We start from the raw sequence: 56,222 nt of genomic DNA, 5'->3' as shown, positions 1-56,222 counted from the left end.
TGCATGGGTGGCGTGCACCAGGCACCAGCGTTGATCCACTGGCGCGTGTTCATACAGCCATTGCAGGGGGCGGCGACCGCTCCAGGCCAGGCAGTCGTCGACTTCCTTCTGCTGTTCGGCGATATGAATATGGACTGGGCAATCGCCGGCAGTCGCGTCCAGTACGCTCTGGATCTGTTCGGGGCTGACCGCGCGCAGCGAATGAAAACACAGGCCCAGGCGCTGCGCCGGGCGCTGTTCGAGCAGGGGCTGTAAGCGCTGTTGCAGGGCCAGGTAGCTGTCGCTGCTGTGGATAAAGCGTCGTTGTCCCTGATTCGGCGGCTGACCGCCGAAGCCGGAATGGCTGTAGAGCACTGGCAACAGGGTCAGGCCGATGCCGGCATCCAGGGCGGCCTGGCTGATGCGCAGGGCCAGTTCGGCCGGATCGGCGTAGGCCTGGCCCTGGGGGTCATGGTGCACGTAGTGGAATTCGGCGACCGAGGTGTAGCCGGCCTTGAGCATCTCGATATACAGCTGGCGGGCGATCACCTCGACCTGTTCGGGGCTGAGCTGGCCGACCAGGCGGTACATCAGTTCGCGCCAGGTCCAGAAGCTGTCATTGGGATTGCCGGCCACTTCAGTGAGGCCGGCCATGGCGCGCTGAAAGGCATGCGAATGCAGGTTGGGCATGCCCGGTACCACCGGGCCGCGCAGGCGCTCGGCGCCCGCGGCCGAGCCGTCGACGGTGATGCTTTCCAGGATGCCGGAGGTGGAAATTTCCAGGCGTACGTTCTGTGCCCAGCCTCGGGCGAGCAGGGCGCGGGGGCGAAGAATGCAGGCATAATGCTTGTCCACTTGCTGGTGTTTATTTGTATATACATATACAGGTGTTTGTGGCGAGGGTAAACTGCCGGTCAGGCGACAAGGAGAGGTACATGGTTAAAACATTGTCGAAGCCGTCCGCTTTTGCCGGTCAGCTCAGTGAAGCACCGGCGCCGCTGTATGCCCAGGTCAAGCAGATGATCGTCCAGCAGATCCATAGCGGCGCCTGGCCGGCGCACCACCGGGTGCCCTCGGAAAGCGAGCTGGTGGAAGAGCTGGGTTTCAGTCGCATGACCATCAACCGCGCCTTGCGCGAGTTGACCAATGACGGCCTGCTGCTGCGAATGCAGGGCGTGGGCACCTTCGTTGCCGAGCCCAAGGGGCGCTCGGCCTTGTTCGCAGTGAACAACATCGCCGACGAGATCGCTGCCCGCGGCCATCGTCACCAGTGCAAGCTGATTCGCCTGGGCGAAGAGTTGGCCAACCCGGAGCGGGCCATGGCGCTGGATCTGCGCGAAGGCCAGCGGGTGTTCCACTCGCTGATCGTGCATTACGAAAACGATGTGCCGGTGCAGTTGGAAGATCGCTATGTGAATGCGGCGGTGGCCCCCGACTACCTCAAGCAGGATTTTACCCAGTTGACGCCCTATGCCTACCTGTCGCGGGTCGCGCCGCTGACCGAGGGCGAGCATGTGGTCGAGGCGATTCTCGCCGATGCCGAAGAGTGCCGGCTGTTGCAGATCGAGCGCGGCGAACCCTGTCTGTTGATTCGCCGGCGCACCTGGTCCGGTCCACAGGCAGTAACCTCGGCGCGCCTGCTGCATCCGGGATCGCGCCATCGTCTGGAGGGGCGTTTCAGTTCATGAGTCGGATGCAGATCCTGCGCGCGGCCGACTATCCGCGCATGCCGTGGAAGAACGGCGCGGGCAGTACCCTGGAAATTGCCCGTGATCAGGGGGAAGGCCTGGAAGGCTTCGGTTGGCGCCTGTCGATTGCCGATATCGGTGCGTCGGGTGGTTTTTCCGCGTTCAATGGCTACCAGCGCATCATCACCGTGCTGGAAGGTGAGGGTATGTGCCTGCAGGTCGACGGCGTGCCGTCGCGGCCGCTGTTGCCGATCGATCCCTTCGCCTTCGCCGGTGACAGCCGGGTGGAGTGCCAGTTGCTGGCCGGTGCCATCCGTGACTTCAACCTGATCTATGCGCCGCAGCGCTATGCGGCGCGCCTGCAGTGGTTGTCCCTGGAGCGGTCACAGCGGGTGTTCAGTTCGGCGGCTGTCATGCTGCTGTTCAACGCTGCGTCGGCGCTCGAAGTGCGCCTCGCTGATGGCAGTGCAGTGCTCTTGGGGCATTACGACTGCCTGCAGGTTGAGCGTGCAGCCGACTTGGCCGAACTGCAGTTGCAGGGCAGTGCTGCCGGCGTTTGCTGTTTGATCGAATTGACCTCGCGCTAAACCCCCTCATTTCAGTTTTTTTGAGCGGACGTTGTCCGCTACGCCGCGGGGCGCGCCTCCTGCAAAGGGGCACCGAGGACCGCCCCGACGCGCTGCTTTTGCTGATTAGCAATGATCCTCAGCCGCTACCGCCGGCGCCCCTTCGCGAGCGGACCGGGAGGCGAAAATAACGGGTTTACCGCAGTTGTTTGGCGCGCCGAGCCGGAAGCCGCCGTGCTGTGGTCCCTGGCTTGCTTGCGATGGCGCGGGCTGGGGTCCATTGCTAATCAGGTCATTTTCGCTCGTTTTGCGAGCATATTGCCGTTCTATTTGTATATACATAAGGGTGCGTATTTTTCGGGAGTAACGGCCAAAAAACCGGCTTGGCAGGTGTTTGTATCCTCTGTGCCGGTGTAGTGGGTTGTGGGCAAGCGAATTGGCAGTGGGGCAATGAGCGCGAAGGGGCGGGATTTTCACTTGATCATACTTGTATATACATGTTTAGATCTGCGCATGCCCAGCCGTAATGCGTAAAAATAGTCAGGCTGACGGCGGTCTTTCCCTGGAGGATTTCTTGTGAGCAACTCGACCCGTTTCCGTGATAGCGAAATTCGCGCCCCGCGTGGTAATCAGCTGACCGCCAAGAGTTGGCTGACCGAAGCGCCGCTGCGCATGCTGATGAACAACCTCGACCCCGAAGTGGCCGAGAACCCCAAGGAACTGGTGGTGTATGGCGGCATCGGCCGCGCCGCGCGCAATTGGGAGTGCTACGACCAGATCGTCGAGTGCCTGACCAACCTGAATGACGACGAGACCCTGCTGGTGCAATCCGGCAAGCCGGTCGGCGTGTTCAGGACCCACAGCAACGCGCCGCGAGTGCTGATCGCCAACTCCAATCTGGTGCCGCACTGGGCGACCTGGGAGCACTTCAACGAACTGGATGCCAAGGGCCTGGCCATGTACGGCCAGATGACCGCCGGCAGCTGGATCTACATCGGCAGCCAGGGCATCGTCCAGGGCACCTATGAAACCTTCGTCGAGGCCGGGCGCCAGCACTACAACGGCAGCCTGACCGGCAAGTGGGTGCTGACTGCCGGCCTCGGCGGCATGGGCGGCGCGCAGCCGCTGGCGGCGACCCTGGCCGGCGCCTGTTCGCTGAATATCGAATGCCAGCAGAGCCGCATCGACTTCCGCCTGAGCAGCCGTTACGTCGATGAGCAGGCCAAGGATCTCGACGACGCCCTGGCGCGTATCGAGAAGTACTGCGCCGAAGGCAAGGCGATCTCCATTGCCCTGCTGGGCAACGCCGCCGAAATCCTCCCGGAACTGGTCAAGCGAGGCGTGCGCCCAGATATGGTCACCGACCAGACCAGCGCCCACGACCCGCTCAACGGCTACCTGCCGATCGGCTGGAACTGGGCGCAATACCGCGAGCGGGCGCAGACCGAGCCGGCCGCGGTGGTCAAGGCGGCCAAGCAGTCGATGGCCGTGCACGTGCAGGCCATGCTGGATTTCCAGCAGCAGGGCGTGCCGACCTTCGACTATGGCAACAACATCCGCCAGATGGCCAAGGAAGAAGGCGTGAGCAATGCCTTCGACTTCCCCGGCTTCGTGCCGGCCTATATCCGCCCGCTGTTCTGCCGCGGTGTCGGCCCGTTCCGTTGGGTGGCCTTGTCCGGCGACCCCGAGGACATCTACAAGACCGACGCCAAGGTCAAAGAGCTGATTGCCGACGATGCGCACCTGCACCACTGGCTGGACATGGCCCGCGAGCGCATCGCCTTCCAGGGCCTGCCGGCACGTATCTGCTGGGTCGGCCTGGGCCAGCGCGCCAAGCTCGGCCTGGCGTTCAACGAGATGGTGCGCAGCGGCGAGTTGTCCGCACCGATCGTGATCGGCCGCGACCACCTCGATTCCGGTTCGGTGGCCAGCCCCAACCGCGAAACCGAAGCCATGCAGGACGGCTCCGATGCCGTGTCCGACTGGCCGCTGCTCAACGCCCTGCTGAATACCGCCAGCGGCGCCACCTGGGTCTCGCTGCACCACGGTGGTGGGGTGGGCATGGGCTTCTCCCAGCACTCCGGGGTGGTCATCGTCTGTGACGGCAGCGATGAAGCCGCCGAGCGCATCGCCCGGGTGCTGCACAACGACCCGGCCACCGGGGTGATGCGTCACGCCGATGCCGGTTATCAGATCGCCATCGACTGCGCCCACGAGCAGGGCCTTAATCTGCCGATGATCAACCCGGTTAAAGGAGCCTGAACATGAGTACCTTGAATATTGTTCCTGGCCAACTGAGCCTGGCCCAACTGCGTCAGGTCCATCAGGGCGCGCTGAGCGTAACCCTGGATGAGAGTGCCGCCGCGGCGATCGAGGCCAGCGTCGCCTGCGTCGAGCAGATCCTCGCCGAGAACCGCACCGCCTACGGCATCAACACCGGTTTCGGTTTGCTGGCGTCGACCCGTATCGCCAGCGCGGACCTGGAAAATCTGCAGCGCTCGCTGGTGCTGTCGCACGCCGCCGGCGTCGGCCAGCCGCTCGACGATGACCTGGTACGGCTGATCATGCTGCTCAAGGTCAACAGCCTGGCGCGTGGCTTCTCCGGCATCCGCCGGCTGGTGATCGATGCGCTGATCGCCCTGATCAACGCCGAGGTCTACCCGCATATCCCGCTCAAGGGTTCGGTCGGCGCGTCCGGCGACCTGGCGCCGCTGGCGCATATGTCGCTGGTCCTGCTCGGCGAGGGCAAGGCGCGTTATCGCGGCGAGTGGCTGCCGGCGCGCGAGGCGCTGGCGATCGCCGGTCTCGAACCGCTGACCCTGGCGGCCAAGGAAGGTCTGGCGCTGCTCAATGGCACTCAGGTCTCCACCGCCTATGCCCTGCGCGGCTTGTTCGCCGCCGAGGATCTGTTCGCCGCGGCGCTGGTCTGTGGCAGCCTCAGCGTCGAAGCCATGCTCGGTTCGCGGGCGCCCTTCGATGCACGCATCCACGCGGCCCGTGGCCAGCGTGGGCAGATCGATGCGGCGGCGGCCTACCGCGACCTGCTCACCGCCAGCAGCGAGATATCCCGCTCGCATGAAAAGTGCGACAAGGTGCAGGATCCTTATTCGCTACGTTGCCAGCCCCAGGTGATGGGCGCCTGCCTCAATCAGATCCGCCATGTCGCCGAGGTGCTGGGGATCGAGGCCAACGCAGTATCGGACAACCCGCTGGTGTTCGCCGCCGAGGGCGACGTGATCTCCGGCGGTAACTTCCACGCCGAGCCGGTGGCCATGGCGGCCGACAACCTGGCCCTGGCCATCGCCGAAATTGGCGCGCTGTCCGAACGACGCATCTCGCTGATGATGGACAAGCACATGTCACAGCTGCCGCCGTTTCTGGTGGCCAATGGCGGGGTCAACTCCGGCTTCATGATCGCCCAGGTCACCGCCGCCGCGCTGGCCAGCGAGAACAAGGCGCTGGCCCATCCACACAGCGTCGACAGCCTGCCGACCTCAGCCAACCAGGAAGACCACGTGTCCATGGCCCCGGCCGCCGGCAAGCGCCTGTGGGAGATGGCCGACAACGTGCGCGGCATTCTCGCCGTCGAGTGGCTGGGTGCCTGTCAGGGCCTGGACTTCCGCGAAGGGCGCAAGACCTCGGCGAAACTGGAACGGGCGCGCGCTGCGCTGCGCGAGCAGGTCAGCCACTACCAGGAAGACCGCTTCTTCGCCCCGGACATCGAGGCGGCCAGCGAACTGTTGGCGTCCCGTTGCCTGAGTGACCTACTGCCGGCGCAGCTGCTACCGTCCCAGGCCTAAGCCCGCCTGTTGCGCGCCCATGCCCCGTCGATTGTGCCGGGGCATGGCGCGTTTTGGCGATTCAACAGGATCGACAGACCGTGCTGACACATACAGTCGGGCTGACGGTGCCGGTTTTGCCAGCATTTCAACCGGGCAGCGATTGCCTTTGTCGAGGCGGCGGCCATGCTTGTGGTAAAGGTCATCCCGGTTCGAATGATTAGCATTGCAGCAGGCGGCTGGCCGCCCTGTACCGCGAGGAGGAACCCCCCTTATGCAACGCCTATGGCTCAATTGCCACGCCGCGACCATGGCCGGCGGGCGCTACTCGATCATCGAGGACGCCGCCCTGGTCACCGAGGGCGCGCATATCGCCTGGATTGGCCCGCAGGCCGAACTGCCCGCCGGCGACTACGCCGAGCGGCATGATCTCGAGGGGGCCTGGCTGACTCCCGGGCTGATCGACTGCCACACCCACCTGGTGTTTGCTGGCGACCGCAGTGGCGAGTTCGAGCAGCGCCTCGAGGGCGTCAGCTATGCCGAGATCGCCGCGGCCGGCGGCGGCATCGCCAGCACCGTGCGCGCCACCCGCGAGGCCAGCGAGGGCGAGTTGCTGACCGGCGCGCTGCGGCGGGCGCGGCAGTTGTTGCGCGAGGGCGTCACCACCCTGGAGGTCAAGTCCGGCTACGGCCTGGATCTGGCCAGCGAGCGCAAGATGCTGCGGGTGATCCGCCGTCTCGGCGAGATGCTGCCGCTGACCGTGCGCGCTACCTGCCTGGCCGCCCACGCCTTGCCACCCGAGTTCGCCGGTCGGGCCGACGCCTATATCGAGCAAGTCTGCAGCGAGATCCTGCCGGAGCTGGCGGGCGAAGGGCTAGTGGATGCGGTGGATGCCTTCTGCGAGCACCTGGGCTTTTCCCCGGCTCAGGTCGAGCGGGTATTCCAGGCCGCTGGCGAGTTGGGCCTGCCGGTCAAGCTGCACGCCGAGCAGTTGTCATCGTTGCACGGCTCCAGTCTCGCGGCGCGCTACCAGGCGCTGTCGGCCGATCACCTGGAATTCATGGACGAGTCCGACGTGATCGCCATGGCCAAGGCCGGCAGCGTGGCGGTGCTGCTGCCTGGCGCCTTCTACCTGTTGCGCGAGACCCAGCTGCCGCCGATCGAGCTGCTGCGCCGGCACGGCGTATCTATGGCGGTGGCCAGTGACCTGAATCCCGGCACCTCGCCGGCGTTGTCGTTGCGGCTTATGCTCAATATGGCCTGCACTTCGTTCCGCCTGACCCCCGAAGAGGCCCTGGCCGGGGTCACCCTGCATGCCGCCAAGGCCTTGGGCCTGGCGGCCAGTCGCGGTAGCCTGGAGGTGGGCAAGGTCGCCGACTTCGTCGCCTGGCAGATTCAGCGGCCGGCGGAACTGGCCTATTGGCTGGGCGGCGAGCTGCCCAAGCGGGTCATTCGTCATGGCGAGGAGATCACCGATGAATAACGTACTCAGTTTCAAACCTGGCCGGGTGCCGTTGCTGATCAGCATGCCGCACCCCGGCATCCTGCTGACGCCTGCCGTGGAGGCCGGGCTGGTGGAGGAGGCGAAGGAGCGTCCGGACACCGACTGGCATATCCCCCTGCTGTATGACTTTGCCGATGAGTTGGGCGCCAGCACCCTGCAGGCGTGCTACTCGCGCTATGTCATCGACCTCAATCGCCCGGAGGACGACGCACCGCTGTACACCAGCGCCACCACCGGCCTGTATCCGGCCACCCTGTTCGATGGCGAGCCGCTGTACCGCGCCGGCATGGCGCCCAGTGCCGAGGAACGCGCGCGCTACCTGGCCGAGATCTGGCGACCCTACCACCAGACCCTGGCCGACGAGCTGGCGCGGCTGAAGGCCGAGTTCGGCTATGCGCTGCTGTTCGATGCCCATTCGATCCGCTCCAGCGTGCCGCTGCTGTTCGATGGCCTGTTGCCGGATTTCAACCTGGGCAGCAATGCCGGCGCCAGCTGCGACCCGCAACTGTGCGAGCGCCTGCTGGCGGTCTGCGCCAAGGCCAAGGATTACAGTCACGTGCTCAACGGCCGTTTCAAGGGCGGGCACATCACTCGCCACTACGGCCAGCCGCAGGCGCACGTGCATGCCGTGCAGCTGGAGCTGGCGCAGTGCACCTACATGGAGGAGCAGCTGCCCTTCGACTATCGCCAGGACCTCGCCGAGCCGACCCAGGAGGTAATTCGCGGTCTGTTGGCGGCGATGCTGGCCTGGGGCCGCGAACGCTACGGACGCTAGCTGCCATGCTGTGATGGAAAACCGCTGCGCGGATTTTCCATCCGGCGTCAGGTTTGAGTCGTGCGTGATCGGGGAATGCACTCGCCTCACCCATATGGGTGGCTGTGTCGCTCGACCGGCATGGATATTCTTCCAGGCTTGCCCGCAGGCAAGCCTAATAAGAAGGAGCATCCATGACCCCCAGCTTGAAAGTCCTGACCGCCGCCGTGTTGTTCGCCGGCCTGCCCACCGCGACCCACGCCATGCCGTATTCACAACTGATCATCTTCGGTGACTCGCTGAGCGACAGTGGCCAATTTCCTGATGTTGGCAGCCCTTTGCTGGGGGGCAATCCGACTGGTGGGGTGCGCTTCACCAACCGCACCGGGCCGAACTACCTAGGCAATAACACCGAGTATTACGACGCCGTTGCTACTCAGCGCCTGGCATCGTTGCTGGGGCTGCAGGCGCTGCCCTCGACCCCTATTCTGCCGCAGATACTCACTGGCAACGCCGACGGCAGCAACTATGCGGTGGGCGGCTACCGCACCGATCAGATTCTGAATTCGATCACCGCGGCCAATGGCTCGGTGGTTAACGCCGGTGGCGGCACTATCCGCACCCGCAACGGCTATCTGGTGGATGTGCCGCGAGTCGATCCCGATGCCTTGTTCTACATCAACGGCGGCGGCAACGACGTGCTGCAGTTCGTGGTCACCGACCAGGCCAGCGCTGCCGCGGCGGCGGCCGATCTGGTGGCGGGCGTCGCCGCGCTGCAACAGGCCGGTGCGCGCACCATCATCGTCTCCGACCTGCCCGACGTCGGCTTGACCCCGGCGGGTTTCGCCAGCGGCTTTCGCACGGCCTGGTCGAATGCCTCGGGTCTGCTCAACGCCGAACTAGGTAGCCAGCTTTCGGCCCTCGGCGGCAATGTCATTCGTCTCAATTTCCGCGGCCTGTTGAGCGAAGTGAAGGGCGACTTGGCCACTTTCGGCTTCGACCCGTTGGTGAGCCAGGCCGATGTCTGCTTCAGCGGTGCCAGCTGCCTGGCCGATCCAACGTGGGGATTGGGCGGGCTCACGCCGAATCCCAACCGGCTGATGTTCAATGACGGGGTGCACCCGACCGCCGCCGTGCAGCAGATCAGCGCCGATTACATCTATTCGATTCTCGCCGCGCCCTGGCAGGTGTCCTTGCTGCCGGAAATGGCCATGGCCAGCCTCAACGGTCATCAGCAGCAACTGCGCAGTGAATGGCAGGCCGACCGTGGCGCCTGGCAAGCCGTCGGCCAGTGGCGCAGCTTCGTCGGTGCCAGTGGTCAGCGCCAGCAGTTCGAGCGCGGCGAGGCGGTAGCCAGCGGCGACAGCACGGGGCTGGGCGTCAATCTGGGCAGCAGCTACCGGCTGAACGAGCAATGGCGCCTCGGCCTGGCCCTGGGCCTGCAGCAGCAGACCCTCGAAGTGGGCGAGGCCGACTCCGAGTACGACCTGCGCAGCTACCTGCTCAGTGCCTTTGCCCAGTATCAGCAGGACCGTGTGTGGGCCGACGCGAGCCTCAGCCTGGGTCATCTGGATTACAGCGACCTCAATCGGCAGTTTGCCCTGGGCATTGCCGAGCGTAGCGAGAAGGGCGACACCGATGGTCAGCTCTGGGCCCTGTCCGGGCGCCTGGGTTATGACCTGGCCAATGCCGATACGGGCTGGCGGGTCAGTCCGTTTATCAGCGCCGACTATGCCCGGGTGGATGTGGATGGTTATCGCGAGCGCGGTGCCAGTTCGACGGCGCTCAACTACGGCGACCAGCAGCGCGACAGCGCGCGGCTGGGGCTGGGCTTGCAAGCCAACTACCAGCTATCCCCGGCGACCCAGGTGTTTGCCGAGATCGCCCGCGAGCGTGAGTTCGAGGACGATCGCCGCGACCTGCGCATGGGCCTCAACTCGGTAGCCGGCAACAGCTTCGAGCTGCAGGGGCATACCCCCGCCAGCGGCCAGACCCTCGCCGGACTGGGTATCAGTCATGCCTTGGCTGAGGAGCTGCAACTGCGTGCGGCCTATCAGTTCCGCGGCAACGACGACCGCCAGCATGGCGTCAACCTGTCCCTCAACTGGGATTGGTAAATACCGGGCCCCGCTGGCATAAGGTCGCGCCTGCAACTTTATGCCAGTCGGGTACGCTCAGTCGCGAGGACGTACGCGACTGGCGTCACTCCCAGCTCAAGCGCGCCAACTGCCATTCATCACCTTCGCGCCACCACTCCAACGTGACCGCATAGTGCCGTGCGCTGTCGGGGATCAGGCCTGCGGCCCCGGTCAGGGCGACTTGCGCCTGGCTATGGCCTTTCTCACTGTAAGTCGGGTCGAGGCGGCTATTCTTGGTGAGGGCGATCACCCTGACGTTCTTGTGCCTTAGAAACAGCAGGGTCATGGTGCGCCTGGCCCAGTCGCGGTCGAATTCATGCTGGGCGGAGAACTGCGGATGCAGTTGCGCGAGGACGGCGCCAGTGTCTTTCGCTTCCAGGTTGTCCTGCAGCTGCTGGACCGCCGCTTCCAGGCTCGCCTGTGGGTCATCCTTGGTGCCACAACCCGTCAGCAGGATGAAAGGCATCACTAAAAGTAAGGCAAATCGCCGAGCTGACATGCTGAATTCCTTTTACATGGTTATGATGCGAGGCAGAGCGGGTGGCGGCAGTGGCAGCAAACTTGCGGGACGTTTGTACACGAGTTGGCGCCGTACCCTAGGTATACATCCAGGAGTGCACCATGCAGACTTTGTATCCGGAGATCAAACCATACGCCCGCCACGAGCTGGCCGTAGAGGCGCCGCACGTGCTCTATGTGGACGAGAGCGGTACCCCGGAAGGTCTGCCGGTGGTGTTCATCCATGGCGGCCCGGGTGCGGGGTGCGATGCCCTGAGTCGACGCTTCTTCGATCCCAACCTGTACCGTATCGTCACCTTCGATCAGCGCGGCTGCGGGCGCTCGACGCCCCATGCGAGCCTGGAAAAAAATACCACCTGGGACCTGGTCGCCGACCTCGAACGCATCCGCGAGCACCTGGGTATCGACAAATGGGTGCTGTTTGGCGGCTCCTGGGCTCGGCGCTGGCGCTGGCCTATGCGCAGAGCCACCCCGAGCGGGTGCAGGCGCTGATCCTGCGCGGCATCTTTCTGTGCCGTCCGCAGGAGTTCCACTGGTTCTACCAGGAAGGCGCCAGCCGCATGTTCCCTGACTACTGGAAGGACTACCTGGCGCCGATTCCAGTCGAGGAGCGTGGTGAGTTGATGCAAGCGTTCTACAAGCGTCTGACCGGGTCCGATCAGATCGCCCAGATGCACGCGGCCAAAGCCTGGTCGAACTGGGAAGGGCGTACCGCCACGCTGCGGCCGAACTCGCAAGTGGTCGACCGTTTCAATGATTCGCACCGCGCGCTGTCGATTGCCCGCATCGAGTGCCACTATTTCGTTAACAACGCCTTCCTCGAAGCCGACCAGTTGCTCCGCGACATGCCGAAAATCGCCCACCTGCCTGGAGTGATCGTGCACGGCCGCTATGACGTGATCTGCCCGTTGGACAATGCCTGGGCGTTGCACCAGGCCTGGCCCAACAGCGAGCTGCAGATCATCCGCGATGCCGGCCACGCCGCATCCGAAGTGGGCATCACCGACGCCCTGGTGCGTGCGGCCAACCAGGTCGCCCGGCGCCTACTCGACCTGTCGCCCGACGAAGCATGAAGGCGCTGATCCAGCGGGTCAGTAGTGCGCGGGTGGAAGTGGCCGGCGAGGTCGTCGGCGCCATCGATCAGGGCCTGCTGGCCCTGGTCGCGGTCGAGCCGCAGGACGATCCGGGCAGCGTCGCCAAATTGCTGCACAAGCTGCTCAACTACCGGGTGTTCAGTGACGCCGACGGCAAGATGAACCTGTCGCTAAGCGATGTCGGTGGCGGCCTGCTGCTGGTCTCGCAGTTCACCCTGGCGGCCGACACCCGCAACGGTCTGCGCCCGAGTTTTTCCAGCGCGGCGCCGCCGGCCCTGGGCGCCGCGTTGTTCGAGCTGTTGGTCGAGCAGGCGCGGCTCAAACATGCCCAGGTTGCCTGCGGCCGCTTCGGTGCCGATATGCAGGTACACCTGGTCAACGATGGACCGGTAACCTTTCTCCTGGAAGTCTGACGGCATCTTCCGCCGGTGCGCCGAGGGGATGGCCGGCTACCGCGACGGCGTGCGGGCTTTGTTAAAATTCTGCGATTTCCCCTCGCGCCTGCATCAGGCAACGTAGCCGCGCCGCCATGAATGGTCTCTATGCAACTCAAACAAAAACTCGTCGCGCTCGCCATTTTGCCGCTCCTGCTGGCCATCGCCGTGATCGGCGCGCTGGTGCAGTCGCATGCCCAGCGCTTGGGCGAGCAGCAGGAACAGCTGATCGAGACCAGCATCATCGCCAGCAAGAAGACCGAGCTGCAGAACTACGTCGAGCTGGGCTTGAGCGCTGTCGCGCGGCTGTATGCCAGCGGTCGCGATGATGCCGTCACCCAGCAGCAGGTGCTGAACATACTGCTCGGCCTCGACTATGGTAGCGATGGCTATTTCTTCGTCTACGACGGCCGTGGGCGCAGCCTGATGCACCCGCGTCAGCCGGAATTGATCGGCCGCGATCTGGTGAATATGACCAACCCGCATTGGGTCCAGGCGATCCAGGCCCTGTTGCTCAGCGCGCGCAGCGGCGATGGATTTCAGCGCTATCAATGGGAGAAACCCTCCTCGGGCCAACTGACCGAAAAACTCGCTTATGTCGTGATGCTCGAGCGGTGGGACTGGATGATCGGCACCGGCCTCTATCTCGATGACGTCGAACAGGCTACCGCGCTGGCGCGGGCCAAGGTGGCGGAGAATATCCGCAGGACCATGTGGTCGCTGGCTGGCGTGGCACTGGTGGCGGTGCTGCTGGTGTCAGCCGGCGGCTTGACGCTCAACGTTAGTGAGCAGCGCCTGGCCGACCGCAAGCTGAAACTGCTGGCGCAGCGCATCGTCAGCTCCCAAGAAGACGAGCGTTCGCGGGTTTCGCGTGAGTTGCACGACGGTATCAGCCAGTTGCTGGTGTCGGTCAAGTTCCGCCTCGAACTGGCCTGTCACGAACTGGAAAGTGGGCGCAGCCAGGCGCTGGAGACGCTGCGCGGCGGGCTGGTCCGGCTGGGCGGGGCGATTGCCGAGGTGCGGCGCATTTCCCATGATCTGCGTCCCTCGCTGCTGGACAGCTTCGGCCTGCCAGCGGCCATCGGCCAGTTGGCGGTCGAGTTCGAGCAGCGCAGCGGGCTGCTGGTCGAGTACCAGCAGAGCCTGGACATGATCCGCCTACCCGATGGCGAGTCGGTCGCGTTGTTTCGCATCGTGCAGGAGGCGTTGGCCAATATCGCGCGTCACTCCCAGGCCGGCCGGGTCAGCATCGCGCTGGTGCAGGATGGCTCGACGCTGCAGCTGAGGGTTGGCGATGACGGGGTCGGCTTCGACATCGCCCGGATCGAGCAGGCGCGCAGTAGTGGCATCGGCCTGCGCAACATGCGCGAGCGAGTCGAGCACCTTGGCGGCCGTTTTACGTTATCTTCAACGCCAGGCCGCACCGAGCTTATGGTGAGCCTGCCGCTACCGGGTTAAATCATGTCCAACGTATCCCCGCATCCCGAACCTATCCGCGTTGCCCTGGTCGATGACCATGAACTGGTGCGCGACGGCCTGCGCGCATTGTTGACGGCCATGCCGCAGTTGGAGGTGGTGGGCGAGGCCAGCAGCGGCGCCGAGGCGTTGATCCTGGTCAGCCAGGTTCGACCCGATCTGCTGCTGGTCGATATCGGCATGAAAGACATGACCGGCCTGCAGTTGACCGAGATCCTCTGTCGCCAGTACCCCGGCATCCAGATCCTGATTCTGAGCATGTACGACCACGCCGAATACGTGACCAGTTCGATCCGTGCCGGCGCCCGTGGCTATGTGCTGAAGGATGCCGCCTCATGGGAAATAGTCGCCGCCATCGATGCGATAGCCGCCGGCGGTAGCTACTACAGCGCCGATCTGCTGGAAAAAACCGTTAGTCCGCCAACCGATGATGACGAGCTGACCCCGCGTGAGCGCGAGGTCTTGCAACTGCTGGTGCAGGGTCTGAGCAACAAGGCCATCGCGCGCATGCTCGATATCAGCGTACGCACCATCGAAACCCATAGACTCAGTATTCGGCGCAAGTTGGGCGTCGATACGCCGGCCGGACTGGTGAAATATGCACTGGAACGCGGCTGGTTGAGCATCTGAGCAGCCCACTGTTTGCAGGTGCATGTTTATCGGGGTTGCGGGGCTCCCGTGCCGGGCTAGTCCGCTGCCTCAAGGCCATTGGCCTGTAGCCACTCGAGCACCTGCTCACGAGCTCGTTGGGCTTGATAGGCGTGCCAGGTGCACTGCAGGTGCGGTAACTTTTCCAGCTCATAGTCGAAGGTGCGCAAGGGTCTGCGTCCGCTCAGGGCATGGCTGAGCAGGCTATGGGCGTGCGGATCGTGCAGGCTGAACAGGAAGGCGTCGCGCATGGCCAGAAGTTCGTCCAAACCCAAGGCGTCTATGGCCAGGTAGCGCTCAGGTTGGACCAGGTATTTCTCCTCGGTCCCTGGCGCAGGCGCACCAGGAGCGATGCGCAGCACAGTGCCACTTTCAAGGTCCAGGTACTGCTCGGCATCGTCCTGGCTGAGCAGTGCCTGTTCGAGGCGCTGTAGATCGATGGTCAAGGGGCGCATGGCCGTTCGCTCCGGCTGGAAACTGTTTGACCATAACGCCGCGGCGGCGGCATTGCACCTTGTCGCGGCTGCCGCCCAGGCTGGATAGTCTTTCAGGTTGTCCGGGCCAGGGCCTCGGCGACGAAGTCGAGACGATCCTGGCCAAAAAACATCTCGCCGTCGACGAAGAACGTCGGGGCACCGAACACGCCACGCCGGATCGCCTCCTCGGTATTGTCTTTGAGTCGCTGCTTGACCGTCTCGGCGCTGACCAGTTGCTCGAATTCGGCGGGGTTCAAGCCAGCGGCGTGCAGTACCTCAGCGACTACCTCGGCGTTGCCGAGATTTTTCTGTTGCACCCAGATCGCCTCGAAGATCGCTTTTACATAGGGCTGGAAGGCAGCGCTGCCGAGGTAGCCGACGGCGCCACGCATCAGCTGCAGGGTGTTGATCGGGAAGTACGGGTTGAACGCCAGCGGCACGTCATAGCGTTGGGCGAAGCGGGCGAGGTCGTGCAGCATGTGGCGGCCCTTGGCCGGGATGGCCACGGGCGACTGGTTGCCGCTGGCCTTGAATACACCGCCGAGCAGCATCGGCCGCCAGGCGATCTGGCTAGCGGCCGTCGCAGCGATCTGTGGCAACTGGGTCCAGGCCAGATAGCTGGTCGGGCTGCCGAAATCGAAGAAGAATTCCACGTTTTTGCTCATCGTCGTTTCCTGTTTGGCGGGCTTGAGACTAGCCAGATGGTTGGCGTTAGAAGGTTTCCGTCCAGGGTCGCAGATCCAGTTCATGCACCCAGCAATCGCGCGGCTGGCAATGGATCTGCCAGTAGGTCTCGGCGATATGCGCGGGGTTGAGGATGCCGTCCTGCTCCTTGCGCTGGTACAGCTCGGGGAAGGTCTCGCGGATAAACGCGGTGTCAATGGCGCCATCGATGATCGGGTGAGCAACATGGATGCCCTGCGGCCCCAGTTCGCGCGCCATGCTCTGGGCCAGGGCGCGCAGGGCGAACTTGGCACTGGCGAAGGCGGAAAAATTGGCTCGGCCACGCAGTGAGGCGGTGGCGCCGGTGAAGATGATGCTGCCGCGAGCGCGAGGCAGCATCACTTTCGCCGCTTCACGACCGGTGAGGAAGCCGGCCAGGGCGGCCATTTCCCAGACCTTGCGATAGACCCGCTCGGTCGTCTCGGTGATGGAGAACTGCACGTTGGCGCCGATATTGAACACCACGGCCTCCAGCGGGCCGACCTCACGCTCGATACAGGCGAACAGTTCGATCACCTCGGCTTCAACCCGCGCATCGCAGCCGAAGCCCCGCGCCGTGCCGCCCTCGGCTTCGATGGCCTCGACCAGCGGGGCCAGTTTGTCCGCGTGGCGACGGGCCACGCAGGCGACATAGCCCTCGCGGGCGAAGCGTTTGGCGATGGCCCCGCCAGTCGCGTCGCCGGCACCCATCACCAGGATTGCTTTACGTTCAGTCATTGCGGCTCTCCGTTAGTTCTGTTTTGGAACCTGGCTTGATAGTCGGTTCCATTTTGGAACCTGTCAAGCTATGGTGAGCCATCGCTGGCTGGAGACTGTTCAATGCGTTGGGAAGAACTCGAGCAACAACCCTGTTCCCTGGCCCGCACCCTGTCGGTGGTCGGGGATCGCTGGACCCTGCTGGTGCTGCGCGAGTGCTTTCTCGGTATTCGTCGATTCGATGAGTTCGAGAAACGCCTGGGCGTGACCCGCCATGTGCTGGCCGAGCGCCTGAAGAAACTGGTCGAAGCCGGGGTGCTGGACAAGGTGGCTTACCAGCAGCGGCCGCTGCGTGAGGAGTATCGCCTGACCGCCAAGGGCCGCGACTTCTATCCGGCGCTTCTGGCCCTGGTCAACTGGGGCGATCGGCATATGAGCGGCAGCGAAGGCGCGCCGATCCGGCATATCCACCGTAGCTGCGGCAAGCCGATGCACGGCGTGTCGGTCTGCTCGGAGTGTGGCGAAGCGCTGCTGCCGGGCGATGTGGCGCTGGAGGAGGCGGCAGCGCTCAGGGGGCAACTGCTACCAGCGCACTGGCAGGCCCGGCGAGCGGAGGAAAACCCGTAGCCCGGATGCAATCCGGGGATGTGCGCTCCCTGCTTGCATCCGGGCTACGGGGCGGCAAAAAGCATCGAGGGCATGGGCTAGGCGCCCCCACCGCTTTACGAGCCCAGGCATGCCATGGTGCCTAGAACAGGCGCGCCAGCAGGGCGGTAACCGCCGTTTCCACGCGCAGGATACGTTCGCCCAGTTGCACCGGCTGCAGGCCAGCCTTGTGCAACATTTCGACTTCGTAGGGAATCCAGCCGCCTTCCGGGCCTATGGCCAGGGTCACGGCTTGTTCGACCGCCCGCGGGCAGGGCGGGTAGGCGCCGGGGTGACCGATCAGACCGAGGCTGCCGGCAGTCAGCGCTGGCAGGCGGTCTTCGACGAAGGGCTTGAAGCGTTTCTCGATGATGATTTCCGGCAGTACGGTGTCGCGCGCCTGTTCCAGGCCGAGGATCAGTTGCTCGCGTATTGCCAGCGCCTCGAGAAAGGGGGTTTGCCAGAAGCTTTTTTCGACCCTATAGCTGTTCAGCAACACCACTCTGGGCACGCCCATCGCGCTAATCGACTGCACTATGCGGCGCAGCATTTTCGGGCGCGGCAGGGCCAGCAGCAGGGTGATGGGCAGTTTGGCCGGAGCAGGCTGGTCGAGCGCGACGCTCAGTTCGGCTTCGTTGGCATCCAGGCGCAGCAACTGTCCCGTGCCCATCAAGCCATCCAGGCGGCCGACGCGCAGGCTATCGCCCGCTACAGCACGGTGCACTTCGTGCAGGTGTTTGAGGCGGCGGCCACGGAGCAGCGCACGGTCCGGGGCAACGAAGTCGCCGTCTTCCAGCAGCAGCAAGTTCACGGCTGAGGGGTAGGCGGTTGGTCGTTGTGTTCTTGCTCGGCGGCCTCTGTCTCGGCCTCGTGTTCGCTACGGCGCTTAACCAGATTGCCGCAGAGCAAGCCCACCTCGAACAGCAGCCACATGGGCACGGCCAGCAGGGTCTGCGAGAGCACGTCGGGCGGAGTCAGGACCATGCCCACGGCGAAGCAACCGACGATGACATAGGGCCGGCCTTTGCGCAGGGCGGCGACATCGACGATGCCAACCCAGATCAGCAGAAAGGTCGCCACCGGGATCTCGAAGGCCACGCCGAAGGCGAAGAACAGGGTGAGGACAAAGTCCAGGTATTGACCGATATCGGTCATCATCGCCACGCCTTCCGGGGTCACGCTGGCGAAGAAGCCGAACATGATCGGGAATACCACGAAGTAGGCAAAGGCCATGCCGCCGTAAAACAGCAGGATGCTGGAAATCAGCAACGGGATGGCGATACGTTTTTCGTGCTTGTACAGGCCCGGCGCGATGAAGCCCCAGATCTGGTGCAGGATGATCGGTATCGTGAGAAACAGGGCGACCATCATGGTCAGCTTGAACGGCGTCAGGAAGGGCGAAGCCACGCCCGTGGCGATCATGGTCGCGCCTTCCGGCAGGTAAGCCCGCAGGGGTGCGGCGACCAGCGCGTAGATCTCCTGGGAGAAGTAGAACAGCCCGCAAAACAGCAGTAGCACGGCTCCGACAATACGGAGCAGGCGCGTGCGCAATTCGGTCAGGTGCGAGACCAGGGGCATTTCCTGATCGTTGTCGGAAACTCGGCTCATGGTCGCGGACTTTTATCCTGGCTGGTGCTGGTGCCTGTCTCGGCCTTGGGGGCGGCTTCGCTAGTGGGGGTCGGTTCGAGCAGGCTGCTGAGGGGCGCGTTAGCGCTCTGCTTCATCGCCTTCATTTCGCGCTCAAGGTCGAGAATCTGCTCGTTATGCAGCTGGCGGCGGATTTCATCCGCGCCGATCTCGCGCTCGACCTCAGCCTTGATCGTACTGAAGCTGCGTTTGATCCGGCCGATCCACAGCCCGGCCGTGCGCACGGCACCGGGCAAGCGCTCGGGGCCCAGCACGAGCAGGGCGACCACGCCTATCAGCAGCAGCTCGGTAAAGCCTATGTCGAACATGGCTTAGTCTTTCTTCGTCGGTTCTTCGACCTTGCGCGCCTGGGCGTCGATGGTCTGGCCCTTGGGCTCTTCCACCGACGGCTTGTCGGCGTCGTCGTTACCCATGGATTTTTTAAAGCCCTTGATCGCGTCGCCGAGATCGGAACCCAGGCCTTTCAGGCGCTTGGTGCCGAACAACATGACGACGATCAGCAGGATGATCACGAGTTGCCAAATGCTTATGCCACCGAAACCCATGATGTGTACTCCTCAGTAGCTGGTTGTTGATAAATAGTTGGTCAGGATTGCGGGCGTGCGGCTTTTTCCGCGTGCCCAGACAGGCCGAAGCGGCGATCCAGTTCGTCCAGCACGGCTTGCGGATGCTGGCCGAGAGCGGCAAGCATGATCAAGCTGTGGAACCACAGGTCGGCGGTTTCGTAGATCAGGTCACTGCAGTCACCACTGACGGCGGCGTCCTTGGCGGCGAGAATAGTTTCCACCGATTCTTCGCCGACTTTTTCGAGGATCTTGTTCAGCCCCTTGTGGTACAGGCTGGCGACGTAGGAACTGTCGGGCGCGGCACCTTTGCGTGCTTCCAGGACTTCGGCCAGGCGGCTCAGGGTGTCAGTCATGGCGGTGTCCTTTGGCGTAGATGGCGTGCGGGTCTTTGATCACGGCATCGACGATTTTCCAGGTGCCGTTGTCGAAGACCCGATAGAAGCAGCTTTGCCGGCCGGTATGGCAGGCGATGCCGCCCAATTGCTCGACCTTGAGGATGATCACGTCGGCGTCGCAATCCAGGCGCAGTTCATGCAGCTTCTGCACATGGCCGGATTCTTCGCCCTTGCGCCACAGCTTGCCGCGCGAGCGTGACCAGTAGATGGCGCGCTGTTCGGCGGCGGTCAGGGCCAGGGCTTCGCGGTTCATCCAGGCCATCATCAGCACGCGGCCGGTTAGGTGATCCTGGGCAATCGCCGGCACCAGGCCGTCGCTGTTCCAGTTGATTTCGTCGAGCCAGTCGGTCATCGCTGCGTCCGCCCGTCACGGGCCTGTGGGATAGGGTTCTAGTGTGCCAGCGTGGCTGCGGTGTGGCTATCGGCGCATGACCAGATACACGCCGCCTGCGAGCATCGCCCAGCTTGGCCAAGCAGCGAGACTGAGCAGCAGGCCCTGGGTGGCCGCGCCGCCAATCAGCACGGCGCCGAGCAGGCGCGCCGGCCAATGCGCTTTGCTGCTGGATGCAGTGGGATTGCCGCGCGGCTGCTGGTTGAGGCGTTCCAGGGTGTCGCGGGCCATCTGCGACAGGTGCGGCACTTGCTCGGCCTGTTGTTGCAGGTTGCGCAGCAGGTGCAGCGGGCTGACCCGATCACGCATCCAGCGCTCGAGAAAGGGCTGGGCGGTCGCCCACAGGTCCAGGTCCGGGTAGAGCTGGCGGCCCAGGCCTTCGATGTTGAGCAGGGTTTTCTGCAAGAGAACCAGCTGCGGTTGGACTTCCATGTTGAAGCGTCGGGCGGTCTGGAACAGGCGCAGGAGCAATTGGCCGAAGGAAATATCCTTCAGCGGGCGCTCGAAGATCGGCTCGCAGACAGTGCGGATGGCCGCCTCGAAGTCGTTGACCTTGGTGTCGGCCGGCACCCAGCCGGAGTCGATGTGCAGTTGTGCCACGCGGCGGTAATCGCGCTTGAAGAAGGCCAGCAGGTTGCGCGCCAGATAGTCCTGGTCTTCCGCGGTCAGGCTGCCGATGATGCCGCAGTCGATCGCAATGTACTGCGGGTTCCAGGGCGTGCGGGTGCTGACGAAGATGTTGCCGGGGTGCATGTCGGCGTGGAAGAAGCTGTCGCGAAACACCTGGGTGAAGAAGATCTCCACGCCGCGCTCGGCCAGCAGCTTCATGTCGGTGCGCTGGTCGGTGAGGGTGGCCAGGTCGGTGACCTGGACGCCGTAGATACGCTCCATCACCAGCACCTTGGGGCGACACAACTCCCAGTACACCTGAGGCACATAGAGCAGAGGCGAATCCTCGAAGTTGCGCCGCAACTGGCTGGCGTTGGCCGCCTCGCGCAGCAGGTCGAGCTCGTCGTAGATGGTCTTTTCGTAGTCGCCGACCACTTCCACCGGGCGCAGGCGGCGCGCATCGGCGGAGGCCTTCTCGGCCAGTTTGGCGAGCAGGAACAACCAGGCCAGGTCCTGGCGGATCACCGGCTCGAGACCGGGGCGGATGACCTTGACCACCACTTCCTCACCGCTCTTCAGTTGCGCGCCATGCACCTGCGCAACCGAGGCTGAGGCCAGCGGCTGGGCGTCGAAGCGGGCGAACAGGTCGCCGACCTTGGCGCCGAGCTGGGCTTCGATCAGCGCCCGCGAGTGTTCCTGATCGAACGGCGGCACCTGATCCTGCAGCTTGGCCAGCTCATCGGCGATATCCATCGGCAGCAGGTCGCGGCGGGTAGAGAGCAGTTGGCCGAATTTGATGAAGATCGGCCCCAGTTCTTCCAGGGCCAGGCGCAGGCGGGCGCCGCGCGACAAGTGCAGGGCTTTGCGCGGCAGCCAGCGCCACGGCAGGGCATAGCGCAGAACGCGCAGCCAGAGCGGCAGGGGTTGGGCGAACAGCAGGTCATCCAGTTGGTAGCGGATGACTACGCGTTGAATACGCAGCAGACGACGAACGGCGAGCAGCTTCATGCGTTGGACTTATGCGGTGGGATGATGCGCTCGATGCGGGCATCGAGACGGTCGAGGTCGAGCTTGAGCCGGTCGAGTTCGGCGAAGCGGGCATCCGCTTCGCGTTGGCCGACCAGGCTACGCGATTCTTCGTTGAGGTAGTCAGCCAGATTCAGGCGCAGGCTGTCGAGGGTCTTGCCGGTCCAGTTGGCCCGGCTGCGGATATGGCTGCCGAGTAGCTGGCTGGCAAGCGGGCCGAGCCAGCGTGACAGTTCGTACTCCCAGTCCAGTTCCAAGTCCTGAAGAATTCCGGCCAGTTCCAGCAGGGCGGCGCTGTCGCCGTCCAGTTCGACCTGCGGGCTGTGCAGCACCGCCGTTTTGTCCTTGCCGGTGGCCAGGCGCAACAGGCTCGCGGCAGGCGCGCGCAGGCGGCAATCAGCCGCGCCGGCCCATTGCCCGGCCAGTTGCAGGCCTTCGCCGCTGGGCAGGATGAACAGTTGCAACGCCGGCGCCGTGCAGTCCACCGCGATCACCCGACCGCTCAAACGTGCCAGACGTGGCAGTGCCGTGCTGTCCAGGGCCAGCACCCGGTTGAGGCCGTGTTCGACGCCGGCCAGCAGGGCGGTGCTGAGCATCAGGGCTTGATGCCGCGATGCAGGGCGACGATGCCGCCGGTCATGTTGTGGTAGGTGACGCGCTCGAAGCCGGCCTCGACCATCATCGCCTTGAGGGTGTCCTGATCCGGGTGCATGCGGATCGACTCGGCCAGGTAGCGATAGCTTTCGGAGTCGTTGGTGATCAGCTTGCCCATCAGCGGCATGAAGTTGAACGAGTAGGTGTCGTAGACCTTCGACAGCAGGCTGCTCGACGGCTTGGAAAATTCCAGCACCAGCAGGCGCCCGCCAGGCTTGAGCACGCGCAGCATGGAGCGGATGGCGTCGTCTTTATGGGTGACATTGCGCAGGCCGAAGGCAATGGTCACGCAATCGAAATGATTGTCCGGGAACGGCAGCTTCTCGGCGTCGGCCTGGACGAACCGGACGTTGCCGGCCACGCCGCGGTCGAGCAGACGGTCGCGGCCGACCTTGAGCATCGATTCGTTGATGTCGGCCAGCACCACTTCGCCGGTGGGCCCGACCAGGCTGGCGAACTTGCGCGCGAGGTCGCCAGTGCCACCGGCGATATCCAGCACCCGGTTACCCGCGCGCACGCCGGATAGCTCGATGGTGAAGCGCTTCCACAGACGATGCATGCCGCCCGAGAGCAGGTCGTTCATCAGGTCGTATCTGGCGGCCACCGAATGAAACACTTCGGCGACTTTCTGCGCCTTCTGGCTTTCCGGTACATCCTGGAAACCAAAGTGCGTGGTGGGTTCGCTGTCGCTGTTCTTGCGCGGGTCGTTCATCTCGCCCTTACCTGAATATATAGAGAGGCTGAATCAAAGTGGCGGCCATTCTAAACCGAAAAGGCCGCGCTGAGCTGAAAGGGTCAAACTGCAAGTAGCGCCAATGTGAAATACCTGCTCACTCCTGCAGTGTGCAGCGAGTGGCTGCGGCTTATTGCTATAGTCGCGCGACTTAAGGTCGCAGTTGGTCTGCTGAGGAGAAACGCCATGGCCAGAATTGATGTGCAACGCCCCCATTCGCTCGGTCGCGAGGCCGCCCGGGAAAAAGCCGAGCAACTGGCCGAACGCTTGGCCCGCGAATACGCCGTGCGTTACAGCTGGAACGGCGACACCCTGGAATTCAAGCGCAGCGGTGCCGATGGTCGTATCGAGGTAGGCGAGGATCAGGTGCGTGTGCAACTTAACCTCGGTCTGCTGCTGTCTGCCATGAGCGGCAGCATCAAGCGGGAAATCGAAGAGGTGCTGGATAAGAGCCTCAAGGCCTGAGTTTGTGATAAAAATCTCCGTCGACTGCGGCCACTTGGGCGCCCGCTGCTGAGGTTGGGTAGCTGCTGAGGCTCGGCTGATCTTTTTTCGCAACTAGTATGTGGTTTCTAATTTTCCTCGATACCGTGTGTTCAAGCCTGCATTCCGTGGGCGTTTCCTCAAACCACTGCGCGTGAGGTGCACCATGTCGAAAGTTGTCGTGAAGAAGAAAGTCGAAGTCGAAGTCGAAGATAAAGCCACCGTGCTGACCGACGCCAAAGTCTATGCCCGCAAGATCTGGCTGGCTGGCCTGGGCGCCTACGCCAAGGCCGGACAGGAAGGCTTCGAGTATTTCAAGGAGCTGGTCAAGAGCGGCGAAGGCGTCGAAGAGCAGGGCAAGAAGCTGGTCAGCGAGCAAGTCGAGGCAGCCAACAGCCAGATCGACCACGTCAAGAACAACGTGACCGGCAACGTCAGCAGCGTAAAAGGTAAAGTCGAAGTGCAGCTCGATAAAATCGAGAAGGCTTTCGATGCCCGTGTGGCCAGTGCGCTCAACCGTATCGGCATCCCGTCCAGGCAGGACGTTGCAGCACTCTCTGCTAAGCTTGATCAGCTGAGCGCGTTGCTCGAGCAAGTCGCGCGTACCAAATAAGGAGAACAGCATGGCCGTCAAAAAGAAAATCGAAAAGCAGTCCAGCTCCTGGATCGGCGAAGTTGAAAAATACTCGCGCCAGATCTGGTTGGCAGGTCTAGGTGCTTACTCCAAGGTCAGCAAGGACGGCACCAAGCTGTTCGATACGCTGGTCAAGGACGGCGAAAAAGCCGAGACGCTGGCCAAGAGCGAAGTCGACAAGCAAGTCGATGCGGTGAAGTCCACTGTCGAGTCGAAAGTGGGCAGCACCAAGTCCAAGGTCGATGAAGTCAAGGATCGGGCACTCGGCAAGTGGGGCGAGCTGGAAGAAGCGTTCGACCGGCGCCTGAACAACGCCATTTCGCGTCTCGGCGTACCGAGCCGCAATGAAGTGAAAGCGCTCAACGCCAAGGTCGATAGTCTGACCAAGCAGATCGAGCAGTTGACCGGTGTTTCGGTCAAGCCTGCCGCTAAGTCTGCCGCCAAGCCAGCAGCCAAAGCCGCTGCCAAGCCGGCAGCGAAAGTTGCAGCCAAGCCAGTCGCCAAGGCCGCCGCCAAACCTGCGGTTAAAGCTGCACCCAAGCCAGCTGCTAAACCGGCCGCCAAGCCGGCTGCAAAGCCAGCAACCAAGCCCGCGGTAAAAGCCGTCGCTAAGCCGGCTGCGCCGCAAGCTGCAGCGGAGCCAGCAGCTGCGCCTGCGCCTGCTCCTGCGCCCGTAGCTGCTCCAGCAACACCGGCCAGCCAGGCCTAAAGACTTACCGCGGTAAACACAAACGCCCGGCCTAGTGCCGGGCGTTTGCGTTTGTGTTTACGCGGGATTCAGCTTGGCAGACTCAGGTTTCCAGATAGCGTTGCGCCAGATGCTCGGCAGCGAAGCGTGATTCACTTGTCAGGTGTGGCGCCACCAACATCATCACCTGATAGACCACCAGTCGGCTCTCGCCCTCGCGGCCGATGATGCGCTGATAGTCGAGAGAGAACAGCAGGGTCATGGTGATCTGCTCGACCAGTTGGCCGAGGGAATGGGTATCGCTGACTAGCTGATTTTCCGCCTTCAGTCGCGCCAGCAGTGATGCCAGGGTGCGTTTCAAGGCGTTCAACCAGTTACGGATGCCGCGGGCCAGCTTTGGCAAGCGCCCGGCCAGGTTGGACAAGTCCTGGAACAGAAAGCAGTAGTGTGCCATGCGTTCGACGATCAGGTGCAGGAACAGCCAGTAGTCCTCGACATCCAGGCGTACGTCGTCAGGAGGATTGAGCAGTGGCGCCAGTTCTGCATGGAAACGCTCGAACAGACCGAGAATCAGCGGTTCTTTACCGTGGAAGTGGTAGTACAGGTTGCCCGGGCTGATCCCCAGTTCATTGGCGATTTCCAGGATGGAAACATTCGGCTCGCCTTGCTGGTTGAACAGCATCAGCGCGCATTCGAGGATACGATCGCGGGTTTTCATCCGGTCTTCTTATGCTGACAGGGGCGGCTGGAAGATAACCGGCCGAAGGTGGCCTCGGCCGGTGCTCGGTAGCGTGCGCTGCTAGCGCACATGCACAAAGGTGCCGGGTGCTGCTTCCATTGCCGGGTAATGCGCGTTGCCCAGGGTTACAAGGGTATCGCGTTGCTCGCCGGCGTGCTCCTGGATCCAGTTTAGCCACTGCGGCCACCAGCTGCCGTCGTGCTTCTGGGCGTCATGGTACCAGGCGCGCGGGTCGGCGCTGAGCTTGTCGCTCTCGAGGTAGTTGGCCTTGGGGTTGCCCGGCGGGTTGAGGATGCTCTGGATGTGCCCGCTGTTGGACAGGATGAAACGCTTGTTGCCGCCCATCAGCAGGCTTGAGCGGTACACCGCATCCCAGGGGGTGATGTGGTCGTTGATTCCGGCGACGTTGAAGCTGTCGACCGTGACCTTGCGCAGGTCGACCGGGGTGCCGCAGATTTCCAGGCCGCCGGCACGGATCAGCGGATTGTGTTGGAAGAAGTCGATCAGGTCGCCATGCAGGGCGGCCGGCAGGCGGGTGCTGTCGTTGTTCCAGTAGAGAATGTCGAAGGCCGGTGGTTGCTTGCCGAGCAGGTAGTTGTTGATCCAGTAGTTCCAGATCAGGTCGTTGGGGCGCATCCAGGCGAACACCCTGGCCATGTCGCGACCGTCCAGTACGCCTTGCTGATAGGAGCGGCGCTTAGCCGCCTCCAGGGTTTTTTCATCGGCGAAGAGCATGGCCGGGCTATCCAGCTGACTGTCCAGCAAGCTGACCAGATAGGTGGCGCTGGCGACTTTGCGCAGCTGCCGCTTGGCTTGCAGGTGCCCCTGCAAGGCGGCGATGGTCAGACCGCCGGCGCAGGCGCCCAGCAAGTTGACGTCCTTGCTGGCGGTGATCGCCCGACAGACATCAATGGCCTCTTCGACTGCCTGCACATAGCTCGACAGGCCCCACTCGCGATGACGCGCGTCCGGGTTGCGCCAGCTCACCACGAAGACCTGCAAACCGTTCTTCAGCGCGTACTGGACGAAGCTCTTGTCAGGCGACAGGTCGAAGATGTAGTACTTGTTGATCTGCGGCGGCACGATCAGCAGGGGCCGTAAGTACTGCTTCTCGCTCATCGGCTTGTACTGGATCAGCTCCAGCAGTTCATTGCGGAACACCACCGCGCCGGGCGTGGCGGCCAGGCTGCGGCCGACTTCGAAGGCGTGCTTGTTGACCTGGCTGGGCAGGCCGTCGTTGTGCAGCAGGTCGTCGAGCAGATGGCCCAGGCCTTTGACTACGCTGCTGCCGCCACTGTTGAACAGTTCCTTGAGCGCCAATGGGTTGAGTAGGGTGTTGGTGGGGGACAGGGCATCGCCGAGGATGCTGACAACGAAGCGCGCACGGGTGCGGTCGTCGGCGCTCATGTCGCTTTCCTCTATCCAGTTGTCCAGCTGATGTTGCCAGGCCAGGTAGGCCTGCAGGCTGCGCCGGTAAAACGGATTGAGTTGCCAGGTCGGATCGGCAAAGCGCGCATCCTTCGGGTTGACCTTGTACGGCGTGTCGCCGAGCAGGACGCGGCCCAGTTGTCCGCCCAGCGCCAGTACGTGTCGGCCGCTGTGAACCGGCTGGCGCAAGCCCTGCAAGGCCAAGCCGCGCAGGGTGGAAAGCACGTCTCTGGCACGCAGGCCAACGACCGCGTTCTGGGCATTCATTGAGCCGGACGGGGCCGGCAGGCTATGTGCCGAAGGTTGTTTGCGCATGGGGCGACACTCCAAAACTATCCGTGATCAGGGAGCAATACAGCAAGGCTTGTACCAAGAGGCTGCGGGTTCGCCGTCTAGACTAGCGCAGGATGTTCCCCAGCATGTAACTGCGTGGGCAATCAAGTGCCAGACCCCCAGGCCTGCACCAAGATGGGGCAGTCGTGTGCCGTTCGTGCCCCACTCGGCTCGGTGATCGTGAACCTATTGGGCTCATCGGGCGAGGGGTTTTTTACCGGCTGATCTGCGATGGTGAACATATCGGGTGCTGTCGCGAGAGCCGCTCGGGGCGTTGCGCAACGCCAGCAGCGCGCGCGGTCGCAGGACGAGCGTTTTGCGCTGAATGCCCCCGCTTTTTTATGTAGTGCAACCTCGCCGCGGGCGTTGGCAGGCCGCCGCAGTCGGCGAGCGTTTTTTCAGCGTATCTCGGTGCGGCTCAGTTCTGGCGAGCAGTTGAGGGCTTGGGGTGCATCACTGCAGGTTGGCGTTCTTCGGCGAGGAACTTCATGATCAGCGGTGCCACTACTCCGGCGCGGGTCACCAGGAACAGGTGACCATCGTCGATTACGTGCAGATCGGCATTCGGAATGCGCCAGGCCAGCAGGCGCATGTTGATCAGCGGGATCAACGGGTCGTCGTCGCCGGCCAGTACCAGGGTCGGTTGGCGGATCTTGTGCAACCAGTGGATGCTGGTCCAGCCGACGCCAGCGAACAGCTGCCAGTAGTAGCCCATCTTGCCGCCCGAGCGCACCTTGCTGGCATGTGCCAGGGCCAGCTTGGGGTCGCGGCGGAAGGCGCCGCCATAGATGTCCGGAGCGATCTGCACGCCATAGGACGGCTGCACATAGCGCCGCGGACTGGCCATGCGCCAGAGCACCTTGGGCTTGCCCGGGACCATTACCGCGCCGGCCGAGGTGGCCGCCAACACCAGCTTCTTGCAGCGTTCCGGGTAGTCATGGGCGAACTGTTGCGCCAGGGCGCCGCCCCAGGACACGCCGATCACATTGACCTGGCCGTAGTCCAGGTAGTCGAGCATGCGCGCCGCCAGTTTGGCCAGGCCGGGGAAGCGATAAGGGGTGCGGGGGGTCGAGGAGCCACCGACACCGGGCACGTCGAAGGCGATCACTTCGAGATCGCTGTCGAGCGCGCGAACGAAGGGCATGACCAGTTCCAGGTTGGCGCCGATACCATTGAAAATCAGCAGCGGCGCCATCTTGCCACTGCCGGGACGCACGGCAGTACGGATGGTTTGGCCATCCAGGTCGATGGTGCGGAATACAAAAGGTAATGACATGCGCGCAGGCCCTATGAGTGAAAACACTGGGTGAGACCGTCCAGGTCTCACCGAGAACTACCAGGGCAAACCTGGTCGCCAACGCGGCGGGTATGCCGGTTGGGCGAGCGGCACTTCCAGGTGCCGCGGGCAGTGGTGCGCAGGGCGCAGTCGATCAACGTTCGTGTACGTAGGTTCCAGGTGCTGGCTCGCCGGGCGGGAACTGTTTGTTGCCCAGTTTGCTCGGCGCTTTTTTACTCGGCCCGGAGCGCTCGGTCAGCCACTTCTGCCAGTGCAGCCACCAGGAGTCGGTGTGCTTGGTTGCATTTGCCTGCCAGTCTTTCGGCTCGAAGGGCATTTCCGTGTTGGTCATGTAGCGCGACTTGGGGTTGCCCGGCGGGTTGAGGATGCTCTGGATATGCCCGCTGCTGGACAGGACGAACTCGCATTTGCCGCCGAACAGGTGGACCGACCTGTAGCACGCCTCCCAGGGGGTGATGTGATCGGTGGTGCCGGCGAGGCAGAAGACGTCGCAGGTGACCTGCTTGAGGTCGATCGGCGTGCCGCAGACTTCCAACGCGCCGGGACGGATCAACGGATTGGTCTTGAACATGTCGATGAACTCGCCGTGCAGCGCGGCGGGCAGGCGGGTGGTGTCGTTGTTCCAGTGGAGGATGTCGAACACCGGAGGTTCGTTGCCGAGCAGGTAGTTGTTGACCCAGTAGTTCCAGATCAGGTCGTTGGGACGCATCCAGGCAAACACCTTGGCCATGTCGCTGCCCTCGATGACGCCGGCCTGGTAGGAGCGCCGCTTGGCCATCTCCAGGGTATTCTCGTCGGCGAACAGTGCGACCTGGGTGTCCAGTTTGTTGTCCAGCACGCTGACCAGCAGGGTCAGGGCGTGAACCTTGTGCTCGCCAAGCGCCGCATAGTGGCCGAGCAGCGAGGCAGTGGTCATGCCGCCGGAGCAGGCACCGAGCATATTGATATCTTGGCTGCCGGTGATCGCGATGACCGCCTCGATGGCTTCCTTGAGCGCTTCGATATAGCTCGACAGGCCCCACTCGCGTTGCGCCTTGGTCGGGTTGCGCCAACTGACCACGAAGGTCTGCACGCCGCTACGCAGCAGGAAGCGCGCCAGGCTCTTCTCTGGCGACAGGTCGAAGATATAGAACTTGTTGATCTGTGGTGGCACCACCAGCAGCGGGCGCTCGTGCACCTGTTCGGTGCTCGGTCGGTACTGGATCAGCTCCAGCACGCTGTTGCGGAACACCACCACGCCTTCGGTGGTGGCCAGGCTCTTGCCGACCTCGAAGGCCGTCATGTCGACCTGGCTGGGCATGCCGCCGTTATTGACAATGTCCTTGGCCAGGTGCGACAGGCCGTCGAGCAGGCTCTTGCCGCCGGTCTCGAAGAAGCGCTTGACCGCCGCCGGGTTGGCCATGCTGTTGCTCGGCGCCATGGCGTCGATCATCAGGTTGATGACGAAGTGTCCGCGGTTGGCGTCCTGCTCCGACAGGTTGCTGTGCTCGACCCAGTCATGCAGTTCCTTGCGCCAGGCCAGGTAGGTTTGTAGATAGCGCTTGTACAGCGGATTCTGGCTCCAGGCCGGATCGACGAAACGGCGGTCGCCACTCTCGGGTTGCAGGTCGGACTTGCCAAGCAGGACGTTCTTCAGCTCCACGGCGAAATGAGCGACGTGTTTGGCGCTGTGAAACGGTTGCCGGATGGCCTGGGTGAGCACCGTGCGAGCCGACGTAAGCAGGTCCTTGCTTTGGATGCCGACGATCGGGTTCAGACCGAGGGTGTTCTCTGAAGCTTGGCGTTTCAGATCATCATTGCTTTTTTCAGACATCTACGACGCTCCATTGTCCTGAGACGAATACCGGCGTGTTGCTGTGCAAGGCGACACGGGACTAGACCGGGTATTGCTCGGGTTACCGGGGGCGGAACTAATCCGCTTCTCAATGTATGCATCCGGCTTGGCCAAATGCAGGGAACCTGCCAGTTCCTTGGTTACCCGAGTTTATTGATTTGCGCAAGCTTGCCGCGATACGGGCAAGTGCGCGCTGAGTATGCCGAGATAGATTAGAAAGTGCGCTCTAACCTCGGCGCGGGAAGCTCTTGAGCGTGGATCCGTCCGCCCGTTGCAGGCGGCTGGAATAGGCGGGGCGGCTCTGGCTCGCCTGTTGGGCTAGAGCATCAGCTTGACCACGAACTCGTCGGGGTCGCGGGATTTCCCGGCAGCAGCGAGCGCGGTCAGGTAGTCGGCCCATAAACGATCCTGATGGGTGGCCAGTTCATACAGGTAGTCCCAGCTGAACAGCCCGCTGTCGTGGCCATCGTCGAAACAGAGCTTCAGGGCGTAATTACCGGCCGGCTCGACGCCGCTCAGGGCGACGTGCAGCTTGCCGGTCTGCAGAATGGGCTTGCCATGGCCTTGCACTTCCGCCGAGGGCGAGTGCACGCGAAGGAACTCTGCCGGCAGGGTGTAGCTGGCGCTGCCGTATTGCAGCTCCAGGGTTCGCGATGCCTTGTGCAGTTTGACTGCGGAGGGGATGTGCATTATCGATGCCCGGTTGTTGTAGGAGTCAGCAAGCCGACTCCTACAGGTTGGCTGTTGGGTTAAAGAATATAGCGCGAGAGGTCTTCGTCCTCGGCCAGTTCGCCGAGGTGGTCATTGACGTAGTCGGCATCGATGCGGATCGGCTTCTCGTCATGCTGGGCGGCCAGGTCGCCGGCGCTGAAGGACACCTCTTCGAGCAGGCGCTCGAGCAGGGTGTGCAGGCGTCGCGCACCGATATTCTCGGTCTTCTCGTTGACCTGCCAGGCAATCTCGGCAAGCCGCTTGATGCCGTCTGCGGCGAACTCGATTTTCAAGCCCTCGGTGTTGAGCAGGGCAATGTACTGCTCGGTCAGGGAGGCGTGCGGTTCGGTGAGAATACGCTCGAAGTCTTCCGGCGACAGCGCCTTGAGTTCGACGCGGATTGGCAGGCGGCCTTGCAGTTCCGGCACCAGGTCGCTCGGCTTGCTCAGGTGGAAGGCGCCGGAGGCGATGAACAGGATGTGGTCGGTCTTGACCATGCCCAGCTTGGTGTTGACCGTGCAGCCCTCAATCAGCGGCAGCAGGTCGCGTTGCACGCCTTCGCGGGAGACGTCGGCGCCGCCAACGTTGCCACGTTTGGTGACCTTGTCGATCTCGTCGATGAAGACGATGCCGTTCTGCTCCACGGCTTCGAGGGCCGTGGCTTTCAGCTCTTCCTCGTTGACCAGGCGCGCGGCCTCTTCGTCGCGCACCAGCTTCAGCGCTTCCTTGACCTTGAGCGTGCGGCTCTTCTTCTTGCCCTTGCCCATGTTGGAGAACAGGCTCTGCAGCTGGCTGGTCATCTCTTCCATGCCCGGCGGGGTCATGATCTCGATACCGGCAGGACTGTCGGTCACCTCGATGTCGATGTCCTTGTCATCCAGCTGGCCTTCGCGCAGGCGCTTGCGGAACAGTTGGCGGGTATTGGAGTCGCCGCTCGGCGTTGGGTCTTCATTGAAGCCGGCGCGCGGCGGCGGTAGCAGGGCATCGAGGATGCGCTCTTCGGCGGCGTCTTCGGCACGGTGGCGGACCTTGATCATCTCCTGCTCGCGGAGCATCTTGATCGCAGCATCGGCCAGGTCACGAATGATCGACTCGACATCGCGGCCGACGTAGCCGACTTCGGTGAATTTGGTCGCTTCGACCTTGATGAACGGTGCACCGGCCAGTTTGGCCAGGCGTCGGGCGATTTCGGTCTTGCCGACACCGGTCGGGCCGATCATCAGGATGTTCTTCGGCGTCACTTCGGTGCGCAACTCCAGCGGCAGTTGCATACGCCGCCAGCGATTACGCAGGGCGATGGCCACGGCACGCTTGGCGTCATCCTGGCCAATGATGTGGCGGTTGAGTTCGTGAACGATTTCGCGGGGCGTCATGGACATAGCAGGCGGCTCCGAACGGAAATCGGCTCAGATGGCCGAGTCCAGTTCCTCGATAGTCAGATTCTGATTGGTAAAGACACAGATGGACGCGGCAATGTTCAACGCCTTTTCCGCAATTTCGTGGGCCGACATCTGCTCGGTATTCTGCAGCAAGGCCAATGCCGCGGCTTGGGCAAAGCCGCCGCCGGAGCCCATGGCGATCAGGCCGTGCTCCGGTTCCACCACATCGCCATTGCCGGTGATGATCAGCGAGGCGTCTTTGTTGGCCACTGCGAGCATGGCTTCCAGGCGGCTCAGCGAGCGGTCGGTGCGCCAGTCCTTGGCCAGTTCGACGGCGGCGCGTACCAGGTGGCCCTGGTGTTTTTCCAGCTTGCCTTCGAAGCGCTCGAATAGGGTGAAGGCGTCCGCGGTGGCGCCGGCGAAACCGGCGAGGACCTGGCCGTGATAGAGGTGACGAACCTTCTTCGCATTGCCTTTCATCACGGTGTTGCCGAGAGAAACCTGGCCGTCGCCGCCCATGACGACTTTGCCGTGGCGGCGTACTGAAACGATGGTGGTCAAGGGGTAGTCTCCACGCAGCGGGGCGAAAATGCCCAATGCTGATTCAAATGGGGGGGCGTGGGGGGCTTTTCAACCTGCGCTGGATGATTCTCGACCAAACGGTGTGATTGCGCCTGTAACAGCAGATTGCCGAGGCAGGGTGTGAGCGCTGGGCAAAAGCCCCGACCGACCCCTGGTGGGCCGATCGGGGTGAGGTTCAGCGGTTCTGCCGTTGCTGCAGGAGCAGATTGCTGAAGCCGTTGGCGGCCAGGGCTTTTTGCGAGACTGCGAGTTGTTCGCGGTTGGCGAAGGGACCGACCAGCACGCGGTACCACGTCTCCTCGCGCACCGTGCCGGACTCCACCCTAACGTTCTGGCCGAGCAGGATGATCTGCGCCCGGACGCTTTCCGCATCATCCTTGCGCCGGAACGAGCCGGCCTGGAGGAAAAACTGGGTGCTCAGTGGCGCCTGGACAGCTGGTGGGGTGGGGGCAACTGGCGGTGCCGGCGGCGGCGTTTCACCGTTGAGTGCGGCCAGGGCGCGTGCGGCGTCGATTTTAGCCGCCTGTTCCGGCGTCACTGTTGGTTGTGCGGGCGCAGGTGGCGGTAGGGCGTCCGGCGGCACTATGACTTCCGACTCGGGCAGTAGGGTGTAGAAATCGTACTTGGGCTTGGTTGGCGCCTGCGTGGTGGATTTCGGCTTGGGCTTGCTACTGACGCGCGCGGTCTCGGCCTTGTTGCGTTTGACCGCGTCGCCCCCTGGCTGCAGGTTCATCAGCAACATGACAAATACGCCGACGACCAGGCCGCAGGCCAGCCAGATCCAGCCCGGCACGGGTTTCTTCGCCGGTGCCTTGTAGCGGCTGGCGCCGCGTTTCACCGGGGGCTTCTTGCGCGCCGCCATTTACATGCGCTCCAGGGTTTCCAGACCGAGTAATTCCAGGCCCTGTTTGAGCGTGCGGCCGGTCAGGGCGGCCAGGCGCAGGCGACTCTGTTGGGTTGCCTGGTCCTCGGCGGTGAGGATCGGACAATGTTCGTAGAAGCTGGAGAACAGCCCGGCCAGGTCGTAGAGGTAGGCGCACAGTTGGTGCGGTTCGCCTTTCTCGGCCACGCCGCCGAGTACTTCGGAAAACTGCGCCAGCTTGCCGGCCAGCTCGACTTCATGGGCGGCTTGCAGGTCGAGTTGGCCGTCGATCTCCGCGAAGCTCTTGCCCAGCTTGCGGAATATGCTGGCCACGCGGGTGTAGGCGTAGAGCAAATAAGGCGCGGTGTTGCCCTCGAAGCTGAGCATCTGCTCGAAGTTGAAGCGGTAATCGCTGGTACGGTGCTTGGACAGGTCGGCGTATTTGACCGAGGCGATGCCCACCACGTTACCGATGGTTCGCAGTTGCTCTTCGGTAAACGGGGCTTCTCCGCGGTCGGCTCGTTGATCATTGCGGGCTTTTACCAGCGCATAGGCACGTTCTACGGCCTCGTCGAGCAGGTCGATCAGCTTCACCGTGCCGCCATCGCGGGTCTTGAACGGCCGGCCATCGGCGCCGTTCATGGTGCCGAAGCCCATGTGTTCGAGCTGCATGCCTGCATGCACGAAGCCGGCGCGGCGCGCCACTTCGAAGGTCATCTGGAAGTGCAGGGCCTGGCGCTGGTCGACGAAATACAGCGCACGGTCGGCCTTGAGCACCTGGCTGCGGTAGTGCATGGCGGCCAGGTCGGTGGTCGAATAGAGGTAGCCGCCGCCGGCCTTCTGCACGATCACCGGCAGCGGCTTGCCTTCGGCATTCATGTATTCGTCGAGGAATACGCACTGGGCGCCGTCGCTCTCGCTGAGCAGGCCCTTGTCACGCAGGGCGTCGATAATGCCCGGCAGTTCGGCGTTGTAGGCGCTCTCGCCCTTGACGTCGGCCGGGGACAGCTTGACGCCCAGGCGGTCGTAGGCTTTCTGGCAGTGCGACAGGGAAATCTCGTTGAAGCGGTGCCACAGGCGCATGCATTCGGCGTCGCCGGCTTGCAGCTGTACCACCAGCTCGCGGGCGCGCTCGGCGAACGCGGCGGAGTCGTCGAAGCACTTCTTCGCCGCGCGGTAGAAGCCTTCCAGGTCGGCCAGCTCGCTCTCGGCGGCGGCTGGGTTGGCCTCCATAAAGGCCAGCAGCATGCCGAACTGGGTGCCCCAGTCGCCGACGTGATTCTGCCGGATCACCCGGTCGCCGAGAAACTCCAGCACCCGTGCCACGGCGTCGCCAATGATGGTCGAACGCAGGTGGCCGACGTGCATTTCCTTGGCCAGGTTCGGCGAGGACAGGTCAATCACCACGGTCTGCGGGGCGCCGGCTTTGCGTACGCCGAGCTTGGCGTCGGCCAGTTGGGCGTCGAGGCGACCGGCCAGGGCCTGGCTGTTCTGGTAAAAGTTGAGAAAGCCGGGGCCGGCGATTTCGACCTTGCTGATCTGATCATCGCTGGGCAACGCGGCGATCAGCTTTTCGGCCAACTCGCGCGGCTTCATGGCGGCCGGTTTGGCCAGCATCATGGCGATATTGCTGGCGAAATCACCGTGGCTCTTGTCCTTGGTGTTCTCCACCTGAATCGTCGGGCTCAGGCCCTCGGGCAGCACGCCTTCGGTAGTCAGGCGGATCAGGGCTTGCTGGATCAGGTGGCGAATGCTGTCTTTCATGGTCTGCTCGGTCGGCCGTTGAGGCGGCTGTGCCCTGAGGCGCTGGTTGAAAACGGGGCATTATCGGCGCCCTACGGCCGCAGCATCAAGCTTTAAGCGGGTCGGCGCGGCATCAGTCCTCTGATACATGGCTTGTGTTGGCTGCCAATGGATCGCCGTCCCGCCCGCCCTGCAAGGCTTGCAGCTTGCCGTTCAAAACAAATCTATCGGGTCGACATCCAGCGACCAACGGACCGCGCGGCCGCTGGGCATTTGCTCCAGCGCCAGCATCCAGGTGCTGAGCAGGCGGTGCAGCGGCGCGCGGGCGTTGGCTTGCACCAAGAGTTGCGCGCGGTAACGGCCGGCGCGGCGTTCCATCGGTGCCGGAACTGGGCCAAGCAGCTCGATGCCGCTCAGCTTGAGTTCGCTCACCAGCAGTTCGGCTTCGCTGCAGGCCTCATCGAGAAAACCTTCGGCCTGTCCCGGCTTGTGCGCTTCGGCGCGCAGCAGAGCCAGGTGGCAGAACGGCGGCAAGCCGGCGCTGCGGCGTTCGCTTAAGGCTTGCTCGGCGAAGGCGAAGTAGCCCTGTTCGGTCAGTTGCACCAATAATGGGTGGTCCGCCAGGTGACTCTGAATGATTACTTTGCCGGGTTCCTCGGCGCGGCCGGCGCGGCCGGCGACCTGGACGATCAGCTGGGCCATGCGCTCGCTGGCGCGAAAATCGGCGGAGAACAGCCCGCCGTCGGCATCCAGAATCGCCACCAGGGTCACGCGGGGGAAATGGTGGCCCTTGGCGAGCATCTGGGTGCCGACCAGGATGCACGGTTCGCCGCGTTGCACGGTGTTGAACAGGCTGGTCATGGCCTCCTTGCGCGAGGTGCTGTCGCGGTCCACGCGCAATACCGGCACCTGCGGAAAGAGAATGCCCAGGCGCTCTTCGGCGCGCTCGGTGCCGGCGCCGACCGGGCGCAGGTCGACGTTGTTGCACTTCGGGCAGTTGCTCGGCTGGCGCTCGACGTGCCCGCAGTGATGGCAGCGCAACTCGCCGGAGCGCTGGTGCACGGTCATCCGCGCATCGCAGCGTGGGCATTCCGACAGCCAGCCGCAGTCGTGGCAGAGCAGGGTCGGGGCGAAGCCGCGGCGGTTGAGAAACACCAGCACCTGCTGGCCGGTCGCCAGGGTCTTGGCGATGGCTTGCTGCATGGGGCCGGAAATGCCGGAGTCGAGCGGCCGGCTCTTCACGTCCAGACGCAGAAAGCGCGGTTGTTGGGCGCCGCCGGCGCGCTGGTGCAGGTGCAGCATGGCGTAACGGCCGCTGTGGGCGTTGTGCAGGCTTTCCAGGGAAGGCGTGGCCGAGCCGAGCAGGATCGGAATGTTTTCCTGGTGCGCGCGCACCACGGCCAGGTCGCGGGCGTGGTAGCGCAGGCCTTCCTGCTGCTTGTAGGACGCGTCATGTTCCTCGTCGATGATGATCAGGCCGGGGCGCTGCATTGGCGTGAACAGTGCCGAGCGGGTGCCGATGATGATGTCGGCCTCGCCGTCGCGGGCGGCCAGCCAGGCGTCCAGGCGCTCGCGGTCGTTGACCCCGGAGTGGAGCAGGGCGATTCGCGCGTTGAAGCGCCGCTCGAAGCGCGCCAGGGTCTGTGGGCCGAGGTTGATCTCCGGGATTAGTACCAGGGCCTGCTTGCCGGCTTCCAGGGTCTCGCGGATCAGCTGCAGATAGACCTCGGTCTTGCCGCTACCGGTGACCCCAGCGAGCAGGAAGGCATTGAAGTGGCCGAAGCCGGTGCGAACCGCTTCGGCTGCCGCGCGTTGCTCCGGGTTCAGGGGCAGTTCCGGTTCCGCCAGCCAGTTGAGGTGGCGTTCACTGGCGGCATGCCGGCGTATCTCGACGCGCACCAGGCCTTTCTCACGCAGCTGACCCAGGCTTTCCTTATTCAGTTGCAACTGGCCAAGCAGTTGATGAGCAACGCCGTGCGGGTGCTGGGCGATGGTTTGCAGGGCCTCGCGCTGGCGCGGTGCGCGGCTCAGGCGCGGGTCATCCAGTTGGGCGCCGTCGACCAGGTGCCAGAAGCGCTCCTGGCGAACCTCCGCCGGTTCGCCCTGGCGCAGCAATACCGGCAACGCCCAGCTGAGGGTGTCGCCCAGGCTGTGCTGGTAATACTGCGCCGTCCACAGGCACAGCTTGAACAGCGCTGGCGGCAGCGGCGACTGGGCATCGAGCAGTTGCAGGGCGGGTTTGAGCTTGCCTGTGGGGACCTCACTGTGATCCGTCACCTCGATCAGGATGCCGATCAGCTCGCGCCGGCCAAAGGGCACGCGCAATCGTGCGCCCGGCTGCAGGGCGCTGCGCGGTACGCCGGGCGGCGCACGGTAGTCGAACAGGCGGCGCAGCGGTGAGGGCAGAGCAATGCGCAGAATGGCGTCGGGCACGCGGCGGGCTCCAGGCAGAAGGGCGCGATCTTAGCACGCGGCCTGGCGACGGCCGGCCTCCGCGGTGGCTTGCGTCGTGGCTCGGCTCTGGTATCATCCCGGCCTAATTAAGTGCGGTACTCGACAATAGTGTCGGGTGGCGGCATGTCAGCCCCGAGGAATACACCATGAAAGCCGATATCCATCCGAACTACGAAGGCCTCACTGCTACCTGCAGCTGTGGCAACGTGATCGAAACTCGCTCCACCCTGGCCAAGCCGCTGAGCCTGGACGTGTGCAACGAGTGCCACCCGTTCTACACCGGCAAGCAGAAAATGCTGGATACCGGCGGCCGTGTTGATCGCTTCAAGCAGCGTTTCGGCATGTTCGGCGCCAAGCAGTAAGCTTGCGCGCAGCGACGGGTACCCTGATGGGTGGTTCTTCGCTACTGAAAAAGGCGTCCCTGGTGGGCGCCTTTTTTGTGTCCGTGTTTTGCCTAACCTCCGCCCAGGCGTTCTGTCCCGAGCCCGGCCAATTGCCGAGCTTCAGCGTGCAGCGGATCGTCGATGGCGACACCTTGCGCTTGCACGATGGCCGCAGTGTGCGGCTGATCGGTCTGAACAGCCCCGAGCTTGGGCGTGATGGGCGCAGCGCCGAACCCTTTGCCGAGGCCGCGCGCCGCCGCTTGAGCGAGTTGGTGGCGGCCAATGACGGGCGCGTCGGTTTGCAGCTTGGCCGTGAACCCAAGGATCACTACGGCCGTACCCTGGCGCATGCCTATGACGGCAAGGGCCGCAACCTCGAAGCGCAACTGTTGGCCGAAGGGCTCGGCTATCTGGTGGCGATTGCGCCCAATGTGGCGCTGGTCGAGTGCCAGCAGGCGGCCGAGCGGCTTGCCCGGCAGTCGCGCATCGGCCTGTGGCGGCGCTCGCCGGTACAAACGCCCGGACAGTTGAGTCGCGGCGGTTTTGCCCTGATCGAGGGGCGGGTCGAGCGGGTCGAACGCAATCGCGGCGGGGTGTGGCTGGAGCTGGGTGGTGGGTTGGTTCTACGTGTGCCGCCGCAGGCACAGGATGGCTTCGATATCGGTTGGTTGCACAGCTTGACTGGGCACCAGGTCGCAGTCCGGGGCTGGGTGGTTGACCGCTCCCGCCGCGCAGGGGTAAAACCGGGACAGGCACGCTGGATGTTGCCCGTGACCCATGAGTCGATGCTGGAGGTGCTGCCATGAGCCTACGTTATTTGGCGGTAGCACTGCTGCTCCTCGGCCAGCTGGCAGGTTGTGCGGTCAATCCCGCCACCGGGCGCAGCAATTTCGTGATGATGAGTGAGCGACAGGAGCTGGAGCTTGGTCGGCGCTACAGCCAGGAAATCCTCAAGCAATACCCTCGCTATGCCGACGAGAAACTGCAGGCGTATGTCCAGCAGGTCGGCGAGCGAGTGGCCAGGCACAGTCATCGCAACCAGCTCAATTACCAATTCACCGTGGTGGACAGCCCAGATTTCAACGCCTTCGCCCTGCCGGGCGGCTATATCTATATTCACCGCGGGCTACTCGCCTATCTCAACTCGGAAGCCGAACTGGCTGCGGTATTGGGCCACGAAGTTGGGCATGTCACCGCACGGCACGGTGTGCAGCAGCAAAGTCAGTCGAGCGCCTGGGGTATGCTCGGTCAGGCGCTGGCAATCGGCACCGGTGTCGGTGCAGCGGCCGACCTGACCACTGCCTTGGGCAGTGCCTTCGTGCGTGGCTATGGCCGCGACATGGAGTTGGAGGCCGATGGTTTGGGTGCCCAGTATCTGGCGCGCAGTGGCTATGACCCGCAGGCGATGATCGAAGTGGTCAAGGTGCTGAAAAGCCAGGAAGACTTCGCTCGCGAACAGGCGGCCAAGCGTGGTCAGGCGCAGCCGGCGGGCGGCTATCACGGCGTATTCGATACCCATCCGGATAATGATCGGCGTCTGCAGCAGGTTCTGGGGCCGGCGCGGGCGTTGGCAACCGGGCAGCAAGAAATCAATCGCGACGCCTTTATCAAGCATCTGAATGGGCTGCCATTTGGTGATTCCGCCGCCAGCGGGGTGCGCCGTGGCCAGCATTTCTACCATGCGGAACTGGGCTTGACCCTGGAGTTCCCGCAAGGCTGGGGCATGGTCAATCGGCCGGATGCGCTGATCGGTCATAGTGCCGATCAGCAGGCCTTTATCGCCATGACCCAGCAGGCCAATCCACAGCACCTCTCTGCCGCTCAACTGCTGCGTCAGCTTGTCGGCGGGCAGCGTTTGACGGCTGAAAGTGAATTGCGCCAGGCCGGGTTGTCGGGCTACAGCGCCATCATTCCCGGCACTGCCGCCAAGCGCGTTGCGGTGCTGTTGCAGGGGCAGCGCGCTTACCTGTTTGTTGCGGCGGTACGCGGACGCACGTCGCTGGAGGCTCACGATGAGACCTTTCTCAAGGTGATCAAGAGCTTGCGTCCGCTTACCGCAGCCGAGCGGCGTCTGGCAGAGCCGCTGCGGCTGCATCTGGTCAAGGCGCAAAGTGGGCAGGGCATGGCGGCGCTGGCCAGACAAAGCAAGTTGCCGGGTGATGCCCAGGCGACCTTGCGCCTGCTCAATAATCTCTATCCCGCAGGTGAGCCAGCCCCTGGCAGCTGGCTCAAGGTCGTGCGTTAGTCACGTGGATTCGGGCAAGGCTTAACAGTCTTGTGCAGATGTATACAACTTGCGTATCCTCGGCCGCCTGCCTGTTCAACAGCCAAAAAAGCGGAAATGCCCCTATGTCTGATTTGAAAACTGCCGCTCTCGAATATCATGCAAAACCCCGTCCGGGTAAGCTGAGTGTCGAGCTGACCAAGCCCACTGCCACTGCTCGCGACCTGGCACTGGCCTACAGCCCGGGAGTTGCCGAGCCTGTGCGTGAAATCGCACGTGACCCTGAATTGGCTTACCGTTATACCGGTAAGGGCAATCTGGTCGCGGTGATTTCCGACGGTACCGCGATTCTGGGCTTGGGTAACCTCGGTCCGTTGGCTTCCAAGCCGGTTATGGAAGGCAAGGGTGTGCTGTTCAAGCGCTTCGCCGGTATCGACGTCTTCGACATCGAAGTCGACGCTGAAAGCCCGCAAGCCTTTATCGACACGGTCAAGCGCATTTCCATCACCTTTGGCGGCATCAACCTGGAAGACATCAAGGCACCGGAGTGCTTTGAGATCGAGCGTGCGTTGATCGAGCAGTGCGACATACCGGTTTTCCACGATGACCAGCACGGTACCGCTATCGTTACCGCCGCCGGCATGCTCAACGCCCTGGAAATCGCCGGCAAGACCCTGGAACAGGCGAAGATCGTCTGCCTGGGCGCCGGTGCCGCGGCGACATCCTGCATGAAGCTGCTGGTGAGCATGGGTGCCAAGGTCGAAAACATCTACATGATCGACCGCAAGGGTGTGATCCACGCGGGTCGTGACGATCTGAACCAGTACAAGGCGATATTTGCCACTGAGACCGACAAGCGCACGCTGTCCGAGGCTCTCGAGGGCGCCGATGTGTTCGTCGGTCTGTCCGGTGCCAATCTGCTCCCGGCGGAAGACCTCAAGCGCATGGCGGCCAACCCGATCGTGTTCGCGTGCTCCAACCCGGATCCGGAAATCGCTCCGGAACTGGCCCATGCCGCACGCAATGACGTGATCATGGCCACCGGTCGTTCGGATTACCCGAACCAGGTCAACAACGTGTTGGGCTTCCCGTTCATCTTCCGTGGTGCCCTGGACGTTCGCGCCACTCGCATCAACGAAGAGATGAAAATCGCCGCGGCTCTGGCCCTGCGTGATCTGGCCAAGCTGCCGGTGTCGCAGGAAGTCTGTGATGCCTACGGTGGCATTTCGCTTTCGTTCGGTCGTGAGTACATCATTCCCAAGCCGATGGACCCACGCCTGATCACCGTGGTCTGCGATGCCGTGGCCAAGGCTGCCATCGAAAGCGGTGTGGCAACGCTGCCCTACCCGAAACACTATCCGCTGACATCGGTGGATGATGTGTTCAACGGCTAAGCTGCACACATAAAAAAACCCGCTTCGGCGGGTTTTTTTATGTGTGCAGAGCATGAGTCTGGCTCCTGGGCGGGCGGGCGATCATCGCAGGCAGCCGAACCCCACGGCTCGTCTGGTCTACGGCGACGTCTCCCCTCTGCGCCAGGCGCTTACCGCTTGTGGCATTCACCACATCCAGGCGGGCGCGCGCTTGTTCGCGCCAAAGCACAAGCACCGCGTCGCTGCGACCTTGCTCCCCAAGTGGCGCTGATTCCTTGCAGCTTGCCGTCGCCTCTCTTGCTCTAGAACAAGTCGATCGGTGCCGATTCGTCAGCTGGCAGTGGGCTGCCCGGCGCGCGAATGCCTGGGTCCAACTCGCTCATAGGGGGTGGCGAGTCTTCGCTCTTGAACAGCTCGAAGAAGGCGTCAGCGGTGCCAGGCGTGGCTGCACGGCCGCTATAGGGATCAATGCGCAGGGTCAGCAGGCCTTTGGGTTCCGCAGGTGCATGGCTGGGGTGATCTTGGAGAGCGCTGCCCATGTAGCTCATCCAGATCGGCAGGGCGATGGTGCCGCCGTATTCATGCCTGCCGAGGCTTTCCGGTTGATCGAAGCCGGCCCAGACGGTAGTCACATAATCGGCGTTGTAGCCGGAGAACCAGCTGTCTTTGGACTCGTTGGTCGTGCCGGTTTTTCCGGCCAGATCATTGCGGCCCAGGGCCAGGGCTCTGCGGCCGGTGCCGCGCTTGATCACGTCTTGCAGCATGCTGGTCATGATAAAGGCGGTGCGTTCGTCGATGATGCGCTCTGCGGCAACAGGCTCGTTCGCAACCAGCGCTTGCTCAGGCGTCTGCTCGGAGTTGTCGGTAGTGGCTACTGGGTCGACTACAGCGGCGGTTACCGCGTTTGGGGTGCTTGCGGGGTTGGCGATAAACAGCGGTTCGCCGTAACGGCCGTCAATGCGCTCGATCAGGTAGGGCTGGGTTTTGTAACCGCCGTTGGCAAACGTGGACCAGCCGCGAGCAACTTCCAGTGGCGTCAGGTTGGCTGTGCCAAGCGCCAGGGACAAGTTGCGCGGGAGGTCCTGTTTGTCGAAGCCAAAGCGGCTGACGTAGTCCAGGGCGTAGTCGATGCCGATAGCTTGCAGCAGGCGAATCGACACCAGATTGCGTGACTTATAAAGGGCCTCGCGCAGGCGAATAGGGCCGAGGAAGGTGTTGTTGTCGTTTTTCGGTCGCCAGCCCTGGTCGAGGTACTCGTCGACAAACACGATCGGCGCATCGTTCACCAGGCTCGCGGCGGTGAAGCCACGGTCCAGTGCGGCGCTGTAGATAAAGGGTTTGAAGCTGGAGCCCGGCTGACGCTTGGCTTGCGCGGCACGGTTGTATTTGCTTTGCTCGAATGAGAAACCGCCGACCAGCGCGCGGATCGCGCCGTTGTGCGGATCAAGTGAAACCAGCGCGCTCTGCGCCTGCGGCAACTGGACGAAGCGCAAACTGCCATCGTTCTGGCGTTGCACGCGAATTAGATCGCCAACCTGGGTGACATCGCCTGGTTGCTGCGGGCGAGGGCCGAGACTGTTGGTGTTAAGGAAGGGGCGTGCCCATTTCATGCTGTCCCAGGCGACCGCCTCTTCCTCGCCGCTGCGCAGCAGGACGAGAATGCCGCTTTTTTCGATTTGGCTGACAATTGCGGGTTCTAGGTCGCCCAACGTGCGTCGTTTGGCCAACTCGCTCAGCCAGTCTGCTTTGCCCATGTCGGGCAGGCGGCGGATCGGGCCGCGATAGCCATGGCGCTGATCGTAGGCGATCAAGCCTTCGCGAACGGCCGCGTTGGCCGTGTTCTGCAAGTCGCTTGGGACGGTGGTAGTGACGCTGAAACCTTGGGTGTAAGCCTCGCTGCCATAGCGGCCGACCATTTCCGCGCGAACCATTTCCGCTACATAGGGGGCCGTGACTTCGGGGTCAGAGGCGTGGAGGCTGGCGTCGCCAGGCTCGGCCAGTGCGGTTTCATAGCTCTGCTGGTCGATCCGGCCAAGCATGTGCATGCGTCCGAGGATCCAGTCGCGGCGTTCTTTGGCGCGGCTGGGGTTGGCAAGAGGATTGTAGCGTGAGGGCGCTTTCGGCAGGCCTGCAATCATCGCCAGTTGGGCGAGGCTGAGCTCTTTGATCGATTTGCCGTAATAGACTTGAGCGGCGGCTTCGATTCCGTAAGCGCGGTGGCCGAGGTAGATCTTGTTGACATAGAGTTCGAGGATTTCATCCTTGCTCAATTCACGCTCGATCTGCAGCGCAAGGAGGATCTCATTGATTTTGCGTGAGAAGCTTCTTTCACTGGACAGGAAGTAATTCTTCGCCACCTGCATGGTGATGGTGCTGCCGCCACTCTGGATGTGTCCGCTTTTTAATATTTGCGTGGCAGCGCGCATCAAGCTGGTAAGGTCGACGCCATAATGGTTCGCAAAGTTGTCATCTTCCGCGGCAAGCAGGGCGCCGATGAAATCAGGTGGGATGTCCTCGAATTTGATCGGCGAACGGCGCATTTCGCCAAATTCCGCGATCAGCTTGGCGTCGCTGCTGTATACCCGCAGAGGGATCTGCAACTGGATGCTGCGCAACGTTTCAATGGACGGCAGGCTTGGGCTGAGATAGAGAAAAGCGCCACTGAAACTGAGTAACAACGCACAAAAAGTGGCGACACCAGACCAACAGATGAATTTCAGCAAACGCATCAAAATTTTTGTATTTCCAGATAAAAGAATGAGTTAAGCGGAAGGCAATGCTAAAAGGGAAAAACTGATCACATTATAAGCGTTTTTTTTCCCGGTGATCCATTTGCGCTTCTGTCAAGACTGTTATTTAATGTAAAAAAACATAAATAGTCCGTAAGTCGCGGATGCCAATAGGAAATCGGTCGTGCTAGGGCTCTTCAATAAGAAAGCGAATACGCTGCTGGGGATCGATATCAGTTCGACCTCCGTCAAGCTCCTCGAATTGAGTCGCTCAGGAAGCCGCTACAAGGTAGAGGCTTACGCTGTCGAGCCGCTCCCACCAAATGCGGTGGTCGAGAAAAATATTGCCGAACTTGAGGGGGTCGGGCAGGCGCTTGCGCGTGTGCTGGCCAAAGCCAAGACCGGTGTGAAATCCGTAGCGGTCGCTGTAGCTGGCTCCGCGGTGATTACCAAGACCATCGAGATGGAAGCCGGGCTTTCTGATGATGATCTCGAGAATCAACTGAAGGTCGAGGCCGATCAGTACATTCCATATCCGCTTGAAGAAGTGGCTATTGATTTCGAGGTGCAAGGCTCTTCGCCGCGGAATCCTGATCGGGTCGAGGTGCTGCTGGCAGCCTGCCGCAAGGAGAACGTAGAGGTTCGCGAGGCCGCCCTGGCCTTGGCCGGGTTGGTCGCCAAAGTGGTCGATGTCGAAGCCTACGCCCTGGAGCGTGCTTATGGCTTGCTCACGGAGCAGCTTGGTAGCGGGCATGACGAGCTGACGGTGGCCGTGGTCGATATTGGTGCAACCATGACCACGCTCAGCGTGTTGCACAATGGCCGCACTATTTATACGCGTGAGCAGCTATTTGGCGGCAAGCAGCTCACCGAGGAAATCCAGCGGCGTTACGGTCTGTCCGTGGAGGAAGCCGGTCTTGCGAAAAAACAGGGCGGCCTTCCCGATGACTACGACAGCGAAGTATTACAGCCGTTCAAGGACGCGGTCGTACAGCAAGTTTCGCGCTCCCTGCAATTCTTCTTTGCTGCAGGTCAGTTCAATGATGTCGATTACATTCTTCTGGCTGGCGGCACGGCTTCCATTCCCGACCTCGATCGTCTGATTCAGCAAAAGATCGGCACGCAAACCCTGGTTGCCAATCCTTTCGCGGACATGGCACTGAGCAGCAGGGTCAATGCTGGAGCGTTGGCCAGTGATGCCCCAGCATTGATGATTGCCTGTGGTCTGGCGATGAGGAGTTTCGATTAATGGCGCGGATTAACCTTCTTCCATGGCGCGAGCAGTTACGCGAGGAGCGCAAGCAGCGCTTTCTGGTGACGCTCGTCGGTGTCGTGGTGGTCGCTGCCGGTACGGTGTTCCTTGGTGATCAGTATCTGAGCGGTGCAATCGAGCAGCAAAATGCACGCAACCAGTTCGTGCGCAAAGAAATTGCAGTGCTGGATGCCCGCATCAAGGAGATTAGCGAACTGAAGACGCGACGCCAGCAATTACTGGAGCGCATGAAAATCATTCAGGACTTGCAGGGCAATAGGCCGATCATCGGGCGAGTATTCGACCAGTTGGTGCGGACCTTGCCGGATGGCGTGTATTTCACCAGCGTCAAAATGACAGGCAAGAATATTGCAATTGTCGGGGCGGCTGAGTCGAACAACCGGGTGTCGAATTTGATGCGTAATCTGGATGCGTCCGATTGGCTGCATGCGCCTAACTTGACGCAGGTCAAAGCCACCACCGCAGGTGCTCTGGATCAGGCCAATGTGTTCCAGCTGACGGTTAAGCAAACGCAGCCTGGCGTTGAGCCGGTAGAAGGTGATGAGAAATGAGCCTGGCTGAATCCATCGAGAATTTGCGCAAGATTGAACTCAGTAATCTTGAACTGAATAATATCGGTTCATGGCCAGCTGTTATCAAAGGCATCGTTTTTGTTTTATTTTTCGTGGTAATGCTGGCGCTTGGTTATAACTTCCATCTGAAGGATTTACAGGCCAGCCTAGAGCGGTCGCAGGGGGAGGAGCAAGCTCTCAAGCAGCAATTTTCCAGCAAGGCTTTCCAGGCTGCAAATCTGGAGGCCTATAAGGAGCAGATGAAGGAGATGGAAATTTCCTTCGGGACTCTGTTGCGCCAACTGCCAAGCGATACCGAGGTGCCTGGACTGCTGGAGGACATTACTCGTACTGGTCTGGGTAGCGGCCTTGAGTTCGAAGAGATCAAGTTGCTTCCCGAGGTGACGCAGCCATTTTATATAGAGCTACCTATCCAGGTGGTTGTGGTGGGTAGTTACCATGACTTGGCGACCTTTGTCAGTGGTGTCGCCAGCCTTCCGCGAATTGTGACGCTGCATGATTTCGACACTAAACCGGTTAGCACGGAGAGCGCTTCTGTCATTCGAATGAGTGTTATGGCGAAGACATATCGTTATAACGATAAAGGGATGGATAAATGAAGATTCTTCGTTTGGCTGTATCTGTCTGTTTGTTGTCGTTTTTGCAGGGGTGTGGCTCGGGGGGCGATTTTTCCGATCTGCAGTCATTCTTGGATGAGGTTCGCGCCAGACCGAAAGGCTCGATCGAGCCTTTGCCAAAATTTCAACCCTATGAAGCGTTCACATATGGGGCTTCTTCTCTGCGCAGTCCGTTCCAACCGCCGGTCAAAATCGACATGGTGCGCCGTCAAAAGGGCTCGCAGGAAGTTAAACCGGATGAATCGCGGGTCAAGCAGTTCCTCGAGAGTTTCAATATCGAGGTCTTCGAAATGGTCGGTACGCTTGCCAATGCAACCGATGTGTTTGCTTTGGTGAACGGGGCGGGAGGGGTTCATCGCGTCAAGGTGGGGGATTATTTGGGCCGAAATTACGGCCGCATCCTGGCGATAGATGAAGCAAAAATCGATGTGATCGAGATCGTTCCAGACGGTGAAGGTGGCTGGCTCGAGCGACCGCGCAGTCTCTCCCTCAAGGAGCGCTCTTGAATGAGCGGAATGATTATGAAAAAAAATAACCGGTCTGCCCAACGGAACCCAAGAATGAATAGCCCCTTATCGCATCTAGGTATCTCTCTATTAGCGTTGTTGCTATCGCCGGCCTTGTTGGCCGCTGACCTGCAGGCGCTTGATGTTTCTGCGTTGCCAGGTGATCGCGTCGAATTGAAGTTGACGTTCGATGAGCCGGTGCTTGCTCCGCGCGGCTATACGATAGAGCAGCCGGCGCGGATTGCCCTGGATTTCCCGGGTGTTTCCAGCAAATTGGGTACGAAGAACCGAGAGCTGGGCGTGGGTAACGCGCGCAGTGTCACCGTGGTCGAAGCCAAGGACCGGACCCGGTTGATCATCAATCTGACCAGCTTGGCTCCCTACAATACGCGGGCCGATGGCAACAACCTTTATGTTGTGGTTGGTGAAGGGGCGTCCGGCTCAGCGTCAGTGCGGCCGGCGGCTGCAGCGGCAGTTGTCAGTACCGCTGCGCCGGTAAAGAGCTATGCCGCACATGGCAAGGCTATTAGCAATATTGATTTCCAGCGGGGCGAGCAAGGCGAGGGTAATGTTGTGATTACCCTGTCGGATGCTTCGGTAAGCCCTGATATTCAAGAGCAGGGTGGCAAGATTCGCCTGGACTTCGCCAAGACTCAATTGCCTGAGGCGCTACGCGTTCGCCTGGACGTCAAGGATTTCGCTACGCCAGTACAGTTCGTCAGCGCCACGGGCTCGGCTGACAAAGCGAGTATCGTGATCGAGCCGACAGGTTTCTATGATTATCTGGCATATCAAACCGACAATAAGCTCACGCTCAGCATCAAGCCGTTGACCCAGGATGAAGTTGAAACGCGTAAAAGCGAGCGGTTTGCTTATAGTGGCGAGAAGTTGTCCTTAAATTTCCAGGACATCGATGTTCGCTCAGTACTGCAGTTGATCGCGGACTTCACCGATCTGAACCTGGTGGCCAGCGATACAGTACGGGGCAACATTACCTTGCGCTTGCAGAATGTGCCTTGGGATCAGGCGCTGGATCTGGTGCTGAAAACCAAAGGCCTGGACAAGCGCAAGGTGGGCAATGTGCTGTTGGTGGCTCCGGCGGATGAGATTGCCGCGCGCGAGCGTCAGGAACTCGAGTCGCAGAAACAGATTGCAGAGTTGGCGCCACTGCGGCGCGAGCTGATTCAAGTGAACTATGCCAAGGCCAGCGACATGGCCAAGTTGTTCCAGTCGGTCACCAGCGCAGAGGGCTCTGTAGATGAACGCGGCTCGATAACGGTCGACGACAGAACCAACAGCATCATTGCTTATCAGACTCAGGGTCGTCTGGATGAGTTGCGCCGGATCGTCGCTCAACTCGATATTCCGGTGCGTCAGGTGATGGTGGAGGCGCGGATCGTCGAGGCCAATGTCGACTTCGACAAGTCACTGGGTGTTCGTTGGGGAGGTAATTTCTGGTCTGGTGACAAATGGAATGCTTGGGGCAAGGATGGAAACCTCGGGGTCGAGGATGGTGACGTGGGGCAAGTTGGGCGTTTTCCCGGTATTCGCGAAACGCCATTAAATACCCCTTTTGTTGACTTAGGTGCTGCCGGCGCTACGACGGGTATTGGTATAGGTTTTGTTACCAACAACGTTCTTCTTGATCTCCAGTTAAGCGCCATGGAGAAAACCGGCAACGGTGAGGTTATTTCTCAGCCAAAAGTTGTGACCTCGGATAAAGAGACGGCAAAAATATTGAAGGGTTCTGAGGTTCCCTATCAGGAAGCGAGCTCAAGTGGTGCTACGAGCACCTCTTTCAAGGAAGCCGCGCTTTCGTTGGAAGTGACGCCGCAGATTACGCCGGATAATCGCATCATCATGGAGGTCAAGGTCACCAAGGATGCACCGGATTTCTCTAATGCGGCTGCGAGTGGTGGGGTCCCTGCGATTAATAAGAATGAGGTGAATGCCAAAGTTCTGGTTGCTGACGGTGAAACTATTGTCATAGGTGGCGTGTTTACCAACACCCAGAGCAAGTCGGTAGACAAAGTTCCGTTCCTTGGCGATATTCCGTACTTGGGTGTCCTGTTCAGGCGCGACCTGGTCAAAGATAGCAAATCGGAACTGTTGATTTTCCTCACTCCGCGCATCATGAACACTCAGGCTGTAGCGGTATCTCGTTGAAATATATGCGTAATGTTATTCTTGTTGGCCCGATGGGCGCTGGTAAAAGCACCATCGGGCGGTTGCTGGCCAAAGAGTTGCGGTTGCTATTCAAAGACTCCGACAAGGAGATAGAACAGCGCAGCGGCGCCGATATTCCATGGATCTTCGATGTCGAGGGTGAGCAGGGGTTTCGCGAGCGCGAGCGGGCGGTGATTGCAGAACTCTGCGAGCTGGACGGCCTGGTGCTGGCCACTGGTGGTGGTGCGGTGCTGCATCCAGACAACCGTGCAGCATTGAGGCGTGGCGGTCGAGTGGTGTATCTGTATGCCTCGGTCGAGCAGCAGCTCGATCGCACCTCGCGTGACCGTAATCGTCCATTGTTGCGTGCTGCCGACCCGGGAAAAGTGCTCAGTGATTTGTTGGCGATTCGCGATCCGCTGTATCGCGAAATTGCCGATGTGATCGTGCAAACCGACGAGCGCCCGCCGCGTTTGGTTGTGCAAGAAATCTTGGAGCGCATCGAAGAGCTTTCTCCCCGTTAAAGCGCAGGCTGAACTGCGCTATTCTAGAGCCCTTTTTACATCGGGGGCTCCATGCAAATTCTTCAGGTCGATCTCGGTGAACGCAGTTATCCCATCTATATCGGTGCCGATCTATTGCGCCGCGCGGATCTGCTGGCGCCGTATATCATTGGCCGGCAGGTGGCCATCGTCACCAATGAGACAGTCGCACCGCTCTACCTGGCTGCACTCAGGGCTGCACTTGCCGGTTATACAGTGACCGCGATTGTCTTGCCGGATGGCGAGGCGTTCAAAACCTGGGAGACTTTGCAGCAAATTTTCGATGGTCTGCTCGGCGCACGACACGATCGGCATACGACCGTGATTGCGCTGGGCGGTGGGGTTGTCGGCGATATGGCCGGTTTTGCTGCGGCCTGTTATCAGCGGGGGGTCAATTTCATCCAGATCCCGACCACGTTGCTGTCCCAGGTCGATTCCTCGGTGGGTGGCAAGACCGGCATCAACCACCCGCTCGGGAAAAACATGGTTGGGGCGTTCTATCAGCCGCAAGCAGTCTTGATCGATACGGCCAGTCTGGCCACTTTACCAGCGCGCGAGCTGTCGGCGGGTCTGGCCGAGGTGATCAAGTATGGCTTGATCTGTGACGAGCCTTTTCTCTCCTGGCTCGAGCAGCACATGCCTGCACTGCGGGCGCTCGATCAGGAGGCGCTGACTGCGGCGATCGAACGCTCCTGTGCGGCCAAGGCGCGGATTGTCGGTGCGGATGAGCGGGAGGCGGGGCTGCGGGCCACGCTCAACCTGGGGCATACCTTCGGGCATGCCATAGAGACGCAGCAAGGCTATGGTGTTTGGCTGCACGGCGAGGCGGTAGCCGCGGGCACGGTCATGGCGTTGGAGATGTCGCAACGCTTGGGTTGGATTTCACTGGCCGAGCGCAATCGGGGTATTCGCCTGTTTCAGGCGGCAGGCTTGCCCGTTGTGCCGCCGCAAGACATGACGGCCGAACAGTTTCTGGCGCACATGGCGGTTGATAAAAAGGTGCTGGATGGTCAGTTGCGACTGGTGTTATTGCGTCACATCGGCGAGGCCGTGGTTACCGGTGATTTCCCTCGCGAAATTTTGAATGCCACGCTGAGCGTAGATTACGCCGCGCTGGTGGATCAGCTTGAACATTAATGAGTGTCCCATGACCAGTTTGCATGCTGACGAAGCTTTTCTCGATCACTACAAGTTCAGCCACGATCCCTTTGCGGCGCGTGTGCCGGGGTTCAAGTTTTTTCCGGCCCAGCGCAAGCCGGTCTTGGGCCAGTTGCATCACCTTGCTCGTTACAGCCAGTTGCTGCTGTTGGTCTGCGGTCCTCTGGGGAGCGGCAAGACCCTGCTGCGCCAGGCGCTGGTGGCCAGCACCAACAAGCAGGCTGTGCATAGCGTGGTTGTTTCCGCCCAAGGCGCAGCCGATACGGCGGGCATTCTGCGCCAGGTAGCCCAGGGCTTGCAGGTGCAGCAGGCAGAGTCGCAGGCGATTCTGGCGCAGGTCGGCCAGTTGGCCTTGACCGGGCAGGACGTCTATTTGCTGGTCGACGATGCGGAGCAGTTGAGTGATGGAGCGCTCGCCAGCTTGCTGGCTCTAGCGGCTGGAAGCAGCGAGGGGCGGCCGCATGTTTTCCTGTTTGCCGAACCTGAGTTGATTGCGCGGCTTGAACTGCTGGCCGATGGTGAAGAGTGTTTTCATGCCATCGAATTGCAGCCTTACAGCGAAGATGAAACCCGTGAGTACCTGGCTCAGCGCTTAGAGGGCGCCGGGCGAGAGCTCGGGGCGTTATCGGATGAGCAGGTCGCCACCATTCACGAACAGTCCGGGGGCTGGCCGGGGGCGATCAATCAGGTTGCCCATGACTCCCTGATCGAGGCCATGCGGGTTCAGCGCCGTGCCGCCAAGCGCGCCGGCTTTGCCTTCAATTTGCCGCGCAAGCATCTGCTGGCGCTGGCGGTGGTTGGGCTTGGGGTCTTGGCGGCCTGGTTGATGCAGGGCCGCTCGGATGGCGAGGTGCCTATGCCGGTAACGACGCAGTTGTCACTTGATCGGGTCGCGCAGCCTGTTGTTGATGCGACTGTTCCTGCTTCCGGGGCTGCTGGCGCCGGCGCACCGGCAATAGAGTTCGCGGGTAGCAATCGGCCCGTCCCGCTGCCCCTGGTCGGTGAGTCTCAGCCGGTTATGCGCGAGCCTTTGGCCCGTGCTGCTGGCTTGAGCGGGGTCGAGGAGGCTGATGTCGCGGATGTTGCTGGTTCGAGTGCTGTTGGTGTGCTGGTGGATGAACGTGAGGCGCCAATTGCGTCGGTGCCCCCAGCGCCACCTGCAGTGCCGGTGGCCCCTGTGCCTGTGCCAGTTGCGCCGGCCGTTCCGCCCGCGCCAGTGGTGGCGCCTGCGTTGAAGCCAGTGGCGGTAGCACCTGCGCCAGCGAAGACTGCGGCGGTGGATGATTGGTACGCGGCTCAGGCAGGTTCGCGCTATACCCTGCAAATACTTGGTGCGCGCACAGAGGGCAGTGCTCAGGCGTTTGTGCGTGAGCACGGGGCGCAGTACCACTATTTCAAGAAGCAGCATCAAGGTCAGCCGCTGTATGTCGTGACCTACGGTAGTTTCGCCACTCGCGAGGCGGCTCAGGTCGCCTTGAAAAGCTTGCCGGGCAAGGTGCAGGCTGGCAAGCCGTGGCCACGGACGTATGCCAGTATCAGGCACGAAATCGCCCAGGCCCGTTAACCGGCGCTATGTTTGGCCGTGCGGCAGCCCGGCGTGCGCCATCGATGTGCATCCGGTGACTTGCAGGTCGGTAGCATGACTGCCTGGTCGGTTCCTTCGTTTTCGCGACATAAGCTTGCGATGGGTCGTCACGCCGATTTGTGACGACCCTGGTGGATATGTACAATGACCTCCGTTTTGCCTGCGCAAAGCTGGCACTATGCCCTGCGCGCACGGTAAGTATTTGAATTAGAACGTGATTTGCCTTTGAGAGGCAGCCTGGTGAGAGTCCCTATGAAAGCAGGTTTGTACCGTCCTGATGAGTTCAAGGATAACTGCGGCTTCGGCCTGATCGCCCATATGCAGGGCGAGGCCAGCCATCACCTGCTGCAGACCGCTATTGAAGCGCTGACCTGCATGACCCACCGCGGCGGGATCAACGCCGACGGCAAGACGGGTGATGGTTGTGGTTTGTTGATTCAGAAGCCTGACGCCTTCCTGCGTGCCATGGCCCTGCAGCACTTCGCGGTCGAACTGCCGATGCAGTACGCCGTGGGTATGGTGTTCTTCAACCAGGACCCGGTAAAAGCTGAAGCCGCGCGCGAGAATATGCAGCGCGAGATTCTGGCTGCCGGGCTGACCCTGGTTGGCTGGCGCAAAGTACCAATCGACACCAGCGTGCTCGGCCGTCTGGCCCTGGATCGTCTGCCGCAGATAGAGCAGGTGTTCATCGGTGGCGAGGGGCTCAGCGATCAGGAGTTCGCGATCAAGTTGTTCAGCGCCCGCCGCCGTTCGTCGACGAGCAATGCGGCGGACAGCGATCACTACATCTGCAGCTTTTCGCACAAGACCATTATCTACAAAGGCCTGATGATGCCGGCCGACCTGCAGCAGTTCTACCCGGACCTGGGTGACGAGCGTCTGCAGACCGCTATTTGCGTGTTCCACCAGCGCTTCTCGACCAACACTCTGCCGAAGTGGCCGCTGGCGCAACCGTTCCGTTTCCTCGCCCACAATGGCGAGATCAACACCATCACCGGTAACCGCAACTGGGCACAGGCTCGGCGCAGCAAGTTCAGTAATGACCAGATCTTCGATCTGGAAGAGCTTGGCCCGCTGGTCAACCGCGTCGGTTCCGATTCATCGAGCATGGACAATATGCTCGAACTGATGGTCACCGGCGGCATCGACCTGTTCCGCGGCGTGCGCATGATCATTCCGCCAGCCTGGCAGAACGTCGAAACCATGGACGCCGATCTGCGCGCGTTCTATGAGTACAACTCCATGCACATGGAGCCGTGGGATGGTCCGGCGGGCGTGGTGCTGACCGACGGCCGCTATGCCGTCTGCCTGCTCGACCGCAACGGCCTGCGCCCGGCGCGCTGGGTGACCACGACCAATGGTTATATCACCCTGGCTTCGGAAATCGGCGTGTGGGACTACCAGCCCGAAGACGTGATCGCCAAGGGTCGTGTCGGTCCGGGGCAGATCCTCGCCGTGGATACCGAAACCGGCCAGGTGCTGGGCACCGACGATATCGACAACCGCCTGAAGTCGCGTCACCCCTACAAGCAGTGGCTGCGCAAGAACGCCTTGCGTATCCAGGCGACCATGGAAGACAACGACCATGGTTCGGCGTTTTATGACGTCGACCAGCTCAAGCAATACATGAAGATGTACCAGGTCACCTTCGAGGAGCGTGACCAGGTGCTGCGCCCGCTGGCCGAACAGGGTCAGGAAGCCGTCGGCTCGATGGGCGACGATACTCCAATGGCCGTGCTGTCGCAGCGGGTGCGCTCGCCGTACGATTATTTCCGCCAGCAGTTCGCCCAGGTTACCAACCCGCCGATCGACCCGCTGCGTGAAGCCATCGTCATGTCCCTGGAGATCTGCCTCGGTGCCGAGCGCAACATCTTCCAGGAGTCGCCGGAACACGCGACCCGCGTGATCCTCAGCTCGCCGGTCATTTCCCCGGCCAAATGGCGCACGCTGATGACCCTGGAGCGTCCAGGCTTCGAGCGTCAGCTGATCGACATGAACTACGACGAGTCGCTCGGTCTCGAAGCGGCCGTGCGCAACATGGCCGACCAGGCCGAGGAAGCGGTGCGCTCCGGCAAGGTGTTGCTGGTGCTGACCGACCGCAATATTGGGCCCGGCAAGCTGCCGGCCCATGCCGCGCTGGTGACCGGTGCCGTGCATCATCGTCTGACCGAAAAGGGCCTGCGTTGCGATTGCAACATCCTGGTCGAGACCGCCACCGCGCGTGACCCGCACCACTATGCGGTGCTGCTCGGCTTCGGCGCCTCGGCGGTCTATCCGTTCCTGGCCTACGAAGTGCTCGGCGACCTGATCCGCACCGGTGAAGTGCTGGGCGATCTCTACGAAGTGTTCAAGTACTACCGCAAGGGCATTTCCAAGGGTCTGCTGAAGATCCTGTCGAAGATGGGCATCTCCACCGTCGCCTCCTACCGCGGTGCACAGCTGTTCGAAGCGGTCGGCCTGGCCGATGAAGTCACCGAACTGTGCTTCCGTGGCGTGGCCAGCCGGATCAAGGGCGCGCGTTTCGTCGATCTCGAAGCCGAGCAGAAATTGCTCGCGGCCGAGGCCTGGAACAAGCGCAAGCCGATCCAGCAGGGCGGCTTGCTCAAGTTCGTCTATGGCGGCGAATACCATGCCTACAACCCGGACGTGGTCAGCACCCTGCAAGTCGCCGTGCAGCAGGGCAGTTACGAGAAGTACAAGGAATACAGCGCCCTGGTGGATACCCGCCCGGTGTCGATGATCCGCGATCTGCTCAAGCTGAAACTGGCCGAACAGCCGCTGAATCTC

Annotated in this window: 52 protein-coding genes and 1 pseudogene (2 of these 53 running past the window's edge); 28 read left to right on the top strand and 25 right to left on the bottom strand. The window is 62.1% G+C overall.

The window, feature by feature from the left end; genetic code table 11:
- Nucleotides 1-813, bottom strand: partial view of a formimidoylglutamate deiminase gene (locus tag B2D37_RS15145; RefSeq protein ID WP_079204997.1) — the 5' portion only. Its footprint begins 543 nt before the window's first position; 813 of the gene's 1,356 nt are visible here — the first part of the coding sequence; its start codon is at nt 811-813; the stop codon falls past the left edge of the window.
- 101 nt (nt 814-914) lie between these two features.
- Here B2D37_RS15145 and hutC point away from each other — a divergent pair, with 101 nt between their 5' ends.
- From hutC to B2D37_RS15110, 7 genes are all read left to right on the top strand, one after another.
- Complete coding sequence (hutC, locus tag B2D37_RS15140; protein WP_079203465.1) at nt 915-1,667, top strand: histidine utilization repressor; 753 nt, start codon at nt 915-917, stop codon at nt 1,665-1,667.
- On the top strand, nt 1,664-2,254 hold the full coding sequence (locus tag B2D37_RS15135) for a HutD family protein (RefSeq protein WP_079203464.1): 591 nt from the start codon (nt 1,664-1,666) through the stop codon (nt 2,252-2,254). Before hutC ends, B2D37_RS15135 begins: the two co-directional genes overlap by 4 nt.
- A 555-nt stretch (nt 2,255-2,809) precedes the next feature.
- Entirely contained in the window at nt 2,810-4,495 is a 1,686-nt protein-coding gene (gene hutU / locus B2D37_RS15130; protein ID WP_079203463.1) for a urocanate hydratase, read from the top strand.
- Nucleotides 4,496-4,497: 2 nt separating this feature from the next.
- Nucleotides 4,498-6,033: a histidine ammonia-lyase gene (gene hutH, locus B2D37_RS15125; RefSeq protein ID WP_079203462.1), complete on the top strand. Its 1,536-nt coding sequence runs from the start codon at nt 4,498-4,500 to the stop codon at nt 6,031-6,033.
- A gap of 253 nt (nt 6,034-6,286) precedes the next feature.
- Nucleotides 6,287-7,495 (top strand): imidazolonepropionase, encoded by a 1,209-nt coding sequence (hutI, locus tag B2D37_RS15120; protein WP_079203461.1) that lies wholly within the window; start codon nt 6,287-6,289, stop codon nt 7,493-7,495.
- On the top strand, nt 7,488-8,291 hold the full coding sequence (hutG, locus tag B2D37_RS15115; RefSeq protein ID WP_079203460.1) for an N-formylglutamate deformylase: 804 nt from the start codon (nt 7,488-7,490) through the stop codon (nt 8,289-8,291). The genes hutI and hutG overlap by 8 nt, the downstream gene beginning before the upstream one ends.
- A 173-nt stretch (nt 8,292-8,464) precedes the next feature.
- On the top strand, nt 8,465-10,387 hold the full coding sequence (locus B2D37_RS15110) for an autotransporter domain-containing SGNH/GDSL hydrolase family protein (RefSeq protein WP_079203459.1): 1,923 nt from the start codon (nt 8,465-8,467) through the stop codon (nt 10,385-10,387).
- A gap of 85 nt (nt 10,388-10,472) precedes the next feature.
- Here the strand turns inward: B2D37_RS15110 and B2D37_RS15105 are convergent, their stop codons facing one another.
- Nucleotides 10,473-10,907 carry a hypothetical protein gene (locus B2D37_RS15105; RefSeq protein WP_079203458.1) on the bottom strand — a complete coding sequence of 145 codons (435 nt, stop codon included), beginning with the start codon at nt 10,905-10,907 and terminating at the stop codon, nt 10,473-10,475.
- A 122-nt stretch (nt 10,908-11,029) separates the two neighbouring features.
- Here B2D37_RS15105 and pip point away from each other — a divergent pair.
- The 4 genes and pseudogenes from pip (at nt 11,030) to B2D37_RS15085 (ending at nt 14,561) form a co-directional block, all read left to right on the top strand.
- Nucleotides 11,030-12,000, top strand: a pseudogene (gene pip / locus B2D37_RS15100) (prolyl aminopeptidase).
- Entirely contained in the window at nt 11,997-12,434 is a 438-nt protein-coding gene (gene dtd, locus B2D37_RS15095) for a D-aminoacyl-tRNA deacylase (protein ID WP_079203457.1), read from the top strand. The pseudogene pip and the gene dtd overlap by 4 nt, the downstream one beginning before the upstream one ends.
- Before the next feature lie 129 nt (nt 12,435-12,563).
- Complete coding sequence (locus B2D37_RS15090) at nt 12,564-13,913, top strand: cache domain-containing protein (RefSeq protein ID WP_079203456.1); 1,350 nt, start codon at nt 12,564-12,566, stop codon at nt 13,911-13,913.
- A 3-nt stretch (nt 13,914-13,916) separates the two neighbouring features.
- Entirely contained in the window at nt 13,917-14,561 is a 645-nt protein-coding gene (locus B2D37_RS15085; RefSeq protein ID WP_079203455.1) for a response regulator transcription factor, read from the top strand.
- Nucleotides 14,562-14,617: 56 nt separating this feature from the next.
- Here the strand turns inward: B2D37_RS15085 and B2D37_RS15080 are convergent, their stop codons facing one another.
- From B2D37_RS15080 to B2D37_RS15070, 3 genes are all read right to left on the bottom strand, one after another.
- Entirely contained in the window at nt 14,618-15,034 is a 417-nt protein-coding gene (locus B2D37_RS15080) for a UPF0158 family protein (RefSeq protein WP_079203454.1), read from the bottom strand.
- A 92-nt stretch (nt 15,035-15,126) separates the two neighbouring features.
- Nucleotides 15,127-15,720 carry a 2-hydroxychromene-2-carboxylate isomerase gene (locus tag B2D37_RS15075; RefSeq protein WP_079203453.1) on the bottom strand — a complete coding sequence of 198 codons (594 nt, stop codon included), beginning with the start codon at nt 15,718-15,720 and terminating at the stop codon, nt 15,127-15,129.
- A 46-nt stretch (nt 15,721-15,766) separates the two neighbouring features.
- The gene (locus B2D37_RS15070) at nt 15,767-16,495 is read right to left on the bottom strand and encodes an SDR family oxidoreductase (RefSeq protein WP_079203452.1); all 729 of its coding nucleotides are present in this window, start codon (nt 16,493-16,495) and stop codon (nt 15,767-15,769) included.
- A gap of 102 nt (nt 16,496-16,597) precedes the next feature.
- On the opposite strand from B2D37_RS15070, the gene B2D37_RS15065 reads away from it, so the two are divergent.
- A complete protein-coding gene (locus B2D37_RS15065) occupies nt 16,598-17,101 on the top strand; it encodes a helix-turn-helix domain-containing protein (RefSeq protein ID WP_079203451.1) in 504 nt (167 codons plus the stop codon).
- A 121-nt stretch (nt 17,102-17,222) separates the two neighbouring features.
- Here the strand turns inward: B2D37_RS15065 and B2D37_RS15060 are convergent, their stop codons facing one another.
- The 9 genes from B2D37_RS15060 to ubiE form a co-directional block, all read right to left on the bottom strand.
- Nucleotides 17,223-17,930, bottom strand: coding sequence for a 16S rRNA (uracil(1498)-N(3))-methyltransferase (locus B2D37_RS15060; protein ID WP_079203450.1), 708 nt, complete (start codon nt 17,928-17,930; stop codon nt 17,223-17,225).
- Entirely contained in the window at nt 17,927-18,727 is an 801-nt protein-coding gene (gene tatC, locus B2D37_RS15055; protein ID WP_079203449.1) for a twin-arginine translocase subunit TatC, read from the bottom strand. The genes B2D37_RS15060 and tatC overlap by 4 nt, the downstream gene beginning before the upstream one ends.
- Entirely contained in the window at nt 18,724-19,074 is a 351-nt protein-coding gene (tatB, locus tag B2D37_RS15050; RefSeq protein WP_079203448.1) for a Sec-independent protein translocase protein TatB, read from the bottom strand. Before tatB ends, tatC begins: the two co-directional genes overlap by 4 nt.
- Before the next feature lie 3 nt (nt 19,075-19,077).
- On the bottom strand, nt 19,078-19,311 hold the full coding sequence (tatA, locus tag B2D37_RS15045) for a twin-arginine translocase TatA/TatE family subunit (RefSeq protein ID WP_079203447.1): 234 nt from the start codon (nt 19,309-19,311) through the stop codon (nt 19,078-19,080).
- A 41-nt stretch (nt 19,312-19,352) separates the two neighbouring features.
- Entirely contained in the window at nt 19,353-19,685 is a 333-nt protein-coding gene (locus tag B2D37_RS15040) for a phosphoribosyl-ATP diphosphatase (RefSeq protein WP_079203446.1), read from the bottom strand.
- Entirely contained in the window at nt 19,678-20,079 is a 402-nt protein-coding gene (gene hisI / locus B2D37_RS15035) for a phosphoribosyl-AMP cyclohydrolase (RefSeq protein ID WP_079203445.1), read from the bottom strand. The genes B2D37_RS15040 and hisI overlap by 8 nt, the downstream gene beginning before the upstream one ends.
- 66 nt (nt 20,080-20,145) lie before the next feature.
- Nucleotides 20,146-21,735, bottom strand: coding sequence for a ubiquinone biosynthesis regulatory protein kinase UbiB (gene ubiB, locus B2D37_RS15030; RefSeq protein ID WP_079203444.1), 1,590 nt, complete (start codon nt 21,733-21,735; stop codon nt 20,146-20,148).
- Nucleotides 21,732-22,349 (bottom strand): SCP2 domain-containing protein, encoded by a 618-nt coding sequence (locus B2D37_RS15025; protein WP_079203443.1) that lies wholly within the window; start codon nt 22,347-22,349, stop codon nt 21,732-21,734. Before B2D37_RS15025 ends, ubiB begins: the two co-directional genes overlap by 4 nt.
- Nucleotides 22,349-23,119 (bottom strand): bifunctional demethylmenaquinone methyltransferase/2-methoxy-6-polyprenyl-1,4-benzoquinol methylase UbiE, encoded by a 771-nt coding sequence (gene ubiE, locus B2D37_RS15020; RefSeq protein ID WP_079203442.1) that lies wholly within the window; start codon nt 23,117-23,119, stop codon nt 22,349-22,351. Before ubiE ends, B2D37_RS15025 begins: the two co-directional genes overlap by 1 nt.
- A 207-nt stretch (nt 23,120-23,326) precedes the next feature.
- On the opposite strand from ubiE, the gene B2D37_RS15015 reads away from it, so the two are divergent.
- The 3 genes from B2D37_RS15015 (at nt 23,327) to B2D37_RS15005 (ending at nt 24,966) form a co-directional block, all read left to right on the top strand.
- Nucleotides 23,327-23,605 carry a polyhydroxyalkanoic acid system family protein gene (locus B2D37_RS15015; protein WP_079203441.1) on the top strand — a complete coding sequence of 93 codons (279 nt, stop codon included), beginning with the start codon at nt 23,327-23,329 and terminating at the stop codon, nt 23,603-23,605.
- 184 nt (nt 23,606-23,789) lie between these two features.
- Entirely contained in the window at nt 23,790-24,236 is a 447-nt protein-coding gene (locus tag B2D37_RS15010; protein WP_079203440.1) for a phasin family protein, read from the top strand.
- Nucleotides 24,237-24,246: 10 nt separating this feature from the next.
- Nucleotides 24,247-24,966, top strand: a complete 720-nt coding sequence (locus B2D37_RS15005) for a phasin family protein (RefSeq protein ID WP_079203439.1) — start codon at nt 24,247-24,249, stop codon at nt 24,964-24,966.
- A gap of 82 nt (nt 24,967-25,048) precedes the next feature.
- Here the strand turns inward: B2D37_RS15005 and B2D37_RS15000 are convergent, their stop codons facing one another.
- The 10 genes from B2D37_RS15000 to B2D37_RS14955 form a co-directional block, all read right to left on the bottom strand.
- The gene (locus B2D37_RS15000) at nt 25,049-25,663 is read right to left on the bottom strand and encodes a TetR/AcrR family transcriptional regulator (RefSeq protein WP_079203438.1); all 615 of its coding nucleotides are present in this window, start codon (nt 25,661-25,663) and stop codon (nt 25,049-25,051) included.
- Between the two features lie 81 nt (nt 25,664-25,744).
- Complete coding sequence (gene phaC, locus B2D37_RS14995; protein ID WP_079203437.1) at nt 25,745-27,427, bottom strand: class II poly(R)-hydroxyalkanoic acid synthase; 1,683 nt, start codon at nt 27,425-27,427, stop codon at nt 25,745-25,747.
- A gap of 436 nt (nt 27,428-27,863) precedes the next feature.
- Entirely contained in the window at nt 27,864-28,721 is an 858-nt protein-coding gene (gene phaZ, locus B2D37_RS14990; RefSeq protein ID WP_079203436.1) for a poly(3-hydroxyalkanoate) depolymerase, read from the bottom strand.
- Nucleotides 28,722-28,875: 154 nt separating this feature from the next.
- Nucleotides 28,876-30,555 (bottom strand): class II poly(R)-hydroxyalkanoic acid synthase, encoded by a 1,680-nt coding sequence (phaC, locus tag B2D37_RS14985; protein ID WP_079203435.1) that lies wholly within the window; start codon nt 30,553-30,555, stop codon nt 28,876-28,878.
- A gap of 339 nt (nt 30,556-30,894) precedes the next feature.
- A complete protein-coding gene (locus B2D37_RS14980; RefSeq protein ID WP_079203434.1) occupies nt 30,895-31,266 on the bottom strand; it encodes a gamma-butyrobetaine hydroxylase-like domain-containing protein in 372 nt (123 codons plus the stop codon).
- Nucleotides 31,267-31,325: 59 nt separating this feature from the next.
- A complete protein-coding gene (gene hslU / locus B2D37_RS14975; RefSeq protein WP_079203433.1) occupies nt 31,326-32,666 on the bottom strand; it encodes an ATP-dependent protease ATPase subunit HslU in 1,341 nt (446 codons plus the stop codon).
- A 27-nt stretch (nt 32,667-32,693) separates the two neighbouring features.
- Nucleotides 32,694-33,227 carry an ATP-dependent protease subunit HslV gene (gene hslV, locus B2D37_RS14970; protein WP_079204996.1) on the bottom strand — a complete coding sequence of 178 codons (534 nt, stop codon included), beginning with the start codon at nt 33,225-33,227 and terminating at the stop codon, nt 32,694-32,696.
- Between the two features lie 196 nt (nt 33,228-33,423).
- Nucleotides 33,424-34,110 carry an SPOR domain-containing protein gene (locus B2D37_RS14965; protein ID WP_079203432.1) on the bottom strand — a complete coding sequence of 229 codons (687 nt, stop codon included), beginning with the start codon at nt 34,108-34,110 and terminating at the stop codon, nt 33,424-33,426.
- A complete protein-coding gene (gene argS, locus B2D37_RS14960) occupies nt 34,111-35,874 on the bottom strand; it encodes an arginine--tRNA ligase (protein ID WP_079203431.1) in 1,764 nt (587 codons plus the stop codon).
- 192 nt (nt 35,875-36,066) lie between these two features.
- Nucleotides 36,067-38,286, bottom strand: a complete 2,220-nt coding sequence (locus tag B2D37_RS14955; RefSeq protein ID WP_079203430.1) for a primosomal protein N' — start codon at nt 38,284-38,286, stop codon at nt 36,067-36,069.
- A gap of 167 nt (nt 38,287-38,453) precedes the next feature.
- Between B2D37_RS14955 and rpmE the strand changes: the two genes are divergently transcribed.
- From rpmE to B2D37_RS14935, 4 genes are all read left to right on the top strand, one after another.
- Nucleotides 38,454-38,669 (top strand): 50S ribosomal protein L31, encoded by a 216-nt coding sequence (gene rpmE, locus B2D37_RS14950; protein ID WP_079203429.1) that lies wholly within the window; start codon nt 38,454-38,456, stop codon nt 38,667-38,669.
- Between the two features lie 26 nt (nt 38,670-38,695).
- Entirely contained in the window at nt 38,696-39,496 is an 801-nt protein-coding gene (locus tag B2D37_RS14945; protein WP_079204995.1) for a thermonuclease family protein, read from the top strand.
- Nucleotides 39,493-40,935, top strand: a complete 1,443-nt coding sequence (locus tag B2D37_RS14940; RefSeq protein WP_079203428.1) for a M48 family metalloprotease — start codon at nt 39,493-39,495, stop codon at nt 40,933-40,935. The genes B2D37_RS14945 and B2D37_RS14940 overlap by 4 nt, the downstream gene beginning before the upstream one ends.
- 104 nt (nt 40,936-41,039) lie before the next feature.
- Nucleotides 41,040-42,308, top strand: coding sequence for a malic enzyme-like NAD(P)-binding protein (locus tag B2D37_RS14935; protein WP_079203427.1), 1,269 nt, complete (start codon nt 41,040-41,042; stop codon nt 42,306-42,308).
- 281 nt (nt 42,309-42,589) lie between these two features.
- Here B2D37_RS14935 and B2D37_RS14930 read toward each other — a convergent pair whose 3' ends face one another.
- Complete coding sequence (locus tag B2D37_RS14930) at nt 42,590-45,019, bottom strand: penicillin-binding protein 1A (protein ID WP_079203426.1); 2,430 nt, start codon at nt 45,017-45,019, stop codon at nt 42,590-42,592.
- 181 nt (nt 45,020-45,200) lie between these two features.
- Here B2D37_RS14930 and B2D37_RS14925 point away from each other — a divergent pair, with 181 nt between their 5' ends.
- The 9 genes from B2D37_RS14925 to gltB all read left to right on the top strand — a co-directional run.
- Nucleotides 45,201-46,265 (top strand): pilus assembly protein PilM, encoded by a 1,065-nt coding sequence (locus B2D37_RS14925; RefSeq protein WP_079203425.1) that lies wholly within the window; start codon nt 45,201-45,203, stop codon nt 46,263-46,265.
- Nucleotides 46,265-46,840 (top strand): type 4a pilus biogenesis protein PilN, encoded by a 576-nt coding sequence (gene pilN, locus B2D37_RS14920; protein WP_079203424.1) that lies wholly within the window; start codon nt 46,265-46,267, stop codon nt 46,838-46,840. The genes B2D37_RS14925 and pilN overlap by 1 nt, the downstream gene beginning before the upstream one ends.
- Nucleotides 46,837-47,460: a type 4a pilus biogenesis protein PilO gene (pilO, locus tag B2D37_RS14915; RefSeq protein WP_079203423.1), complete on the top strand. Its 624-nt coding sequence runs from the start codon at nt 46,837-46,839 to the stop codon at nt 47,458-47,460. The genes pilN and pilO overlap by 4 nt, the downstream gene beginning before the upstream one ends.
- Nucleotides 47,457-47,984, top strand: coding sequence for a type 4a pilus biogenesis lipoprotein PilP (pilP, locus tag B2D37_RS14910; RefSeq protein WP_079203422.1), 528 nt, complete (start codon nt 47,457-47,459; stop codon nt 47,982-47,984). Before pilO ends, pilP begins: the two co-directional genes overlap by 4 nt.
- 54 nt (nt 47,985-48,038) lie before the next feature.
- Nucleotides 48,039-50,150, top strand: a complete 2,112-nt coding sequence (pilQ, locus tag B2D37_RS14905; protein WP_079204994.1) for a type IV pilus secretin PilQ — start codon at nt 48,039-48,041, stop codon at nt 50,148-50,150.
- Nucleotides 50,151-50,155: 5 nt separating this feature from the next.
- Nucleotides 50,156-50,674: a shikimate kinase AroK gene (gene aroK / locus B2D37_RS23755; RefSeq protein ID WP_079203421.1), complete on the top strand. Its 519-nt coding sequence runs from the start codon at nt 50,156-50,158 to the stop codon at nt 50,672-50,674.
- A gap of 51 nt (nt 50,675-50,725) precedes the next feature.
- A complete protein-coding gene (gene aroB, locus B2D37_RS14895) occupies nt 50,726-51,829 on the top strand; it encodes a 3-dehydroquinate synthase (RefSeq protein ID WP_079203420.1) in 1,104 nt (367 codons plus the stop codon).
- 10 nt (nt 51,830-51,839) lie between these two features.
- Nucleotides 51,840-53,414 carry an AAA family ATPase gene (locus tag B2D37_RS14890; RefSeq protein ID WP_079203419.1) on the top strand — a complete coding sequence of 525 codons (1,575 nt, stop codon included), beginning with the start codon at nt 51,840-51,842 and terminating at the stop codon, nt 53,412-53,414.
- A 273-nt stretch (nt 53,415-53,687) separates the two neighbouring features.
- Nucleotides 53,688-56,222, top strand: the 5' portion of a protein-coding gene (gltB, locus tag B2D37_RS14885; RefSeq protein WP_079203418.1) for a glutamate synthase large subunit. It continues 1,914 nt past the right edge of the window; the window shows 2,535 of its 4,449 coding nt (coding positions 1-2,535); it begins with the start codon at nt 53,688-53,690; its stop codon lies beyond the right edge, outside the window.

This window comes from Pseudomonas sp. CC6-YY-74, from assembly GCF_002025205.1.
GTDB classification, from domain to species: domain Bacteria; phylum Pseudomonadota; class Gammaproteobacteria; order Pseudomonadales; family Pseudomonadaceae; genus Aquipseudomonas; species Aquipseudomonas paeninsulae.
This window is presented reverse-complemented; position numbering and strand designations above follow the sequence as displayed.

Excerpts from the sequence above, each read along its gene's own strand:
- hutC (WP_079203465.1), top strand. The coding sequence starts at position 915 with ATGGTTAAAACATTGTCGAAGCCGTCCGCTTTTGCCGGTCAGCTCAGT.
- B2D37_RS15135 (WP_079203464.1), top strand. The coding sequence starts at position 1,664 with ATGAGTCGGATGCAGATCCTGCGCGCGGCCGACTATCCGCGCATGCCG.
- hutH (WP_079203462.1), top strand. The coding sequence starts at position 4,498 with ATGAGTACCTTGAATATTGTTCCTGGCCAACTGAGCCTGGCCCAACTG.
- hutI (WP_079203461.1), top strand. The coding sequence starts at position 6,287 with ATGCAACGCCTATGGCTCAATTGCCACGCCGCGACCATGGCCGGCGGG.
- hutG (WP_079203460.1), top strand. The coding sequence starts at position 7,488 with ATGAATAACGTACTCAGTTTCAAACCTGGCCGGGTGCCGTTGCTGATC.
- B2D37_RS15110 (WP_079203459.1), top strand. The coding sequence starts at position 8,465 with ATGACCCCCAGCTTGAAAGTCCTGACCGCCGCCGTGTTGTTCGCCGGC.
- B2D37_RS15105 (WP_079203458.1), bottom strand. The coding sequence starts at position 10,907 with ATGTCAGCTCGGCGATTTGCCTTACTTTTAGTGATGCCTTTCATCCTG.
- dtd (WP_079203457.1), top strand. The coding sequence starts at position 11,997 with ATGAAGGCGCTGATCCAGCGGGTCAGTAGTGCGCGGGTGGAAGTGGCC.
- B2D37_RS15090 (WP_079203456.1), top strand. The coding sequence starts at position 12,564 with ATGCAACTCAAACAAAAACTCGTCGCGCTCGCCATTTTGCCGCTCCTG.
- B2D37_RS15085 (WP_079203455.1), top strand. The coding sequence starts at position 13,917 with ATGTCCAACGTATCCCCGCATCCCGAACCTATCCGCGTTGCCCTGGTC.
- B2D37_RS15080 (WP_079203454.1), bottom strand. The coding sequence starts at position 15,034 with ATGCGCCCCTTGACCATCGATCTACAGCGCCTCGAACAGGCACTGCTC.
- B2D37_RS15075 (WP_079203453.1), bottom strand. The coding sequence starts at position 15,720 with ATGAGCAAAAACGTGGAATTCTTCTTCGATTTCGGCAGCCCGACCAGC.
- B2D37_RS15070 (WP_079203452.1), bottom strand. The coding sequence starts at position 16,495 with ATGACTGAACGTAAAGCAATCCTGGTGATGGGTGCCGGCGACGCGACT.
- B2D37_RS15065 (WP_079203451.1), top strand. The coding sequence starts at position 16,598 with ATGCGTTGGGAAGAACTCGAGCAACAACCCTGTTCCCTGGCCCGCACC.
- tatC (WP_079203449.1), bottom strand. The coding sequence starts at position 18,727 with ATGAGCCGAGTTTCCGACAACGATCAGGAAATGCCCCTGGTCTCGCAC.
- tatB (WP_079203448.1), bottom strand. The coding sequence starts at position 19,074 with ATGTTCGACATAGGCTTTACCGAGCTGCTGCTGATAGGCGTGGTCGCC.
- tatA (WP_079203447.1), bottom strand. The coding sequence starts at position 19,311 with ATGGGTTTCGGTGGCATAAGCATTTGGCAACTCGTGATCATCCTGCTG.
- B2D37_RS15040 (WP_079203446.1), bottom strand. The coding sequence starts at position 19,685 with ATGACTGACACCCTGAGCCGCCTGGCCGAAGTCCTGGAAGCACGCAAA.
- hisI (WP_079203445.1), bottom strand. The coding sequence starts at position 20,079 with ATGACCGACTGGCTCGACGAAATCAACTGGAACAGCGACGGCCTGGTG.
- ubiB (WP_079203444.1), bottom strand. The coding sequence starts at position 21,735 with ATGAAGCTGCTCGCCGTTCGTCGTCTGCTGCGTATTCAACGCGTAGTC.
- B2D37_RS15025 (WP_079203443.1), bottom strand. The coding sequence starts at position 22,349 with ATGCTCAGCACCGCCCTGCTGGCCGGCGTCGAACACGGCCTCAACCGG.
- ubiE (WP_079203442.1), bottom strand. The coding sequence starts at position 23,119 with ATGAACGACCCGCGCAAGAACAGCGACAGCGAACCCACCACGCACTTT.
- B2D37_RS15015 (WP_079203441.1), top strand. The coding sequence starts at position 23,327 with ATGGCCAGAATTGATGTGCAACGCCCCCATTCGCTCGGTCGCGAGGCC.
- B2D37_RS15010 (WP_079203440.1), top strand. The coding sequence starts at position 23,790 with ATGTCGAAAGTTGTCGTGAAGAAGAAAGTCGAAGTCGAAGTCGAAGAT.
- B2D37_RS15005 (WP_079203439.1), top strand. The coding sequence starts at position 24,247 with ATGGCCGTCAAAAAGAAAATCGAAAAGCAGTCCAGCTCCTGGATCGGC.
- B2D37_RS15000 (WP_079203438.1), bottom strand. The coding sequence starts at position 25,663 with ATGAAAACCCGCGATCGTATCCTCGAATGCGCGCTGATGCTGTTCAAC.
- phaC (WP_079203437.1), bottom strand. The coding sequence starts at position 27,427 with ATGCGCAAACAACCTTCGGCACATAGCCTGCCGGCCCCGTCCGGCTCA.
- phaZ (WP_079203436.1), bottom strand. The coding sequence starts at position 28,721 with ATGTCATTACCTTTTGTATTCCGCACCATCGACCTGGATGGCCAAACC.
- phaC (WP_079203435.1), bottom strand. The coding sequence starts at position 30,555 with ATGTCTGAAAAAAGCAATGATGATCTGAAACGCCAAGCTTCAGAGAAC.
- B2D37_RS14980 (WP_079203434.1), bottom strand. The coding sequence starts at position 31,266 with ATGCACATCCCCTCCGCAGTCAAACTGCACAAGGCATCGCGAACCCTG.
- hslU (WP_079203433.1), bottom strand. The coding sequence starts at position 32,666 with ATGTCCATGACGCCCCGCGAAATCGTTCACGAACTCAACCGCCACATC.
- B2D37_RS14965 (WP_079203432.1), bottom strand. The coding sequence starts at position 34,110 with ATGGCGGCGCGCAAGAAGCCCCCGGTGAAACGCGGCGCCAGCCGCTAC.
- argS (WP_079203431.1), bottom strand. The coding sequence starts at position 35,874 with ATGAAAGACAGCATTCGCCACCTGATCCAGCAAGCCCTGATCCGCCTG.
- rpmE (WP_079203429.1), top strand. The coding sequence starts at position 38,454 with ATGAAAGCCGATATCCATCCGAACTACGAAGGCCTCACTGCTACCTGC.
- B2D37_RS14945 (WP_079204995.1), top strand. The coding sequence starts at position 38,696 with ATGGGTGGTTCTTCGCTACTGAAAAAGGCGTCCCTGGTGGGCGCCTTT.
- B2D37_RS14940 (WP_079203428.1), top strand. The coding sequence starts at position 39,493 with ATGAGCCTACGTTATTTGGCGGTAGCACTGCTGCTCCTCGGCCAGCTG.
- B2D37_RS14935 (WP_079203427.1), top strand. The coding sequence starts at position 41,040 with ATGTCTGATTTGAAAACTGCCGCTCTCGAATATCATGCAAAACCCCGT.
- pilN (WP_079203424.1), top strand. The coding sequence starts at position 46,265 with ATGGCGCGGATTAACCTTCTTCCATGGCGCGAGCAGTTACGCGAGGAG.
- pilO (WP_079203423.1), top strand. The coding sequence starts at position 46,837 with ATGAGCCTGGCTGAATCCATCGAGAATTTGCGCAAGATTGAACTCAGT.
- pilP (WP_079203422.1), top strand. The coding sequence starts at position 47,457 with ATGAAGATTCTTCGTTTGGCTGTATCTGTCTGTTTGTTGTCGTTTTTG.
- pilQ (WP_079204994.1), top strand. The coding sequence starts at position 48,039 with ATGAATAGCCCCTTATCGCATCTAGGTATCTCTCTATTAGCGTTGTTG.
- aroK (WP_079203421.1), top strand. The coding sequence starts at position 50,156 with ATGCGTAATGTTATTCTTGTTGGCCCGATGGGCGCTGGTAAAAGCACC.
- aroB (WP_079203420.1), top strand. The coding sequence starts at position 50,726 with ATGCAAATTCTTCAGGTCGATCTCGGTGAACGCAGTTATCCCATCTAT.
- B2D37_RS14890 (WP_079203419.1), top strand. The coding sequence starts at position 51,840 with ATGACCAGTTTGCATGCTGACGAAGCTTTTCTCGATCACTACAAGTTC.